The sequence below is a fragment of the Pseudomonas sp. 2725 genome (assembly GCF_050434585.1).
GTDB lineage: Bacteria > Pseudomonadota > Gammaproteobacteria > Pseudomonadales > Pseudomonadaceae > Aquipseudomonas > Aquipseudomonas jessenii.
In genome coordinates, this window is the sequence record NZ_JBNDIV010000009.1 from 170,735 (window position 1) to 227,882 (window position 57,148).

The following is a 57,148-nucleotide window of genomic DNA, read 5'->3' on the forward strand; positions in this document are numbered from 1 at the left end:
TTCCACCTGATGCTCGAAGGTGGCGTGTATCTGGCACCGAGCGCATTCGAAGCCGGTTTCACTTCGATCGCCCACGGCGAAGCTGAACTGAAGCTGACCCTGGACGCCGCCGAGCGCGCCTTCGCGGCCTTGAAGTAACGTTCAAATGCTGACGCTGGCCCTTGCCAGCGTCAGCTTTCGCCTACGCTCCCACGATTTTTCCTACTCATCTGCTAATAATCCCCCGCAAAGTGGGCGATAAATTTCCCGTGCAGCAGAAAAACGAGTAAAGACTTTGTAAGGTTGGCCCTGCTTATTTCATAATGCGCGCTTATTGGATCCCTCGATGGGTCCGCGCGCCCTTCAGAGGTAAGTCGATTCCCATGAACCGCACCGGCCGCACCCTTGCACTGGGCTGCCTGTTGCTTCTTCAGCCCCTGCTCGCGCACGCACAAGCAGGCGGCAACTCGTTGTTAATCCCAGCGATGGGTCGCTGCACCCTCAATACCCAGCCGCAAGACCTGGAACAGGCGCTTGCCGCCTGCCAGAAAGCGTCGGAAGAAGGGGATGCGCAAGCGCAATACGAGTTGGGTGAGTTCTACTACGAAGGCAAAAACACGCCGCGCGACCTCAATCAAGCCCTGAGCTATTTCGAAAAAGCCTCGCTGCAAGGCCACGCCCAGGCACAATTCAAACTCGGCACCATGTTCTTCCACGGCGAAGGCGTGCCGGCCAATAACGTTCAGGCGTACATCCTGCTGAAGATGGCGGCGGTCAACGGCGCCGAAGAGGCCCTGGACACCGCCGACGAAGTCACCGAAAAGATGCCCCGCGAAGAACTGGAGCTTGCTACCCAGGTGCTCGGGCAAATCTTCCGTAAATATTTGATGGAATTGCAGAGCGCCGATGGGCGTACGCCGTTCGCGCCACTGCCCTGACTTCCGTGTTGTTCTGACTGGCCCAATCGCGAGCAAGCTCGCTCCCACATCCGACTGCATTCCCATGTGAGAACTCGGCCAACTGTGGGAACGAGCTTGCTCGCGATTGGGGGCGACCCGGTCTTGAGCCTTACTTCTCGGGCATCGGCATCGGAAACGGCATGACATTGCCGACCGCGCCACGGGCTTCGCTGATTTTCGGTGTTCCCATACGCTCGACTTCATCGATACGCACGATCGAATGCATCGGCACAAAACTGCGCACTACGCCTTCGAACTGAGCCTTGAGCTTTTCTTCGCTCGGATCGACGACCACTTGCGTGCGCTCGCCAAAGACGAACTCTTCCACTTCCAGAAAGCCCCACAGATCACTTTGATAGATCTGCTTGGCGTACATTTCGAACACCTGGCCCTGATTGAGGAAAATCACCTTGTAGATTGGAGCTTCACGTTTGGTCATGGTGGGCGAAACACATCGGGGGATAAAAATGAGGGCGCGAACTATAGCATAGCCATCGGACGCGCAGCGGTAGGAACCTGGGTACATGTTCCCTATAATGCGCGGTTCTTTGAATCACGTGATGACTCTATTCCATGGCCAAGAAGCTTTACATCGAAACCCACGGTTGCCAGATGAACGAGTACGACAGCTCGCGCATGGTCGATCTGCTGGGCGAACATCAGGCCCTGGAAGTCACCGCTCGCGCTGAAGACGCCGACGTGATCCTGCTCAACACCTGCTCGATCCGCGAACGCGCCCAGGATCGTGTCTACTCCCAGCTCGGCCGCTGGCGCGAACTGAAGCTGGCCAACCCGGACATGGTGATCGCCGTCGGCGGTTGCGTGGCCAGCCAGGAAGGCGCGGCCATTCGCGATCGCGCACCGTACGTCGACGTTGTCTTCGGCCCGCAGACCCTGCACCGCCTGCCGGAAATGATCGACGCCGCGCGCATCAGCAAGCTGCCGCAAGTCGACGTCTCGTTCCCGGAAATCGAAAAGTTCGACCACTTGCCCGAGCCCCGCATCGACGGCCCGAGCGCTTACGTGTCGGTGATGGAAGGTTGCAGCAAGTACTGCACGTTCTGCGTGGTGCCCTACACCCGCGGTGAAGAGGTCAGCCGGCCGTTCGACGACGTGATTGCCGAGATCATTCACCTGGCCGAAAACGGCGTGCGGGAAGTGACACTGCTGGGGCAGAACGTCAACGGCTATCGCGGCCTCACCCATGACGGGCGCCTGGCCGACCTGGCCGAGCTGATCCGCGTGGTCGCCGCGGTCGATGGCATCGACCGCATCCGCTACACCACGTCGCACCCGCTGGAGTTCTCCGACAGCCTGATCCAGGCCCACGCCGACGTGCCGGAGCTGGTCAAGCACCTGCACTTGCCGGTGCAATCGGGCTCGGACCGCATCCTCGCGGCGATGAAACGCAACCACACCGCGCTTGAATACAAATCCAAACTGCGCAAACTGCGCGCCGCCGTGCCGGGAATCTGCATCAGCTCGGACTTCATCGTCGGCTTCCCCGGCGAGACCGAGAAAGACTTCGAGCAAACCATGAAGCTGATTGCCGACGTCGGCTTCGACTTTTCCTACTCGTTCGTCTACAGCCAGCGCCCGGGCACACCGGCCGCCGATCTGGCCGACGACACTCCGGAAGAGCTGAAGAAAGAACGCCTGAATGCCCTGCAGCATCGCTTGAACCAGCAAGGTTTCGAGATCAGCCGACAAATGGTCGGCTCGATCCAGCGAATCCTGGTGACCGATTACTCGAAAAAGGACCCGGGCGAGCTCCAAGGCCGGACCGAGAATAATCGTATCGTCAACTTCCGCTGCGACAATCCGACCCTGATCGGCCAGTTCGCGGACGTGCACATCGATGCCGCCCAGCCGCACTCGCTGCGGGGCTCGCTGATCCAGTAACACTGCATTCCACTGTGGGAGCTTTTGTGGCGAGGGGGCTTGCCCCCGCTGGATCGCGAAGCGGTCCCAAGATTTTGCGACTGCTTCGCAGTCGAACGGGGGCAAGCCCCCTCGCCACAGTTTAAGTGCCAAATTCCTGCATCTTATTTAAGAGCTTTCGCACCCACGCCACTGGCGCTATCCTTGAACTCATCACCATTGCCCCAGGGCGGCTAAATACGACCTTGAACGCACCCATAGAACCACATCGTTTCATCCTCGAGCCTTTTGAAGCTCGCCGCTTCGCCAATCTGTGCGGGCAATTCGACGAGCATTTGCGCTTGATCGAACAGCGCCTGACCATCGAGATCCGCAATCGCGGAAACCAGTTCGAGCTGATCGGCGAACCCAAACACACCACCTCCGCGGAAAACCTCCTGCGCCGCCTGTACCGGGAAACCAAGGGTACCGAGCTGTCGCCGGACATGGTGCACCTGTTCCTGCAGGAATCGGCCGTCGAGCAGCTGGACAACCACTCCCCCGCCGAACCGTCCGTGGCCCTGCGCACCAAGAAAGGCATGATTCGCCCCCGTGGCTTGAATCAGCTGCGCTACGTGAAGGAAATCCTCGGTAACGATATCAACTTCGGCATCGGCCCGGCCGGTACCGGCAAGACCTATCTGGCCGTTGCCTGCGCGGTGGATGCACTGGAGCGCGAGCAGATTCGCCGCATCCTGCTGGTTCGTCCGGCGGTCGAAGCGGGTGAAAAACTCGGCTTCCTGCCCGGCGACCTGTCGCAAAAAATCGACCCGTACCTGCGCCCGCTCTACGACGCGCTCTACGAAATGCTCGGCTTCGAATACGTCGCCAAGCTGATCGAGCGCCAGGTGATCGAAGTCGCGCCGCTGGCCTACATGCGCGGCCGCACGCTGAACAACAGCTTCATCATTCTCGACGAAAGCCAGAACACCACGGTCGAGCAAATGAAGATGTTCCTGACCCGGATCGGCTTCGGCTCCACGGCCGTCATCACCGGGGACATCACCCAGGTCGACCTGCCACGCGGCACCAAGTCCGGCCTGCACCACGTGATTGAAGTGCTCAAGGATGTGCCGGGGATCAGCTTCACCCACTTCCAGCCCAAGGACGTCGTGCGTCATCCACTGGTACAGCGCATCGTCGAAGCCTACGAGCGCTTCGAAACCAAAGCGGCCGATGATGCCGCCGCCAAGGATAGCCGCCGCGATGCTTGAGCTTGACCTGCAAATCGCTACCGAAGCCTGCGCCCCCAGCGAGGCCGAGTTCCGCCAGTGGTGCGAACTGGCCCTGCGCCAGCGCACCGCCGACTCGGAGATGACCATTCGTCTGGTCGACGAAGCCGAAGGACGCGAGCTGAACCACACCTGGCGGCAAAAGGACTACGCAACTAACGTCTTGTCATTCCCGGCCGACGTGCCGGATGAGTTCCTCGACATCCCGCTGCTGGGCGATCTGGTGATCTGCGTGGCCGTGGTCGAGCGCGAAGCCGCTGAACAGGGCAAGGAGCTCAAGGCCCATTGGGCGCATCTGGTGATTCACGGCTGCTTGCATCTGCTTGGTTACGACCATATTGATGACGAAGAAGCCGAAGAAATGGAAGCACTGGAACGAACGTTGCTTGCAGAACTGGGCTTTCCCGATCCGTACGCGGACGACGAAACCGACGCATTCCCTACCGAAACAACAAAGGATTCAGAGTAATCGCTATGAGCGAAGATCGATCGAGCAACGGGCAGAAGTCATGGCTGGGTAAACTCACCCAGGCTTTTGCCCACGAGCCGAAAAACCGCCAGGAGCTGCTGGAGCTGCTGCGCGATGCACACCAGAACAAACTGCTGGACAGTGAAGCGCTGGCCATCGTCGAAGGCGCCATCCAGGTGGCTGACTTGCAGGTCCGGGACATCATGGTTCCGCGCTCGCAGATGGTCAGCATCAAGGCGACCCAGACACCGCGCGAGTTCCTGCCTGCCGTGGTCGACTCGGCCCACTCCCGCTACCCGGTGATCGGCGAAAGCCATGATGACGTGATGGGCGTGTTGCTGGCCAAGGACTTGCTGCCGTTGATCCTCAGGGAGAACGGCGACAGCTTCAACATCAAGGACCTCCTGCGCCCAGCCACCTTCGTGCCGGAGTCCAAGCGCCTTAACGTGCTGCTGCGCGAGTTTCGCGCCAACCACAACCACATGGCCATCGTCATTGACGAGTACGGCGGCGTGGCAGGCCTGGTGACCATCGAAGACGTGCTGGAACAGATCGTCGGCGACATCGAAGACGAACACGACGTCGAAGAAGACAGCTACATCAAGCCGCTGCCCAGCGGTGATTTCCTGATCAAGGCCCTGACACCGATCGAGAACTTCAACGAATTTTTCGACAGCGAGTTCTCCGACGACGAATTCGACACCGTTGGCGGCCTGGTGATGAGCGCGTTCGGGCATTTGCCAAAACGTAACGAAATCACGGAAATCGGCCCGTACCGCTTCCGCATCCTGAACGCCGACAGCCGTCGGATTCACTTGCTTCGCCTGACGCCCATTGCTCGCTAAGGATTGAAATGCGCTGGACAACCCGCCCCGGCTGGCCCGGTAACCTGCTGGCCGTGGCGGCCGGTGCAATCACCACACTGGCCCTGGCGCCGTTCGATATCTGGCCCCTGGCACTGCTCGCCGTCGGCCTGTTCTATGCCGGCCTGCGCGAGCTGAGCCCACGTCAGGCACTAGGGCGCGGCTGGTGTTTCGGTTTCGGCCTGTTCGGTGCCGGCACCAGCTGGATCTACTACAGCATTCACCACTTCGGCGGCGCGTCGGTATTGCTGGCCGGTTTCCTGATGCTGCTCTTCACGGCGGCAATTGCCTGGTTCTTTGCCCTGCCCGCCTGGATATGGGCGCGCTGGCTACGCCGAAATGAAGCGCCGCTGGCCGACGCCCTGGCCTTCGCAGCGCTGTGGGTCGGCCAGGAAGCCTTCCGCGGCTGGTTCCTGACAGGCTTCCCGTGGCTGTATTCCGGGTACAGCCAGCTCGATGGCCCGCTGGCCGGGCTCGCACCTGTCGGCGGGATGTGGCTGATTTCCTTCACCTTGGCCCTGACAGCTGCATTGATCTACAACGGCTTTCGTCTGGTTCGAACGGGGCGCAAAGGTTTCATCGCCGCCGGTGCATTGCTGCTGGTCGGGCCATGGCTGCTCGGCATGGCTCTCAAACATCATGCCTGGACCAGCCCTTCAGGCCCGCCACTGAGCGTCGCAGCCATCCAGGGCAACATCGAACAAAGCATGAAGTGGGACCCGACGCAGCTCAACGCGCAACTGGCGCTGTACCGCGACATGAGTTTCAGCTCCAGGCGAGCCGACCTTCTCATCTGGCCAGAAACGGCGATCCCGGTGCTCAAGGAGTCCGCCGAGGGCTACCTGAACATGATGGGCAGCTTCGCGGCCGAGCGTAAATCGGCGCTGATTACCGGCGTCCCGGTCCGCATGGAGGTCCACCACGAGAAGCGCTTCTTCAATGGCATCACCGTTGTCGGCGAAGGCGACGGCACCTACCTCAAGCAAAAACTGGTGCCGTTTGGTGAATATGTTCCGCTGGAGGATCTGTTGCGCGGGCTGATCGCCTTCTTCGATCTGCCGATGTCGGACTTTGCCCGCGGACCATCTGACCAGCCGCTGCTGCAAGCCAAGGGTTATCAGATCGCGCCGTACATCTGTTATGAAGTGGTGTACCCGGAATTCGCCGCCAGCCTCGCCGCCCGCAGCGACCTGTTGCTGACCATCAGCAACGACACCTGGTTCGGCACCTCCATCGGTCCGCTGCAACACCTGCAGATGGCGCAGATGCGTGCGCTGGAGGCCGGCCGCTGGATGATCCGCGCCACCAACAACGGCGTGTCCGGCCTGATCAACCCGTTCGGTCAGATTACCGATCAGATCCCGCAGTTCGAACGCGGCATCCTGTATGGCGAAGTGGTGCCGATGCACAACCTCACGCCGTACCTGGAATGGCGTTCGTGGCCATTGCTCATTCTCTGCGTGTTGTTGTTTGGCTGGGCGCTGGTTGCGAGCAGGATGGCGAAGACTGTCTGAAATCATTTGTGGCGAGGGAGCTTGCTCCCTCGCCACAGGGATTAGCGCTCAACGATAGAACAACGAATAACCGATCTGCCCCACCGCCTCGTTCATCAACTGCCCGTTCTGCCAGATCGCCTTGTACTCCGGCATCCAGCCTCCCAGTGGCCGCGCATTGTCGCCGCTCAGAAACCCTACCGGCGCCGGCACCACCTCAAACCCGGCCTTGCGGAAGCTCCAGACCGCTCGTGGCATATGCCCGGCATGAGTCACGAGCACCACACGTTTGATGCCCTGTGGTAGCAACACCTGGGCGCTGAACTGCGCATTTTCCCAGGTCGTGCGGCTGTGTCCTTCCTGCCAGCGCACGGTCACGCCAAAATCGTCGCGCAAGGAATCAGCCATCATCTGCGCTTCGCTTGGCGGAGTGCCGTAATGCAAGCCGCCGCTGGTCAGTACCGGCAGGCCGGAAGCCTTGGTCAGTCGCGCGGCAAAGCGCTGGCGCTCCAGGCCTACACCCGTGGGCTGGTCGGCACCCCAGGCCACGTCACCGCGCTCGCGCCCGGAACCAAGGACGACGATGGCGTCCGCGCGCCGCCCCAGCACTGCCCATTCGTCGCGGGCCAGCGGTGGCTCGCGCTCGAGCAGGCTGGCACTCCACTGCACCACCACCGGCAGGCTCATCAGCCAAAGGCCACCCAGCCCCAGTGCAAAGCACACACCGGCGAGCCTTGGCCTTGAGCGGCGCAACCACCAGGCAAGCAAAAGCAGCAGCAATAGAATGCCGGGGGGCAAAAGAAGTTGTTTTACAAAGTAACGAAAAGACATCGAGCATCTCCTGGAGATGCCCGAAGCCTAAGTGGGTTAGCGCAATGCGACAATCAATACAGAAGAACTATGCTTCAAAAAACCATTGAGCACGGCTCTGCGTCTTATTTGAACTGCAAAGACCGGACCTTTACCGCGTCTCTGCCGGGAACCTTGTCCTTGAGCCAGATGATCTTGGCCGAACGTGGTGCGTCGAGTTGCTTTATCGCCTCTGACAAGCATCCGTGCGTCTCACGCTCACTGCGATCCAGATACGCCTTGATCAATGCAAACTCTGCGGAGCTCAGGCCACGCAGTTCCAGTTCCAGAGGGCGTACGTCGCGCAACCGGCCAGCAGTTCTTGCCGCTTCCAAGGCCAGGGCCAAACGATCGATCAGCCTTTCGTACAGCTCCGGTTTTGTAGCTTTTTGCTGTGACTCAACCATCCCTCACCTCATTGGAAGATAAGACCTACTCCCCAGTTAGAGCTTAGCTTCCATGAACAAACCGGCTGAGCGCCGCGACCAACGGCCCTCGCGGCGGTTTTTGCGGGACGCGCGGCAGCAATCAGGGTTTCCCTCGGTAGAGCGCGGTCATGTATGCTACGGCGCTTCCTGTAACTCCACTTCCAGCTCGGCTGGACATCGAAAACGCCAATGCGGCGTGATCAGCGTCCAGCGTTGCATTGAAGAGGATTAGGCCACCCCTATTCAGTTCAAAAGTAGCCATGCACGAACAATATCAGCCCCGTGAAATCGAAGCCGCCGCCCAGTCGTTCTGGGACGAGCAAAAGTCCTTTGAAGTCAGTGAACAGCCAGGCAAGGAGACTTACTACTGCCTGTCGATGTTCCCTTACCCCAGCGGCAAGCTACACATGGGGCACGTGCGCAACTACACCATCGGCGACGTGATCTCCCGCTACCAGCGCATGCAAGGCAAGAATGTTCTGCAACCCATGGGTTGGGACGCCTTCGGCATGCCGGCGGAAAACGCCGCGATGAAGAACAACGTAGCGCCCGCCAAGTGGACCTACGAAAACATTGCCTACATGAAATCCCAGCTGCGCAGCCTGGGCCTGGCGGTGGACTGGTCGCGTGAAGTGACCACCTGCAAGCCCGATTACTACCGCTGGGAACAATGGCTGTTCACCCGCCTGTTCGAAAAAGGCGTGATCTACAAAAAAAGCGGCACCGTGAACTGGGACCCGGTCGACCAGACCGTCCTGGCCAACGAACAGGTGATCGACGGTCGCGGCTGGCGTTCCGGCGCGCTGATCGAAAAGCGCGAAATCCCGATGTACTACTTCAAGATCACCGCCTACGCGGATGAACTGCTGGAGAGCCTGGACGAACTGACTGGCTGGCCTGAACAGGTCAAGACCATGCAGCGCAACTGGATCGGCAAGTCCCGCGGCATGGAAGTGCAGTTCCCGTACAACGTCGATTCCATCGGCGAAGCGGGCGCGCTGAAAGTCTTCACCACCCGTCCGGACACCCTGATGGGCGCGACCTACGTCGCCGTCGCCGCCGAGCACCACCTGGCTACCCTGGCCGCACAGAACAACCCTGAGCTGCAAGCGTTCATCGCTGAATGCAAGGGCGGCAGCGTTGCGGAAGCCGACGTTGCGACTCAAGAGAAAAAAGGCCTGCCGACCGGCCTGTTCGTTGAGCACCCACTGACCGGTGAAAAGCTACCGGTATGGGTCGCCAACTACGTGCTGATGCATTACGGCGACGGCGCGGTCATGGCTGTTCCTGCCCACGACGAGCGCGATTTCGAATTCGCCCACAAATACAACCTGCCGGTCAAATCCGTGGTGCGCACCAGCTCCGGTGACAGCAACCCGGCGCCATGGCAAGACGCCTACGGCGAGTACGGCACGCTGATCAATTCCGGCGAGTTCGACGGCCTGGACTTCGCGGGCGCCTTCGACGCTATCGAAGTCGCGCTGATCAAGAAAGAACTGGGCGCCTCGCGTACCCAGTTCCGTCTGCGCGACTGGGGCATCAGCCGCCAGCGCTACTGGGGCTGCCCGATCCCGATCATCCACTGCGGCACCTGCGGTGACGTGCCGGTACCGGAAGATCAACTGCCTGTCGTGCTGCCGGAAGACGTCGTACCCGATGGCGCCGGTTCGCCACTGGCGCGCATGCCCGAGTTCTACGAGTGCAGCTGCCCTAAATGCGGCCAGCCTGCCAAGCGTGAAACCGACACCATGGACACCTTCGTCGAGTCCTCGTGGTACTACGCCCGCTACGCCTCGCCGCACTTTGAAGGCGGCCTGGTGGAAAAATCGGCGGCCGACCACTGGCTGCCGGTGGATCAGTACATCGGCGGTATCGAACACGCGATTCTTCACCTGCTCTATGCGCGCTTCTTCCACAAGCTGATGCGCGACGAAGGCCTGGTGAGCTCCAACGAGCCGTTCAAGAACCTGCTGACCCAGGGCATGGTGATCGCCGAGACTTACTATCGCCGCGAAGCCAATGGCGCTTACACCTGGTTCAACCCGGCGGACGTCGAGCTTGAGCGTGACAGCAAGGCCAAGGTCATCAGCGCCAAGTTGAAAGCCGACGGCTTGCCGGTGGAAATCGGTGGCACCGAGAAGATGGCCAAGTCGAAGAACAACGGTGTCGACCCACAGTCGATGATCGACCAGTTCGGCGCAGACACCTGCCGCCTGTTCATGATGTTCGCCTCGCCACCTGACATGAGCGCGGAATGGTCCGACTCCGGCGTCGAAGGTTCGCACCGTTTCCTCAAGCGCGTCTGGCGCCTGGCTCAAGCCCACGTCACTCAGGGCCTGCCGGGCAAACTGGACGTCGCCAGCCTGAATGACGAGCAGAAAGCCGTTCGTCGCTCGATTCACCTGGCCATCAAGCAGGCCAGCCAGGACGTCGGCCAGAACCACAAGTTCAACACCGCCATCGCTCAGGTGATGACGCTGATGAACGTACTGGAAAAAGCCGCACAAGCCACCGACCAGGATCGCGCACTGATTCACGAAGGCCTGGAAACCGTGACGCTGCTGCTGGCTCCGATCACGCCGCACATCAGCCATGAGCTGTGGAATCAACTGGGTCACGCCGATCCTGTGATCGACGCCGGTTGGCCGGTGGTGGATGACAGCGCTTTGGTACAGGACAGCCTGCAACTGGTGATTCAGGTCAACGGCAAGCTGCGTGGCCACATCGAAATGCCGGCCAGTGCCAGCCGTGAAGAAGTCGAAGCCGCCGCCCGTGCCAACGAGAACGTGCTGCGCTTCGTCGACGGTCTGACCATTCGTAAAGTGATCGTAGTGCCCGGGAAACTGGTCAATATCGTCGCCAGCTAATTGGATCAGGCGCCAGGTGAGCCTGGCGCCGAGTAAAACCTTTCGGGCCGCTTGATCGGCCCACATGGTTTCAAGGGGAGCAACAAGATGATCAAACGCAATCTGCTGGTGATGGGCCTCGCGGTTCTGCTGAGTGCCTGCGGTTTCCAGCTGCGCGGCACCGGCACCAATGAACTGGCGATCAAGGAACTCGACCTGAGCGCCCGTAACGCTTATGGCCCAACCGTTACCCAGTTGCGTCAGGTACTGATTGGCAGCGGCGTCAAGGTCTATACCGGCGCTCCTTACAAGCTGGTACTGACCAATGAACAGGAAAGCCAGCGCATCCTCACCTACGCAGGTGCCGGTCGTGCCGGCGAGTACCAGGTCACCACCGTGTTGAGCTACGACATCCGTGGTCGCGGCGATCTGCCCCTGTTGAGCGACAAGCTTGAAGTGCAGAAGATCTATATGCACGACGGCAACAACTTGGTGGGCTCTGACCAAGAAGCTGAAACGGCCCGGACAGAAGGCCGCCGGGAGTTGGTTCAACGCATGATGCTGCGCCTGGAACAACTGAGCCCCACCCAACTGGACCAGTTGCAGCAGACTGCCGAAGCCAGGGCCAAGGCTGATGCCGCGGCGCTGGAAGCGGCAAAGAAGGCTGAAGCGGAAACCCCGCGTCAGTCGCCTGTCGAACTGCCACAGCAGTAAGACTTACGGGGCGCCTGTGCGCCCCGTTCGCCCTCTCTTATGAAGCTCGCCCCCGCCCAACTCGCCAAACACCTGCAAGGCGCCCTTGCGCCGGTCTATATCATCAGCGGCGATGACCCGTTGTTGTGCCAGGAGGCGGCCGATGCTGTTCGCACTGCCGCCCGCCAGCAGGGATTCGATGAACGCCAGGTGTTTGCCGCCGACGCCAGTTTCGACTGGGGGACGCTGCTGCAAGCCGGTGCCAGCATGTCGCTGTTCGCCGAAAAGCGCCTGTTGGAACTGCGCCTGCCGTCCGGCAAACCCGGCGACAAGGGCGCTGCCGCGCTGATCGAGTACTGCTCGCGCCCGGCCGACGACACCGTGCTGCTGATCAGCTTGCCGAAACTCGATGGCAGCGCACAGAAAACCAAGTGGGGCAAGGCGCTGGTCGAAGGACAACAGACCCAGTTCGTGCAGATCTGGCCGGTCGATGTCGCCCAACTGCCAAGCTGGATCCGCCAACGTTTGTCCCAGGCCGGGCTTTCCGCCAGCCAGGACGCCGTTGAGCTGATCGCGGCACGGGTCGAGGGCAACTTGCTGGCCGCCGCCCAGGAAATCGAAAAGCTCAAACTGATGGCCGAAGGGGGTCAGATCACCGTTGAAACCGTGCAGGCTGCGGTGGCCGACAGTGCGCGCTTCGACGTCTTTGGCCTGACCGATGCGGTTCTCAATGGTGAAGCAGCCCATGCCTTGCGCATGCTCGAAGGGTTGCGCGGTGAAGGCGTCGAGCCGCCGGTGATTCTCTGGGCCCTGGCCCGAGAGTTGCGCCTGCTGGCCAATATTTCGCTGCAATACAGTCAGGGCACGCCGCTGGACAAGGCTTTCAGCCAGGCCAAACCTCCGGTCTGGGACAAACGAAAACCCTTGATGAGCAAAGCCCTGCAACGCTACTCGGCGCAACGCTGGGCGCAATTGCTGCTCGAAGCACAGCGCATCGACGCGCAGATCAAGGGCCAGGCGGCCGGTTCGCCGTGGATGAGTCTGAGCCGGCTGACGTTGTTGATGGCCGGGCAACGCTTAACCCTACCCGCTGAATAACACCGCCTCCTGTAGGAGCGAGCTTGCTCGTGATGGTCGTTAACGATAACGCAGACTTTCTGATTTAACGCAGCGCCCTCAAGTGCTTCGCGAGCAAGCTCGCTCCTACAAAGAACGGCGCTTTTTCCGACAGCTACCGGGACTAGACAGCCCCTCAACTTCGGCCGATGATTTGCCCCGCAAAAACCACTCACTTGCGAGGCACCATCATGAGCAAAAAGCCATCAAAGCATGGCCCCAACAAGGCCAAATCCATCATCGCCCAGCCATTGTTCCGCAGCCGCCAGGAACGCCCCACCAAGGGCAAAGGCAGCTACCGCCGCGAAGCCTTCCAGTCTGACAGCTGGGAGGCTTCTTACTTTCTGGCTGCGTAAAGCAGAACCCCCCTTCAACATGTTAAGGTCTGTACCTGATTCGTATTCCCTGGACCCGTGCATGCCCTTTTGTCTTCCCCATCGTTGGCACTTACGCCAATTGATCGCTGCCTCCAGCCTTGTTTTGCTTGTCGCCTGTGCGGAAAAACCGACCGCAGCCGACGCTCAGCCGCTTCAGACACTTCCTGTCGCTACCGCCCCGGCGGTTGTTCCGCAGGTGGTTCCGACGGGTGAGAACCTCGACATCCAGCCTACCCAGACATTTGCCGAATGGCAGGCGGGTTTCCGCAAGGATGCCCTGGCCGCCGGTATCCGCGCCGATCTGTTTGATCGCGCTTTCGCCAATGTCAGCTTCGACCCCAGTGTGATTCGTGCCGATCGCAGCCAACCGGAATTCGCAAAACCGGTGTGGGAATACCTCGATGGCGCGTTGTCGCCGCTGCGGGTACGCAAAGGCCAGTCACTGATCGACCAGTACGCCGACATCCTGCAAGGCATCGAGCAGCGTTATGGCGTTGATCGTCAGGCGCTGGTGGCCGTGTGGGGCATGGAAAGCAATTTTGGCCAGTTCCAGGGCAGCAAGTCGGTGATCAACTCGCTGGCGACCCTGGCCTACGAAGGCCGCCGTCCCGGCTTCGCCCACGCGCAATTGATCGCGGCCCTGCAAATCCTGCAACAAGGCGACATCGAACCCGAAAAGATGCTCGGTTCCTGGGCCGGCGCCATGGGCCAGACCCAGTTCATCCCGACCACCTACAACACCCACGCCGTCGATTTCGACGGCGATGGCCGTCGCGATATCTGGAGCAGTTCGGCTGATGCCCTGGCCTCGACCGCGCATTACCTGCAAAGCTCCGGCTGGCAGAGAGGTCAGCCGTGGGGCTTTGAAGTCCAGCTGCCGAGCGGCTTCAACTACGTACTGGCCGATGGCACGATTCGCAAGAGTGTTGCCGAGTGGCGCCAACTGGGCGTTACGCTGCCCAACGGTGGCCAGGTCCCGGCAGGCTCGGAGCAACTGTCTGCGGCACTGCTATTGCCGGCTGGCTACCGCGGCCCGGCGTTCCTTGTGCTCGACAACTTTCGTGCGATTCTCAAGTACAACAATTCGTCGTCCTATGCCCTAGGGGTGAGCCTGTTGTCCGAACGCTTCAATGGCGCAGGCTTGATCAGCGGTACGTGGCCAAAGGATGACCTGCCTCTGAGCCGTACCGAGCGGATCGAGCTGCAAAGCCTATTGAGCGCGCAAAACTATGACGCCGGCACCGCCGACGGGATCATCGGCGCCAACACCCGCAAGGCGATTCGCAGCGCCCAACAGTCGTTTGGCTGGCCGGCAGATGGGTATCCGACGCACAAGTTGCTCGAAGGACTGCGTAACCGCTAAAAGCATCGCGGGCAAGCCCGCTCCCACAGGTTCAGGGGCGTTCACATGATTTGTGTACGACGCGGACACTGTGGGAGCGGGCTTGCCCGCGAAGACTGACTGACAGGCGATAAAAATCTAGCGCCTGACCACTACATCCTGCTCCAGCACCAATTCCTTGTTTCCGGCATCCAGCCTGACCAGCGCCCCCATGGGTAACGTCAGGTTCGGGTCACAATGGCCGCTGCGCCACCCGGACAGCACCGGAATCTTCAAAGGCTCGAAGATCTGCTTGAGCAACCTGTCCAGCGCCGCCACCTCAACCCCCGCCACATCCCCGACCAACACACCGCGCAGCTTGTGCAACGTGCCTGCCAGCCGCAGATGGGTGAGCAACCGGTCGATGCGATACAGCGGCTCGTTGATATCCTCGATCAACAGAATGACGCCCTCGGCGTCAATTTCGTAGGGCGTGCCCATGGTCGCGGCGATCATGGCCAGATTGCCGCCGAGCAAGCGCCCGTGAGCCACGCCTGGCTCGATCGTGGTCAGCGGGTAGGCCACCGGATGCGCCAGCACTGTTCCCGCCCTCACCTTCCCTCGCAGCATGTTGAAGAACGAAGACTCGGTAGGTATTTGCTTCTCACCCAGCAGGTCGGCATTGAGCAACGGACCATGAAAGGTCACGAAGCCGGCATAACGACTGATCGCCAAATGCAGCGCAGTGATGTCGCTGTAGCCGACGAACGGCTTGGCGTTGTCACGCAGCAAATCAAAATCGATGCGGTCGAGCAGCCGGGGTGTGCCATAACCACCGCGCAGGCAGATGATCGCATCCACCTCGCTGTCGGCGAACGCTGCATGCAGATCGTCGAGTCGCACCTCGTCACTGCCGGCCAGGTAGCCGTTTTTTTCGTAGACCCCGGGAAACACTTTCAGTGAATAACCCCGGGCACGCATCCATTGCACCGCCTTGTCGGTGTCTAGCGGCGCGGGACCGGCGGGTGCGATAACGCCGATCATGCCTTCCGACGGCAGCGCCGGGACGGGAGCATGAGGGCAAAGGGTGAGGGTCGGTCGAGCGGTCATCCGTGAATCTCCCTGCGTGAAAACATCAGCACACAGTAGTCAGGAACGGGGACAAACAGAAGAGGAACCGTTGCCCCGCAGGTTGCAGGAAAAGGCAGCCGTTGTCGTAGGCCAGGCAAAAAAACGCCCGCAAGGCTTTGAAACCTTGCGGGCGTTTTATGCTTCACAGTCGATCAGGACGACATCAGCTCGGCCTTGACCAGCTTCGCCTGCTCGTCGGCGTGGTACGAGGAGCGAACCAATGGACCGGAAGCGACGTTCTTGAAGCCCATCTTGTAACCTTCCTCGGCGAACCAGGCGAAGGTGTCCGGGTGCACGAAACGCTGTACCGGCAAGTGGCTGCGGGACGGTTGCAGATACTGGCCGAGGGTCAGCATGTCGATGTCGTGCTCGCGCATGCGCTTCATGACTTCGATGACTTCTTCGTCGGTCTCGCCCAGACCCAGCATCAGGCCGGACTTGGTCGGAATGTGCGGCATCATCTGCTTGAAGCGTTGCAGCAGGGTCAGCGACCACTGATAGTCCGAACCTGGGCGGGCAGCCTTGTACAGACGTGGCACGGTTTCCAGGTTGTGGTTGAACACATCCGGCGGCTCGGCGGCGGTGATTTCCAGCGCGATGTCCATGCGGCCACGGTAGTCCGGGACCAGGGTTTCGAGCTGCACGTTCGGCGACAGCTTGCGGATTTCGCGGATGCAGTCGGCAAAGTGCTGGGCACCGCCGTCACGCAGGTCGTCGCGGTCCACCGAAGTGATCACCACGTACTTCAGGCGCAGGTCGGCGATGGCAATGGCCAGGCTTTCCGGCTCGTTGACGTCCAGCGGCTTTGGACGGCCGTGGCCGACGTCGCAGAACGGGCAGCGACGGGTGCAGATGTCACCCATGATCATGAAGGTCGCGGTGCCGCCGGAGAAGCACTCGCCCAGGTTCGGGCAGGACGCCTCTTCGCACACGCTGTGCAACTTGTGTTTGCGCAACAGGGCCTTGATGCGGTCGACTTCCGGCGAAACCGGGATGCGGACGCGAATCCAGTCCGGCTTCTTCGGCAGTTCGGTGGTCGGAATGATCTTCACCGGGATGCGTGCAACCTTTTCGGCGCCGCGCAGCTTGACGCCGGCTTCAACCTTGGGACGCGGGGCCGGGCGCTCGGTGACATCGAGCGTCGGGATCATGGTTTGCACTGCATCAGTAGTCATATCAGTCGATTCCGCCCGTCAGGGTCGTCTGCTCAGCATAGTCGAGGTGTTTGACGAGCTGCGCGCGCAGCCGGGCACTTACCTCGGCAAATTCAATCGATCCTGCGTGATCGCTCAGCTGGGTCATCGCCAGCCCGGCGTAGCCGCAGGGATTAATCCGTCGAAACGGTTCCAGGTTCATGTCCACGTTCAAGGCCAGGCCATGAAAGGAACAGCCGTGGCGGATCCGAAGACCCAGGGAGGCGATTTTCGCCCCGTCGACGTAGACACCCGGCGCATCGGGCTTGGCCACGGCGGTGACACCGTAACTGGCCAGCAGCTCGATCAGGCATTGCTCCATCCGGCTGACCAGATCGCGCACGCCAAACCCGAGCTTGCGCACGTCCAGCAGCAGATAAGCCACCAGTTGGCCGGGGCCGTGGTAGGTCACCTGACCACCACGGTCGACCTGCACCACCGGAATATCACCGGGAAGCAGCAGATGCTCGGCCTTGCCGGCCTGGCCCTGGGTGAACACCGCAGGGTGTTCGACCAGCCAGATCTCGTCGGCGGCATCGTTGCCGCGTTCGTTGGTGAAGCGTTGCATGGCATGCCAGACCGGCTCGTAAGCCATCTGGCCGAGCTCGCGAAAGCCCAGCACACCGGACATCACAGCACCATGTGCACGAAACCCGTTGCCCGCAGTTCGCTGTTGATGTTGTACAGCTGGTCCTGGTCGGTCGCGACGATGTGCAACTGAATGGTGGTGTATTTGCCGTTGCTGCTCTGGCGCTCATCAACACGCTCATCGTTGATCGTTGCATATTTGCGGACGATGTCGATGATTCTGTCCTTGTTGCCCACGCCGGTGTCGCTGATCACCTTAACCGGGTAATCATTGGCAGGGAACTCGATCTTTGGCGCCTTTACTTCGGTATCGGTCATGGCGTAACGGCCTCGTAAGCGTAAGCCGTGGCGACGGGCATGGCTGCGCGCCAGATCAGCGCGGAGCCATGCAGGTGCACACTAAATTCAGTTGAACAAGCCGTAGAAGAATAGACGGATGCTATCCCACATGCGGCGGAAGATACCACCTTCCTCGACAGCGTCCAGAGCGATCAGATCGGCGCTGTGCACCACCTTGTCGTCCAGTTTCACTTCGACTTTACCGATCACGTCGCCCTTGGCGATTGGCGCGATCAGTTGCGGGTTCATGGTCATGCTGGCAGCGAGCTTTTTCAGCTGGCCTTTTGGCAGGGTCATGGTCAGGTCTTGCGCCAGGCCAGCCTTGATCTGGTTGGTGGAGCCTTTCCAGACTGGAGCCTGAGCCAACTCGGTGCCCTTCTGATAGAAGGTCTGGGTTTCGAAGAAACGGAAACCGTAGGTCAGCAGCTTCTGGGTTTCGGCGGCACGGGCCACTTCGCTGTTGGTGCCGAAGACCACGGCGATCAGACGCATGCCATCACGTACGGCCGAAGACACCATGCAATAGCCGGCTTCGTCGGTGTGACCGGTTTTCAGGCCGTCGACGGTCTTGTCGCGCCACAGCAGCAGGTTGCGGTTCGGTTGCTTGATGCCGTTCCAGAAGAACTCTTTCTGCGAGTAGATCGCGTAGTGAGCCGGGTCTTCGTGGATGATCGCGCGAGCCAGTACGGCCATGTCGTGAGCCGACGAGTAGTGCTCAGGGTTCGGCAGACCGGTCGGGTTCATGAAGTGGCTGTTGGTCATGCCCAGGTCGCCAACGGTTTTGTTCATCATGTCGGCGAACGCGTCTTCGCTACCGGCGATGTGCTCGGAGAGCGCAACGCTGGCGTCGTTGCCCGACTGGATGATGATGCCGTGCAACAGGTCGCTGACAGTCACCTGCGAGCCGACCTTGATGAACATCCGCGAACCGCCGGTACGCCAGGCGTTTTCGCTGACGGTCACCGGATCGTTTTCGCCGATCTGGCCACGACGGATTTCCAGAGTCGCGATGTACGCGGTCATCAGCTTGGTCAGGCTGGCCGGCGGCAGACGCTGGTCACCGTTGTTCTCGACCAGCACGTTGCCGCTGCTGGCATCCATGAGCACATAGGCCTTGGCGGCCAGTTGTGGTGGCGAAGGCATCATCTCGACCGCGAACGCGGCGGGTGAGAGAAGCAGCGGGACTAGCAGGAACAGGCGTTTGGCAAAGGTGGTGATGTTCATCCGTCTCTCGAAATCGCTAATGGAAACTTGCCCAAGGGCAAAACTAATCAAATGACTTTCTAACGAGTCATCGCGTGTTCAGTTGCTCACTCAGTCACCCTTGCCGGGCTTTTGTTCTTCAACGAGTCAACAACCTGGTTCGCCCCCCAATACCGCAGACGAACCGTCAATCAAGCTCTACGTATTACTCCGTGACCACACTCGGCGAACCGAGATTGGCCAGGCGCACGCTGTTCTGTACTTGCTGGATTTCACCCGGCGAACCGATCGGGCCCATGCGAACCCGATGCAGGGTCTGCTGATTGCGCACGATCGAGCTGATGAACACCGGAGCGCTCACCATCCCGCTGAGCTTCGATCTCAGGAGTTCTGCAGCGTCCGGGTTGGCGAACGCGCCCACCTGCAGATACTGGCCAGAGGCTGCTACAGAAGCGTTTTTTTTTGCATCGAGCTGCACGGGCACCACCGCGGCGGCGTGTTGCTGCGGCGGAGGCGTCCATTGCTCGACGGTGCCGGCCGAAGCCGTGATCACCGGGGCGCTATTCTGCGCGACTTTCGGTTCGTTGAGCATTAATGGTGCCGGACGGCCCTTGGCGGCCCACCATTGCTGCGGATCGATACCTTCGACCTTGACCCGCGCGGTGCCGGTTTCGGCGTAACCGAGTTTCTTGGCGGCCGCGTAGGACAAATCGATGATGCGGTCCGAATAGAATGGCCCGCGATCGTTGACGCGCAGGATTACCGACTTGTTGTTGTCCAGGTTGGTCACCCGAACGTAACTTGGCAGTGGCAGAGTCTTGTGGGCAGCGCTCATGCCGTACAGGTCATAGACTTCGCCGTTGGCGGTGTTCTGGCCGTGGAACTTGGTGCCGTACCACGACGCCGTGCCCGACTGCACGTAGGTCTTTGACTCCTGCAGCGGAAAGTAGGTTTTGCCCAGTACCGAGTAAGGAGCGGCCTTGTACGGGCCGGTGTGCAGGGTCGGCGTGGCGTCCGGGATACGCGAAACATCGACATCCCACCATGGCGCGCCATCCTTGTGGGCGCGGTTGATGTCCAGCCCCGGCGTCGTGCGCACAGCGGTGCTGCTGGTCTTCTGGGCCGGCGCACGGCTGGTCGAACAACTGGCGACCAGCATTGCCAACGCGGCGAATGCCATCAGCTTCAGGGGTTTATTGATAGGCAATGCCCGCATTACTTGACGCCCCGTGCTTGGACCAGCTGCTCAGACAGTTGATGTACGGCCATGGCGTACATCACGCTGCGGTTATATCGCGTGATCGCGTAAAAATTCTTCAGGCCCATCCAGTACTCGGAGCCATTGTCGCCTTCCAGGCGGAAAGCAGTAACCGGCATATCATCGCGCAGCGCATCATGACTTGACCACCCCAGGGCTCGCAACTCCCCGACGGTTTTCGTCGGTTCGATACCGGTGGTCAAACCTTCGTCGACCTGATCGCCACGGACATCGCCGCGACTGACTACCGGTTCGCCGGCGACCCAGCCATGGCGCTTGAAGTAACTGGCGACACTGCCAATGGCATCATCCGGATTGGTCCAGATGTTGATATGGCCATCACCGTCGAAATCCACTGCATAAGCGCGGAAACTGCTCGGCATGAACTGCGGCAATCCCATTGCGCCAGCGTAGGAGCCTTTGAGCGTCAGCGGATCGACCTGCTCTTCGCGGGCCAGTAGCAGGAACTCACGCAACTCCTTGCGGAAAAACTCGGCACGGGGAGGATAGTCGAAACCCAGGGTCGACAAGGCATCGATCACCCGGAAATTTCCGGTATTACGGCCGAAAAAGGTTTCAACACCGATGATCGAGACAATCACCTGGGCCGGCACGCCGTATTCCTGCTCGGCACGAGCCAACACCGCTTCGTGCTGACGCCAGAAATCCACACCCCGGGCTATGCGCGCATCGGTGATGAACATCGGGCGATACTCGCTCCACTGCTTGACCCGTTCGGCAGGTTTGGAGATGGCGTCCAGAATCGACTGCTTGCGCTCGGCTTCGCGGAACACACCCATCAATTGTTCACCGGCGAAACCGTAGTCGCGGGTCATTTCACCGACGAATTCGGCCACCTGGGGTGAGCCTTCGTAGTCGCCGGCCAACGCGTCCGGCATGGTGCCAAGGATGCTTACCAGGCTGACCCATGGCGCGTATCGAGTCGCCCAGCCACGCATTACTTGCATTGAAAATTTCACCTTATTCAAACCTGCGCGATCCACTTGCGATGGGTATGGATCGACATCAAAACCCCAAACGCTGACAGTAGCGTCACCAGCGAAGTTCCTCCGTAGCTAATGAACGGCAACGGCACCCCCACCACCGGCAACAGGCCACTGACCATACCGATGTTGACGAAAACATAAACAAAAAACGTCATGGTCAGGCTGCCCGCGAGCAACTTGCCGAACAATGTCTGCGCCTGGGCGGTAATCACCAGGCCGCGGCCGATCAACAGCAGGTAGATCAGCAACAGCGCGCAGATCCCCACCAGGCCGAACTCTTCACCCAATACGGCAATGATGAAGTCGGTATGGCTTTCCGGCAGGAAGTCCAGGTGCGACTGGGTGCCCAGCAACCAGCCCTTGCCGAACACCCCACCGGAGCCGATGGCGGCCTTGGACTGGATGATGTTCCAGCCGGTGCCTAGCGGGTCACTTTCCGGGTCGAGGAACGTGAGGACGCGCTGCTTCTGGTAATCGTGCATAACGAAATACCACATGGCCACGGACACCGGCACGGCGGCAGCGAGCACGCTGAGGATCCAGCGCCAGCGCAGGCCACCCATGAACAGCACGAAGGCGCCCCCCGCCAGAATCAGCAATGAAGTGCCGAGGTCGGGCTGACGCACGATCAGGATGAATGGCAAGCCGATCAGGAACAGGCTCACCCCCACATGCTTGAGTTGCGGCGGCAAGGTGCGCTTGGACAGGTACCAGGCGATGGTCGCCGGCATCAGGATCTTCATGAACTCCGAAGGCTGGAAGCGGATCACCCCGGGAATGTTGATCCAGCGGGTAGCACCCATGGCGTTGTGACCCATGACGTCGACGACTACCAGCAACAGCACGCCGATCACATAACCCACCGGGACCCAGCGGGCCATGAAGCGTGGCTCGAACTGGGCGATGACGATCATCGACACCAGGCCGATGCCGAAAGAAGTGGCTTGTTTGGCCAGCAGATCCCAGCTTTTGCCACTGGCCGAATAGAGTACGAACAGGCTGCCGGCCGCCAGGGTCAGCAGCAGGATCAGCAACGGGCCGTCGATGTGCAGGCGTTGCAGCAGCGTCGCACGGCGACGCATCACATCCTCACTGGAGAGCATGCGATCGAAGTTATTCATCACGGGCGGTAGCCTCTGCACTGATAGGGCTGGCGTATTCGGGCTTCAACCGACCGTCCTGGTCCAGGAGCCAGGCATCCATGATTTGGCGCACCACCGGCGCGGCGACGCCGGAGCCGGACTCGCCGTTCTCGACCATCACCGACACCACGATTTTCGGGTCGTCGGCCGGCGCGAAACCGACGAACAGGGCGTGGTCGCGATGGCGCTCCTGAACCTTGGAACGGTCATACTTCTCACCCTGTTTGATCGCGACCACCTGGGCCGTACCCGACTTGCCGGCGATCCGGTATTGCGCGCCGATAGAGGCTTTGCGCGCCGTACCACGGGCACCATGCATAACCTGCTGCATGCCGTGGTTGACCCTGGTCCAGTCCGAGGGGTCGCGCAGGATGATGTCCGGCATCGGATTCTCATCCACCGGTTTCACGCCCTCGATGGTCTTGGCCAGGTGCGGACGGTTCCAGACGCCTTTGTTGGCGACCAGAGCGGTGGCCTGGGCCAGTTGCAACGGGGTCGACTGCATATAGCCCTGGCCGATCCCCAGAATCAGCGTTTCACCCGGGAACCACGCCTGCCGGCGGGTCGCACGTTTCCATTCGCGGGACGGCATCAACCCCGGCGACTCTTCGAACATGTCCAGGGAGACTTTCTGGCCGATGCCGAATTTGGTCATGTATGCCGACAGCCGATCGATCCCCAGCTTGTGGGCCAGGTCATAGAAGTAGGTGTCGTTGGAACGCATGATCGCCGTATCGAGATCGACGAAACCGTCACCGGTGCGATTCCAGTTACGGTATTTGTGATCGTAGTTGGGCAGCATGTAGTAACCCGGGTCGAACACTCGCGACGAGGCCGTCACCACGCCCGCGTCCAGACCGGCAATCGCCACCGCGGGCTTGATGGTCGAACCCGGCGGGTACAGGCCACGCAGCACGCGGTTGAACAGCGGCCGATCGATGGAGTCGCGCAGCTCGGAATAGGCCTTGAAGCTGATGCCGGTGACGAACAGGTTCGGGTCGAAACTCGGTTGGCTGACCATCGCCAGCACTTCGCCGGTTTTCGGGTCCAGCGCTACCACCGCGCCACGACGACCACCGAGCGCAGCTTCGGCGGCTTCCTGCAATTTGATGTCCAGGCTCAGGACGATGTCCTTGCCGGGAATCGGATCGGTACGCTTGAGAACGCGCAGTACGCGACCCCTGGCGTTGGTCTCGACTTCCTCGTAACCCACCTGGCCGTGCAATTCAGGCTCGTAGAAACGCTCGATGCCGGTTTTGCCGATGTGGTGGGTGCCGCTGTAATTGACCGGGTCCAGCGACTTGAGCTCTTTCTCGTTGATCCGCCCCATGTAGCCCACCGAGTGAGCAAAGTGCGCCCCTTGGGGATAGTGACGAACCAACTGCGCGACCACTTCCACGCCCGGCAGGCGGAACTGGTTAACGGCGATCCGGGCGATCTGCTCTTCGCTCAGCTCAAACAGGATCGGCACCGGCTCGAACGGCCGACGCCCCTGACGCATGCGCTTCTCGAAGATCACCCGGTCCTCGGGCGTCAATTCCAGCACTTCGACGATCACGTCGAGCACCTGCTGCCAGTCGCCGGAACGCTCGCGGGTCATGCTCAGGCTGAAACTCGGCCGGTTATCGGCAATCACCACACCGTTGCGGTCGAAAATCAGCCCGCGAGTCGGCGGAATCGGCTGCACGTGGACGCGGTTGTTTTCCGACAGGGTCGAGTGGTACTCGTACTGGATCACCTGCAGGAAATACAGACGCGCGATCAGCACCGCAATCAGCGCCACCACTGCAATGGCCCCGAACACGACGCGACCACGCACCAGACGGGCGTCTTTTTCGTGGTCCTTGATGCGGATCGGCTGGGACATGAGGGCAGAACTACTTGTGGTAAGGGTGACCGGACAGCACGGTCCAGGCACGGTACATCTGTTCGCCGATCAGGATCCGCACCAGCGGGTGCGGCAAGGTCAGCGGCGACAACGACCAGCGCTGGTCAGCCCGGGCACAGACTTCCGGCGCCAGCCCTTCGGGGCCACCGACCATGAAGTTGACAGTGCGCGAGTCCAGCCGCCAGCGATCGAGCTCAACCGCCAGTTGCTCGGTACTCCAGGGCTTGCCATGGACTTCGAGAGTGACAATCCGCTCGTTCGGCCCGACCTTGGCCAGCATGGCTTCGCCTTCCTGACGGATGAAACGGGCCACGTCGGCGTTCTTGCCACGGGTATTGAGCGGAATTTCCACCAGTTCCAGCGCCAGCTCGGACGGAAGACGCTTGGCATATTCATGCCAGCCTTCTTCCACCCACTTGGGCATGCGTGAACCGACGGCGATCAGTCGCAGTCGCACAGCGGTCCCTTATTCCTGGTCTTTGTTGAGCTTGTTGAAGTGCTCGTGACCAACTTCAGGGCTGTGGTGCTTGCCATCGGCCGCACGGCTCTGCTCGGCACCTTTCCACAGGCGCTCCAGGTCGTAGAACTGACGGGCGTTGGAGGTCATCATGTGAACGATCACGTCGTCCATGTCCAACAGCACCCAGTCGCTGTCGCCCTTGCCTTCTTCACCCAGCGGCTTGATACCCAGGGCTTTGACGGCCTCGCGAACCTTGTCCAGCATCGCGCCGATCTGGCGGTTGGAGGTACCGGTGGCGATGATCATGTAGTCAGTGATGCTCTGCTTGTCGCGAACATCAATCACCAGCACGTCCTGGGCCTTGACGTCTTCAAGGGCGGCTACGGCGATCTTGACCAGCTCGTCGCCTTTAGGCGGCTCGGCGGCGAGGACCTTTTCCGGCAGCGGGGCACTCTTGAATGTGCCTTTGCGTTTTACTTTGCTTTCGTTGTTGCTCGTCATATAAAACTCGTTTTGCTCGTTTGTTCGGGCGCTTCAATACACGTTGTTGCCACGTGCCTTGAGGCACTCCCATTCAGTTCGACGCACGGTAGAGTCCGTGCGCATCGATGTAGGCCAGGACCGCGTCGGGCACCAGGAAACGTACCGACTTACCGCTGGCCAGCAGTTGACGGATCTGGGTGGCGGATACCGCGAGCGGTGTCTGCCAGACGAATGCAATCTGTCCGCTCGGCCCTTTGAGGGCCAGCGGGTCGCTCACCGAGCGCGCTGCCAGCAGGTTGCGCAAGGCATCCGGCGGTTCGCTGTCGGCATCCGGGCGTTGCAACACCAGGATATGGCAATGCTGGAGCAACTCTTCCCAGCGGTGCCAAGTGGGCAGGCCGCAAAAAGCGTCCCAGCCCAAAAGCAGAAAAACCTGGTCGGATACGGCCAGTTCGGCGCGCATCAGTTCCAGGGTATCAATGGTGTAGGACGGTTTGTCCCGCTGCAATTCGCGGGCGTCCACCACCAACGGCGCCACACCGGCCACCGCGCACTCGACCATCGCCAGACGGTCTTTTGCCGACACCTGCGGCTTGTCCCGATGGGGCGGCCTGGCACTGGGTGTCAGGCGCAACTCATCGAGCGCAAGTGTTTCGGCGACTTCCAGCGCACCGCGCAAATGGCCGATGTGCACCGGGTCGAACGTTCCGCCCAGCACACCAATGCGGCGAGGGGCTGGCTCGCTGATGGTGACCGGGGCTGACGGGTCGAAGTCGCCCAAGTCAGACCGGCTCCTGTCCGCGCAACTGCCCGTCGCCGACCACGATGTACTTCTCGCAGGTCAGTCCCTCGAGGCCCACCGGGCCGCGGGCGTGCAGCTTATCAGTAGAAATGCCGATCTCGGCACCCAATCCGTATTCGAAGCCATCGGCGAAGCATGTCGGGGTATTGATCATCACCGACGAGGAGTCGACTTCAGCCACGAAACGCCGGGTGTCGCCCTGATGTTCGCTGACAATCGAATCGGTGTGATGGGAGCCGTAATGATTGATGTGCTCGATGGCCTGTCCCAGTCCGTCGACCACGCGGATCGACAAAATTGCCGCCAGGTACTCGGTGCTCCAGTCTTCTTCGGTAGCGGCCACGGCATCGATGATTGCTCGAGTACGCTCGCAGCCGCGCAGTTCGACGCCTTTTTCGCGGAACTGTGCCGCCATCGCCGGCAGGAAATCCTTGGCAACGGTGTGGTCCACCAGCAGCGTTTCCATGGCACCGCAGATGCCATAACGGTAAGTCTTGGCATTGAACGCGATGCGCTGTGCCTTGGCCAGATCGGCGTGTTCACTCACGTAAACGTGGCAGATGCCGTCCAGGTGCTTGATCACCGGGACACGGGCATCACGGCTGACGCGCTCGATCAGGCCACGACCGCCGCGCGGCACGATGACATCAACGTATTCAGGCATGGTGATCAGCGCGCCGACGGCAGCGCGATCGGTGGTTTCGACCACTTGCACCACCGCGGCCGGCAGATCGGCCTCGGCCAGGCCGCGCTGAATGCAGGCGGCGATGGCGCGATTGGAATGAATGGCCTCGGAACCGCCACGCAAGATGGTCGCGTTACCGGATTTCAGGCACAGACTGGCCGCATCGATGGTCACGTTCGGTCGCGACTCGTAGATGATTCCGATCACGCCCAGTGGCACGCGCATCTTGCCGACCTGAATACCGGACGGGCGGAAACTCATGTCACGGATAGCGCCGACCGGGTCCGGCAGGGCTGCCACCTGACGCAGGCCGACGATCATGCCGTCGATACGCGCCGGGGTCAGTGCCAGGCGCTCAAGCAGGGCCGGCTCAAGACCATTGGCGCGACCGGCAGCCAAATCCTGTTCATTGGCCGCCGTCAGCTCGGCGCGGGCAGCGTCCAGCGCGTTGGCGGCGGCCTGCAGGGCGCGGTTTTTCTGCGCGGTACTGGCACGGCCGATCACGCGGGAAGCTTCGCGGGCAGCGCGACCCAGGCGGGTCATGTAGTCAAGAACGGACTCAGTCATGGTCTGGCGTGGTCTTTGATTAGGTCTTGGTAAAGAGTAAAGCGACAGATTATAGCTGTCGCGCCCACCGACTAACAGCGGTGACGGGCGGATGGTCGAAATGGAGGGCAAATTGCCGATGTTCAGCCGGGATTAAGCTGCAAATTGTTATCATCACGACTCATTCAGCCCTGACAAATGCCGGTCATCATGTCCAATCTGACTGTTCGAGCGTCCGCCGCGAGCCTGCCCACGGGTCTCCCGGACGCGTTTTTCGACCGTGACGCGCAAATTCTGGCCCGGGATTTACTGGGCAAAGTCATTCGCCATCGAGTGGGCGACCTGTGGCTCAGCGCCCGAATTATCGAGACCGAGGCCTACTACTGCGCGGAAAAGGGCAGCCACGCATCCCTCGGCTACACAGAAAAGCGTAAGGCTTTGTTTCTGGATGGTGGCCACATCTATATGTATTACGCTCGGGGCGGCGACTCACTGAACTTCAGTGCTCAAGGGCCGGGAAACGCGGTACTGATCAAATCCGCCTACCCGTGGGTCGATCAATTGAGCGGGCCGGCCAGCCTGGCGCAGATGCTACTGAACAATCCCGATTCCCAGGGCCACCCTCGCCCGTCACAAAAACTCTGTGCCGGGCAAACCCTGCTCTGCAAGTCGTTGGGCCTGAAAGTGCCGGCATGGGACGCCAAACGCTTCGACCATGAAGTGCTGCTGGTAGAGCACGTCGGGCAGACGCCCGCCCACATCATCCAGACCACGCGCCTGGGCATTCCCCACGGGCGCGATGAACACCTGATGTACCGCTTCGTCGATGCGGCCTACGCGCCTTATTGCACGCGCAACCCGCTACGACGGGGACAGGTCGAAGGTCGCGATTATTTTGTGCTGTCCTGAGACCGATCCGGATTTTGAAACTGAAGGAATCTTCTGTAGGAGCGAGCCTGCTCGCGATGAGGTCAGCACAATCAACATCACCGTTGACTCAAAGTGCGCTATCGCGAGCAGGCTCGCGCCTACAAGTAGAAAATTGAACATTTGATGGAGTGGTTTTTATGGGCCCATGGCTCGATAGCGTGACCGGATGGTTGGCGGCCAACCCGCAATGGCTGGCGGCAGCGGTATTCATCGTGGCCTTTGTGGAATGCCTGGCGATTGCCGGGCTGATCGTTCCCGGCACGGTGCTGCTGTTCGCCGTGGCGGTACTGGCAGGCAGTGGCGCACTGACGCTCAGTGAGACGCTCTTGCTGGGTTTCGTCGCCGGGGTGCTGGGTGACGTCATTTCGTATTTTCTGGGACGGCACTTCCATCAGAACATCCGGCGCCTGCCGGGCTTGCGCCATCATCCGGAATGGATCGCCGGAGCCGAGTCGTACTTCCAGCGCTACGGCATCGCCAGCCTGCTGGTTGGGCGCTTTATCGGCCCCTTGCGGCCAATGCTGCCGATGGTGGCCGGAATGTGCGACATGCCTTTCCCGCGCTTCTTCGCTGTCAGCCTGTTGGCTGGCGCGGGTTGGTCGTTAGCTTATCTGATGCCTGGCTGGGCCACGGGCGCGGCAATCCGCTTGCCATTGCCCGAAGGCTTCTGGCTCCAGGCCGGAGTTGTTGTCGGCAGCATTGCTGTGATGGTCGGCTTGAGCGCAACCAGTAGCCTGCGCCGGCATCGCAATGCCACGATGTTCATCACCGGCATGAGTTTTCTGATTCTGGCAGGGTTGTTTATCGGCTATTCGCATCTGAGCGCGCTCGATCAGGGCGTGATGACACTGGTGCAAGAGCATCGCAATCCGATGCTCGATGAAGTAGCCGTAGTCTTCACACTGATCGGCGAATTCCGCAACATGCTGGTGTTCAGTGCTTTGCTCGTAGCGCTACTTGTAATCGCCAGGCAATGGCCGCAAGCGATCTTCGCCTGCAGCACCCTGCTCTGCACGGCACTGGCCAACACCGCGACCAAACACTTCTTCGCTCGCGTACGTCCGGAAGTCCTGAGCGATCCACTGACCAGTTACAGCATGCCAAGTGGTCACGCCTCGGGTTCTTTCGCGCTGTTTCTAACCCTCGCCGTACTTGCCGGGCGCGGACAACCGCCACGGATGCGATTGACCTGGTTACTACTGGGTTGCATTCCAGCCTTGGCGATTGCCCTCTCCAGGGTTTACCTCGGCGCACATTGGCCGACGGATGTATTGGCAGGTGCAATGCTGGCGGCCTGTGTCTGCGCAGCCAGCCTCTGGCTGAATCAACGTCAGGCACCACTGAACGCAATGCCGCCCAAGGTCTGGTGGCTGCTGCTACCGGCGTTGGCGGCCCTGTTCGGCTTCTTCGTATTGCGGCACTTGCCCCATACGATGTTGCGGTATGCCTACTAAAAAGAGTGCAGTTTTATCTCGGCCTCTCATAAAAAAAGAACCCCGACCAATATGACGGGGTTCTTTTTGAATGCGTTCCGCTAATTGCAATCAGGCACGTTGACGTTTACGCATTTCCAGAATCAGTGCATCAGCGAGCCGGCTTGCTGCAATTGCAGTATCCTCGAAGGGCTGACCAAAACTTGCATGTTTGAGCAGGTAACCTACAGCGGCCGCTTCCCATGCCGCCCACTCATTGGTGAAAATAGTCATCATTGAAATCCTTTTGATATTTTGAAGTGACCCGCTTTATGCGGACAACCCCAAACTAATCAAAACACCGGTACCCAGCAATGCTGGCAATCGAGTGCAATGTTTGCCAAATGCTGCTCAGGTAAACAACTCCCCCTGCAATTCATCCAGTAACGCCTGAATCGCACTCAGTCGCTGCTGCGGATCATCGAGTTGCAGCAGGTCGAACTAGCCCGCTCGAAGATCGCGATTACTTTGTGTTGAGCTGACTGAGTCGGACCTGAAGTAAATCGAATCCTGTGGGGGCGGGCCTGCCCGCGAAGGCGGAGAGTCAGGCGATATCAGTATCGACTGAAAGAGCCTCTTCGCGGGCAAGCTCGCTCCCACAGGGTGTTATGGAGCTCTTGAAGCCTGCGTTCGTCCCTTGGCGCAAATGGAACATCAGCCCACAAAACGTCATTCAAGGAATCGCTTTACCATCAACTACCAAACAACCATATTACGACTTAGCTTCCGAATGGAAAGCTTGGCAGTTCCGAACCTTCCGTGCCGCGATACTTCGCAACGGCTGAATCGGCATTTTTGGCAACGCGGCCGGCAATGACAACATAGTCTTCAAGTTTCCAACGAACCTCTGTCGAAAACTTGATCATAGCGTCCCCTACATAACTATCCCAAAGCCGCTGCTCATAATTATCACGATCACCATTCAGGCCCGAACGACGCACCAGGATCAACGCATTGGCCGCATTGGCTGCAGAGTCCGCGGCAAACTGAACTTCGCCCTGCGGTGATTGCGCAGAAACATAGTTGACCATAATTCGAGAAAAGCACAACTCCCACAAAGCACGCTCGGCACCAGTAAAATTCTTCACAATAACAGCTCCTTATATATGTAACGCCCGCCTCATGCAGACGCAGCAAATATAATCACCACCGCGTGAACACTCAATACAAACCATCACCTTTAGTTATTAGAAATAAATACAGACTCAGCCGGCTGAACCTAAAATAAACTTCAAAAACAATGCCATTAAAAATAACATACAGCCAAGCCATCGGAAGTTCGCCAAAATCACTCAGGCAAACAACTCCCCCTGCAACTCATCCAGCAACGCCTGAATCGCATCCAGTCGTTGCTGCGGATCATCAAGTTGCAGCAGGTCGATCTTGTCCAGTTCCGCGAAAGGCAACAGGTACGCCAATTGATTGGCCAGTGATTGTTGCCCGGTCGCCTCAGTGCCCATGTTCAACGCTTCCACCATCGGGTGCTCAGCCAAGGCCTTGAGCAACGCAACCAGGTCGGCATCTTCGTCCTGCAAGGGTTGCTCGGGTTCGTCTTCCAGCCACTCGACCTCGGCGACGGTCAACTGATCGCGTTGGACTTCCGTTCGTAATACATGGAAACGCCGTCCGCCCTGAACCCGAATCCCCAGCAGGCCGTTGTCCTGTTGCTTGAAATCGGTGATCAGCGCCTCACACCCGACCAAGGCGTAACCCGCCGGGGCGATCCCGACTTCCTCACCCTCGAGGATGCACACCACGCCGAAACCGCCGCCCTGCTTCATGCAGCGGCCGATCATGTCCAGATAGCGCGCCTCGAAGATCTGCAAGTCGAGGATGCAGCCAGGAAACAGCACTGTGTTCAACGGAAAAAGCGGCAGACTCATAGACATTTCCTTACACCACCATCGACACCGCCAACGGCAGGAGCACCGCCGTGGCCACACCCATCAGGCTCATCGCCAGCGCCGCGAAGGCGCCGCACTCTTCACTTTCCTGCATCGCCACTGCCGTGCCGACCGCGTGGGCCGTCATGCCCAGTGCCATACCCCTGGCTTCCGGGCTATGCACACCCAGCCGGGTCAACAACGCCGGGCCGAAAATCGCGCCGATCACACCCGTAATCAAGACGAACACCGCTGCCAGCGCCGCGACACCACCGATCTGCTCGGCCACCAACATAGCGATAGGCGAAGTCACCGATTTCGGCGCCATGGTCATCAGGATCATGTGCTCGGCACCGAACGACCAGCCCAGCAACACGCCCATCCCCGTGGCCACCACCCCACCTATCACCAGCGTAGTAAATATCGGCCAGAACAACTGCCGAATCCGTCGCAGGTTGAGATAAAGCGGCACCGCCAGCGCGACAGTGGCCGGGCCGAGCAGGATGCTGAGAATCTCGGTGCTCTTGCGGTACTCGGCATAGGTCAGGCCGCAGCCCACCAGCACGCCGATCACCAACAACATGGAGACCAACACCGGCTGCAAAAAGATCCAGCGGGTTTTCTCGAATGCCGCCAGGACGAGTTGATAGGCTCCAAGAGTAATGCCGATACCAAACAGGGGATGATGAATCACCGACGTCCAGGCGCCGTGCCAGTCGAAGATCATTGGCTGTCCTCGGAGTGAGCGTGCCCCTTGACCATACGATGCATCAGCACCCCGGCGAAGGCCATGGAAAGCAGCAGCGACAATACCAGCGCACCGACAATGGCCCAGAAATCCGCCGCGATGTCAGCGGCGTAGACCATCACGCCCACAGCCGGCGGCACCAGCAACAGGGGCAGGTAACGCAACAGGCTACTGGCCGCCAGGTTCAGCGGCTCGCCAACCTGCCCGCGACAGATGAGGTACACCAGCAACAGCAGCAACCCCACAATCGGCCCCGGCAGCACCGGCAAGAACAAATGATTGAGCGCAGTGCCGAGCAATTGGAACAGCACCAGCCACGTCAGGCCCCGTAACAACATCAAAGTTCTCCCGCAAAATCCGTCACCCGCATTGGCCGGGCATTATAAGCATGCTCGCGCTATAGACCGGCATTCGCCAAAAGCATTGTCAGTTGACCGCTGCGTTTGGCCATGTTGATCTAAAGTAGTAAGCCGGGAGGTCAGATCCCCGCAAGCCAAAACTATAAAACCGATGAACCCAAGGAGAGTCTCAATGCCCTATGTTCCAGTTGCGGAGCTCAAAGATTATGTCGGCAAGGAACTTGGACGTTCCGAATGGCTCACTATCGATCAGGACCGCATCAACCTGTTCGCCGAAGCCACAGGGGATTTTCAGTTCATCCACGTCGACCCGGTCAAGGCCGCGCAAACGCCATTTGGCAGCACCATCGCTCACGGCTTCCTGTCGTTGTCACTGATCCCGAAACTGATGGAAGACATCCTCGTCATGCCCGAAGGCTTGAAGATGGTGGTCAACTACGGACTCGACAGCGTGCGCTTCATCCAGCCGGTCAAGGTCAATTCGAAAGTGCGCCTGAAAGTCGACCTGACCGAAGTCATCGAGAAGAAACCCGGCCAGTGGCTCCTCAAGGCCACCACCACCCTGGAAATCGAAGGTTCGGACAAACCGGCGTACATCGCCGAACCCCTGTCTCTGTGCTTCGTATAAACCTTGCCGGATGCGAAGCAGCTCATGCTGTTTCGCGCCCTTACGCGGAACCTCACCCTATATTAAGGACACATAGCTGCGGCATACTCCCTCGCCTAATTGCCCGGAATCCGCTATGCGCCCACTTGCACTCCTTGCCTTGACCTTGATGCTCACCGCTTGCGGCGACGGCGAATCGCCATTTCCTCCTGACGCCCGCCTGCCGGACGGCGGACGTTATCGCGGTGACCTCGTCAATGGCTTGCTGCAAGGCAAGGGGCGTATCGACTACCCGAACGGCAGCTGGTACGCCGGCGAATTCGACAAGGGCCAGTGGCAAGGCCAGGGCGAATGGCATGGCAGCAATGGCGAAGTCTATCGCGGTCAGTTCAATCAGGGACTGTTCGACGGCCAGGGGGCATTGACCACCAACGCCAGCAGCTACAGCGGCGGCTTCAAGGCCGGCCGGCGCAACGGCGAAGGTACCCTCAAAGAAAACGGCATGAGCTATCGCGGAGAGTTCAAGGCCGATCAATACGCCGGCCTGGGTCGCCTCGAACTCGAAGACGGCAGCTCCTATCAGGGCCAGTTCGCCCACGGCAAACCCAATGGCGAAGGCCAGCGCGGCGACGGCAACGGCAATCAGTTCACCGGGCACTTCGTCGACGGTCAGCTGGAAGGCAACGGGACTTTCAACAGCGCCGACGGCGACATCTATGTCGGCAGCTTCAAGAACAATCAACTGCATGGCAAGGGCCGCTACGAAAACGCCGACGGCGATGTCTGGCTGGGACAGTTCAAGGAAGGCTCGCTGAACGGCAAGGGCGAGTTGATCGGCACTGACGGCAGCCACTACATCGGCCAGTTCAATGACTGGCGTTTTTCCGGCCAAGGCCGCCTGAACCTGTCCGACGGCAGCTTTTACACCGGCCAGTTCGACAACGACAGTTACCAAGGGCGCGGCACATTGGTGTTGACCGATGGCACCGTGCTCAGCGGCACCTGGATCAACGGCCAGCGCGTACGCGACACCGAGGGCAAATTATTGCCCGACACCTTGGAGCTCGGCCTGCTGGCCCAGGGCCGCCTGCTCGACGCAGCGCTGGCCAACGTTCCACACTCGACGCCGGCGGTGGAGCTGTACTCGTTGACCCTGGGGGGTGATGGCAAGCAAAGCGTGTTTCTGCGCGAATCCGACTACGTCGCCAACATGCTCACCACCCGTTTTCGCACCCTTGGCCAGATCCGCCTGGTGAACCATCGTGACCACCTCGCCGACCGCCCGATGGCTACCCGGGAAAACCTGCGCCGGGCTGCCCTGGCGCTGGCCGAACGCAGCGGTCCGGAAGACCTGATTTTCATCTACCTGACCAGCCACGGCACCAGCGAACACGAACTGGTGCTTGACCAGCCACGCATGGAATTGGCCGATCTGCCAGCCGACGAATTGGCCGCTGTTCTCGCCCCCCTGAAAAACCGCGACAAGATCATCGTGATTTCGTCCTGCTACTCCGGCGGTTTCATTCCCGCCCTCAAGGATGAGCGGACCCTGATCATGACGGCCTCGCGGGCCGACCGAGTGTCCTTCGGTTGCTCGGAGGAAGCCAACTTCACTTATTTCGGAGATGCCCTGTTCGCCCAGGCCCTGAACCAGACCGATGACCTGGAACAAGCCTTCAAACTGGCCAAGGCCAACGTCGCCGAACGTGAGCTGGCGGACGGTTTCGAAGCGTCCGAACCACAGATCTGGGCACCGAAAACCGTCCTCTCGCATTGGCAACTCCTGCGCAAACAGCAGGCACGAAAAGCGCTGCAAAGTGCGTCCATCGAAAGCAAGGATGCAAACAGCAACTAAGCTGAATAGTATCAAGGGAGAAACACTATGTACTTGACGCCTCAGCACGTATTGCTTGCCGGAGCCACCGGCCTGACCGGTGAACATCTGCTTGATCGCCTGCTTAACGAGCCGACGATTACACGGGTATTGGCCCCCTCACGCAGGCCATTGGCCGAGCACCCGCACCTTGAAAACCCCGTCGGCGACCCGGCGGAGTTTCTGCCGCAGCTGAACGGCCGTGTCGACATCGCCTACTGTTGCCTGGGCACCACCATCAAACAGGCAGGCTCGGAACAGGCGTTCCGCGCGGTGGACCTGGACATGGTCGTGGCCTTTGCCAAACGCGCACGGGAGATGGGCGCACGGCACCTGATCGTGATCAGTGCTCTGGGAGCCGATCGCAGATCCTCGATTCTCTACAACCGGGTCAAAGGGGAGATGGAGTACGCACTGCGTGCGCAGGACTGGCCGCAGCTGACCATCTGCCGCCCTTCGCTGTTGCTGGGTGATCGCACCGAGCCGCGACTGGGCGAGAAAGTCGCCGGCCCGTTATCTCGGCTGATCCCTGGTAAATACCATGGTATCGAAGCCTGCCAACTGGCTCGCGCGATGTGGCGCCTGGCGCTGGAAGAGCAGGACGGGATCAGGATTGTAGAGTCGGATGAGCTGAGGAAGTTGGGCAAGTAAACCGCGAACCTGTGGCGATGGGGCTTGTCGGAACGCCGCACCGCCCCGTTCGGCTGCGTAGCAGTCGTAAATATGGAACTCGCGATGTATCAGAAAAATGGAGATGGCCGGTTTTGGGGCTGCTTCGCAGCCCAACGGGGCGGTGCGGCGTTCCGACAAGCCCCCTCGCCACAAAAGCGCTATACCTACAACCCACCCGTCGCCTGAAAACTCACCCCTATCACCGTCAGCAACGACAGTGGCAACAGCAGCGTGTCGAGCAACGCACTGGCCGGCAGATCAACACCCGGATAGCTCGGTGCTTCGGCGCCGAATCGGTCCATCGCACAGCACCCACCGTTCATTGCGTACAAATCCAGGCGAGTCCCGGCGTACACCACCGGCGCCCCCGGCTTGGCCGCATCGAGGGTGCGCGCCGTGGCGCACCCGGCCAATTGCAGCGCCAGCAACATCACCAGTAGCTTATTCATCGCTGGTCAGATGATGCTCGCCCCAGCGCGGCAACATGTCCTGAGGAATATTGAGCACGTTAAGGATCCGCGCCACGACAAAGTCGATCAGGTCATCGATGGTTTGCGGTTGATGATAGAAGCCCGGCGATGCCGGCAGAATCGTCACGCCCATGTTCGACAACTTGAGCATGTTCTCCAGATGGATGCTCGAATACGGTGCTTCACGGGGTACCAGGATCAGCTGCCGACGTTCTTTGAGCGTCACGTCGGCGGCACGCTCGATCAGGTTGTTGCAGGCACCGGTGGCAATAGCCGACAGAGTGCCGGTGGAACACGGCACCACCACCATCGCCGCCGGCGAACCGGAGCCCGAAGCCACCGGCGACATCCAGTCTTCCTTGCCATACACGCGAATCTGCCCGGCGGCGGCCCCCGTGTACTCGGTGAGGAACGCCTGCATCATCTGCGGCTTGGCCGGCAGCGTGACGTCGGTTTCGGTGGCCATCACCAATTGCGCTGCCTTGGAAATCAGGAAGTGCACTTCACGATCTTCCCGCACCAGGCAGTCGAGCAGGCGTAAACCGTACTGAGCACCGGAAGCGCCGGTCATCGCCAGGGTGATGCGGTCCGGGCCGTTGTTCATTTTAGCGCCTCGGCGAGTTTGCCGTGCAGGCCACCGAAGCCGCCGTTGCTCATGATCACCACGTGAGTGCCTGGTTGCGCCTGACTCTTCACGCGTTCGATGATGCCTTCCAGGGAGTCGCTGACAATCGACGGCACGGTGCACAGCGCCGCCGTGGCCGCCAGGTCCCAGCCGAGGTTGGCCGGGGCGTACCAGATCACCTGATCGGCATCGACCACGCTTTCCGGCAATCCGTCGCGGTGCGCGCCAAGCTTCATGGAGTTGGAACGCGGCTCGATAATCGCGATCAACGGCGCATCGCCGATGCGTTTGCGCAGGCCATCCAGTGTGGTGGCAATGGCGGTCGGGTGGTGAGCGAAGTCGTCATAAATGGTGACGCCACCCACTTCCGCGACTTTTTCCATCCGGCGCTTCACGCTTTTGAAGGCGCTCAACGCGGCGATGCCCATGGACGGCACGACGCCGACGTGGCGCGCCGCAGCCAGGGTAGCCAGTGCGTTGGCGACGTTGTGCTGACCGGTCATGTCCCACTCGACCACGCCTTGGGAAACACCTTCAAACATCACTTCGAAGGCCGAGCCGTCTTCGCTGAGCAATTTGACCTGCCACTGGCCGCCGGCACCCGTGGTCTGCACCGGAGTCCAGCAGCCCATCTCGATGACACGCTGCAGCGCCGGCTCGGTGGTCGGATGAATCACCAGGCCTTCGCTCGGAATGGTCCGCACCAAGTGATGGAACTGCCGCTCGATGGCCGGCAGGTCCGGGAAGATGTCCGCGTGATCGAATTCGAGATTGTTCAGGATTGCCGTGCGCGGGCGGTAGTGCACGAACTTGGAGCGCTTGTCGAAAAAGGCGCTGTCGTATTCGTCGGCTTCGATGACGAAGAACGGCGTGCCACCCAGGCGCGCCGACACCGAGAAATTCTGCGGCACGCCACCGATCAGGAAGCCCGGACTCATGCCCGCGTGTTCCAGCACCCAGGCCAACATGCTGCTGGTGGTGGTCTTGCCGTGCGTACCGGCAACCGCCAGTACCCAGCGACCTTGCAGCACGTGATCGGCCAGCCATTGTGGGCCGGAGACGTAGGGCAGGCCTTTGTTCAGCACGTACTCCACAGCCGGGTTGCCCCGGGACATGGCGTTGCCGATCACCACCAGATCAGGGGCCGGATCGAGTTGCGCCGGGTCGTAGCCTTGGGTCAATTCAATGCCCTGGGCTTCCAGCTGAGTGCTCATCGGCGGATAGACGTTGGCATCGGAGCCCGTCACGTGATGGCCCAGCTCTTTGGCCAGAACCGCCATTGACCCCATGAAAGTGCCGCAGATACCAAGAATATGAATGTGCATAGTCGACCTCGTAAAACATGGCCGCAGGTTAGCTTAGGGAGGGGAAAATCGCACCTGATGTTTCAGAGTTGACGACGCCTTCGCGAGCAGGCTCGCTCCCACAGGGACCGCGTGTACCCTGTGGGAGCGGGCTTGCTCGCGAATGGTGCGACGCGGTTTACCGGGCGATACCGTGCTTGCGCAGCTTGCGATAAAGGGTATTGCGACTGACGCCCAACTGCTCCGCTGTGTGCGTCATATGCCAGCGCGTCTGCTCCAGCGCCGTGAGTAGCGCCAGCCGCTCGGCATCTTCCAGCGGATGCTCCGAAGCTTCTTCAATCGTCGACACTACCGGCCGCGCCTGGCGAATCATCGCCGGCAAATTCTCCAGGCCGATCCGCCCGTCCTCACACAGTGCTGCCAACGTACGCAGCACATTACGCAACTGCCGCACGTTACCCGGCCAAGCGAACCCCAATAAGGCCTCCCGCGCCGGCCCGTCGATCAATACGGTTTCTCCGCCCGCCTCCTCGGCCAGCAAAAAATCGAGCAACCGGGATTTGTCGCTACGATCACGCAAGGCTGGCAACGCGACTTCCAGCCCGTTGAGCCGGTAATACAAATCCTCACGGAAGCTGCCGTCCTGCACACGATCCAGCAACTTACGGTGAGTGGCACTGATGATCCGCACATTCACCGATTCCGGCTCGCCGCCGATCGGCACCACTTGCCGGTCTTCGAGCACCCTCAGCAAGCGCGTCTGCAAGGCCAGTGGCATGTCACCGATTTCATCGAGGAACAGGGTCCCGCCATCGGCCTGTTGCAACTTGCCGCGCATACCCTCCTTGCGTGCACCGGTAAAGCTGCCGCCGCGATATCCGAACAGCTCGCTTTCGATCAGGCTTTCGGGAATGGCCGCGCAATTGAGGGCGACAAAGGCTTTCTCCGCCCGCTGGCTGGCGTGGTGCACCGCTTTGGCAAAGGCCTCCTTGCCGGACCCGGTTTCGCCGTTGATCAGCAGCGGTACGTCGCGCTCGTAGACGCGCAAGGCTTTGCGGAAGTCCGCCTGCAACGTCGCGTCATCCAGGCAAATGCCCGACAGGCGCGGTGCTTGTGCGACCTTGGCCGCTGGCACCAACGGAGTTGGCAGCGGCCGCCGTGCCTCACCGCGCAATACCGCAAACAGCTTGCGACCATCACGGGTGCGCAACGGCCAACTGGCGGCGGCATTGGTGCTCGCGCGACCGAGCAACTCATCGAGCGAGCAATCGAAAAACGCCTCCACCGGCTTACCCAGCAAGCCGCCGCGAATATGTCCCAGCAGGTTCAGCGCACTCTGGTTGACCGCGCAAATGCGCCCTTCCCCGTCGAACGCCAGCAGCCCTTCGCTGAACAAACCGACGGACTCGGCTTGCAAGTGAAAACGCAACAACCATTGGTTGTCGAAGCAGCGCAGGAAGTAGCAGCTCTCGATCATCTTCGCCGACAGATTGACCAGTGCCATGGTGTGGAACTGGCTTTGCCGCGACACATCGCGCCGCGCCGACGACACGTCGAGCACCGCCAGCAATTCGCCATGGGGATCGAAGACCGGGCTCGCCGAGCAGGTCAGGCCGGTGTGGCGGCCGCGAAAGTGTTCGTCCTGATGGATGGTCAGCGACTGACGCTCCACCAGACAGGTGCCGATACCGTTAGTGCCTTCGCAGGCCTCGCTCCAGTCGGCCCCGAGCCAAAGACCGGCGCGCTCGAAGATCTGTCGTTCGGCGGGCGCGGTGACGCAGTTGAGGATCACACCGCGGGCGTCGGTCAGCAGCACTGCATGGCCGGCGCCGGAGAGCTGTTGATGCAGGCTGGTCATTTCATTGCCGGCGATGTGCAGCACTTGCTGCAAGCGCTCGCGGCTTTCCAGGACACGGCCATGTTCCAGCACCGTCGGCGCGATGCTCAGGGCCGGATCGAGGTGATAGTCCTCAAGGCAGCGCAGCCAGGAACGGGCGATGGACGGATCGCTACCCGGACCGTGCAGGTGGGTCTTGCCCTGGGTCACCGTCAATACTTGCTGGGCATGGCGACTCAAATGGTTGTCTTGCATTTCTTATTATTCTCCCCGGGGCTCGGCGACCCGTGCATGAGGTGATGCCGAGCATCCTCCAGCCCGGCCCGCATTGCAATGCCTGCAAGACCGGCTGGTCACAAGCTGTGCCACAAAGGGTACAAAGTGTCACCCAGGCTGTACCGAAAGCGTCACAGGCGCTACCCGCCCGTCCGACAAAAACCTCGCAAGGCCTTGATTTACCTGACATGCAAGGCACTGGCCCGCCCCTTGCTCTACGCTTAAAGCAAGCGCACATGCGCGACTCCCTATAAGCACAAAAGCAAGGAGAGACCACCATGCGTTACGCTCACCCCGGTACTGAAGGCGCTATCGTTTCGTTCAAAGCCAAATACGGTAACTACATCGGCGGCGAGTTCGTCGCGCCTGTCAAAGGTCAGTACTTCACCAATACCTCGCCAGTGAATGGCCAACCGATTGCCGAATTCCCCCGCTCCACGGCCGAAGACATCGACAAGGCCCTGGACGCTGCCCACGCGGCGGCCGATGCCTGGGGCGCCACGTCCGCCCAGGCACGTTCGCTGGTGCTGCTGAAAATCGCTGACCGCATCGAACAGAACCTCGAACTGCTGGCAATCACCGAATCCTGGGACAACGGCAAAGCCGTTCGCGAAACCCTCAACGCCGACATCCCTCTGGCCGCCGACCACTTCCGCTACTTCGCCGGTTGCATCCGCGCCCAGGAAGGCAGCGCCGCCGAAATCGACGGCAACACCGTGGCCTATCACATTCATGAACCGCTGGGCGTGGTCGGGCAGATCATTCCGTGGAACTTCCCGATCCTGATGGCCGCCTGGAAACTCGCCCCGGCGCTGGCTGCCGGCAACTGCGTGGTGCTCAAACCCGCCGAGCAAACCCCGCTGGGCATCACCGTGCTGGTCGAACTGATCGGCGACCTGCTGCCACCGGGCGTGCTGAACATCGTGCAAGGCTTCGGCAAAGAAGCCGGCGAAGCCCTGGCCACCAGCAAACGCATCGCCAAGATTGCCTTCACCGGCTCGACCCCGGTCGGCTCGCACATCATGAAATGCGCGGCCGAAAACATCATTCCGTCCACCGTGGAGCTGGGTGGCAAGTCGCCGAACATCTTCTTCGAAGACATCATGAAAGCCGAACCATCCTTCATCGAGAAAGCCGCTGAAGGCCTGGTGTTGGCGTTCTTCAACCAGGGCGAAGTCTGCACCTGCCCTTCCCGGGCGCTGGTGCAAGAGTCGATCTACGACGAATTCATGCAAGTGGTGATGAAGAAGGTCCTGCAAATCAAACGTGGCGACCCGCTGGACACCGACACCATGGTCGGCGCCCAGGCGTCCGAACAGCAATTCGACAAAATCCTTTCGTACCTGGAAATCGCCAAGGGCGAAGGCGCCGAGCTGCTGACCGGCGGCAAGGTCGAAAAACTCGAGGGCAACCTGGCGAGCGGGTATTACATCCAGCCGACGCTGCTCAAGGGCACCAACAAAATGCGCGTGTTCCAGGAAGAAATCTTCGGTCCGGTGGTGAGCATCACCACCTTCAAGGACGAAGCCGAAGCCCTGGCCATCGCCAACGACACCGAGTTCGGCCTGGGCGCCGGCCTCTGGACCCGCGACATCAACCGCGCCTACCGCATGGGCCGCGCCATCAAGGCCGGTCGGGTGTGGACCAACTGCTACCACCTGTACCCGGCGCACGCCGCGTTCGGCGGGTACAAGAAGTCCGGCGTCGGTCGTGAAACCCACAAGATGATGCTCGACCACTATCAGCAGACCAAAAACCTGCTGGTGAGCTACGACATCAATCCGCTGGGCTTCTTCTAAAACCGGGGGCGACACAGGTAACTCTGTGTCGCCCTTTCTACCGCCTTCGCGAGCAAGCCCGCTCCCACAGGTTTTTGTGGTGAATCCAGCTGTTGAGACCTGACACAGAACCCTGTGGGAGCGAGCTTGCTCGCGATAGCGACTTAAATGACACAACACAAAAGGCTGGCCGCTCTGGCACGGGCCTTGCGTACCCGTCATTCAGGAATTGCACCCAACCCGTCGCACCCGAAAGTCCAAAAGATCGAACAATAAAAATTAGAGAGGACTTATGACTATTTCTTCCACACAGCTCAAACCCACACTCGGCACCCTGCATTTATGGGGCATTGCCGTCGGCCTGGTGATTTCCGGCGAGTACTTCGGCTGGAGTTACGGCTGGGGCACCGCAGGCACACTGGGTTTTCTCGTCACCGCGTTGATGGTGGCGACGATGTACACCTGCTTCATCTTCAGTTTTACCGAACTGACGACGGCGATTCCCCACGCTGGCGGGCCGTTTGCCTACAGCCGCCGGGCCTTTGGTGAGAAAGGCGGGTTGATCGCCGGCATCGCCACCCTGATCGAATTCGTCTTTGCGCCACCGGCCATCGCCATGGCCATCGGCGCCTACCTCAACGTGCAATACCCGGAACTGGACCCGAAGATCGCCGCCGTTGGCGCCTATTTCGTGTTCATGGGCCTTAACATCCTCGGTGTCAGCATCGCGGCCACCTTCGAGTTGGTGGTCACCGTGCTGGCGGTCGCTGAGTTGCTGGTATTCATGGGCGTGGTCGCCCCAGGCTTCAGCTTCAGCAACTTCGTGCTCAATGGCTGGTCGGGTTCGAACGAGTTCACGATGGGCTCGATTCCCGGGATTTTTGCGGCGATCCCCTTTGCGATCTGGTTCTTCCTCGCCATCGAAGGCGCGGCCATGGCCGCCGAGGAAGCCAAGGACCCGAAACGCACGATCCCCAGAGCCTATGTCAGCGGCATTCTGACCCTGGTGTTCCTGGCCATCGGCGTGATGGTGATGGCCGGCGGCGTCGGCGACTGGCGTCAACTGTCGAACATCAACGATCCGCTGCCCCAGGCGATGAAAGCTGTGGTCGGCGATAATTCGACCTGGATGCACATGCTGGTATGGATCGGTCTGTTCGGTCTGGTGGCAAGTTTCCACGGGATCATTCTTGGCTATTCCCGGCAGTTCTTCGCCCTGGCTCGCGCCGGTTACCTGCCCAAGGGGCTGGCCAAACTCTCGCGCTTCCAGACGCCGCATCGGGCGATTCTGGCCGGCGGCGTGATCGGCATCGCGGCGATCTACAGCGACGGTCTGGTCAACCTGCAAGGCATGAGCCTGACGGCTGCGATGATCACCATGTCGGTATTCGGCGCCATCGTGATGTACATCATCAGTATGCTGAGCCTGTTCAAGCTGCGTAAGACCGAACCGAACCTGGAGCGCACCTTCCGCGCGCCGGGCTATCCGATCGTGCCGGGGATCGCGTTGTTCCTGGCGGTGGTGTGCCTGGTGGCGATGGCCTGGTTCAACACCTTGATCGGCCTGGTTTTCCTCGGCTTTATGGTTGCCGGGTACCTGTACTTCCAGTTGACTGCCAAGCAACGTTCCGAGGCACCGGCAGACGCTATGCTCGAAGGTATCTGAATGCACCGGCACCGGGATTTTTGCCGGTGCCTGCCTTATCAAAGTGCACAGAGGCTCCATGTGGGAGCGAGCTTGCTCGCGATAGCGGATATTCATTCGACACATGCGTTGGATTTGAAACCGTCATCGCGAGCAAGCTCGCTCCCACAGGGATTGACAGTGTTAGCTAGAGAACAGGAGGACTCCGCCCCATGGCCGTATATGCCCATTCCGTCGGCGCCCAGACCTATCGCTTCGACAGCCTCAAGGATGTGATGGCCAAGGCCAGCCCAGCGCGTTCCGGGGATTTTCTGGCCGGTGTCGCGGCCCTCAATGACGGCGAGCGCGTCGCGGCACAGATGACTTTGGCCGATATTCCGCTATCCCACTTCCTGCAAGAAGTGTTGATTCCCTATGAGTCCGATGAAGTCACCCGCCTGATCATCGACACCCACGACAAACAAGCCTTCTCGGGCGTCAGCCACCTTACCGTCGGCGGCTTTCGCGATTGGCTGCTCAGCGATGCCGCCGACGAGCAGGCTCTGCGCGCCCTCGCCCCCGGCCTGACCCCGGAAATGGTTGCCGCCGTGTCGAAGATCATGCGCGTGCAGGATCTGGTGCTGGTGGCGCAGAAAATCCGTGTGGTCACGAAATTCCGCGGCACCCTCGGCCTGCGTGGGCGACTGTCCACGCGCCTGCAACCGAACCACCCCACCGACGAACCGGCCGGTATCGCCGCAAGCATTCTCGACGGCCTGCTGCACGGCAACGGCGATGCCATGATCGGCATCAACCCGGCCACCGACAGCATCGCCTCGATTTGCGCCATGCTGGAAATGCTCGACGCGATCATCCAGCGCTACGAAATCCCGACCCAGGCGTGCGTGCTGACCCATGTCACCACGTCGATCGAAGCGATCAATCGCGGCGTCCCATTGGACCTGGTGTTCCAGTCGATCGCCGGCACCGAAGCGGCCAACGCCAGTTTCGGCATCAACCTCAATATATTGCAGGAAGGTTACGACGCAGGTTTGAGCCTCAATCGCGGCACGCTGGGCCAGAACCTGATGTACTTCGAAACCGGCCAGGGCAGTGCCCTGTCGGCCAACGCCCATCACGGCGTCGATCAGCAAACCTGCGAAACCCGCGCCTACGCCGTGGCGCGGCATTTCAAACCGTTTCTGGTGAACACCGTCGTCGGCTTCATCGGCCCGGAATACCTGTACAACGGCAAACAGATCATCCGCGCCGGTCTCGAAGACCACTTCTGCGGCAAATTGCTCGGTGTGCCCATGGGTTGCGACATCTGCTACACCAACCACGCCGAAGCCGACCAGGACGACATGGACACCCTGCTGACCCTGCTGGGCGTCGCCGGGATCAACTTCATCATGGGCATCCCCGGCTCCGACGACATCATGCTCAACTACCAGACCACTTCGTTCCACGATGCGCTTTACGCCCGGCAGACCCTGGGGTTGAAGCCCGCACCGGAATTCGAACAGTGGCTGGCGAGAATGGGCATCTTCACTCAAGCCGATGGCAGGGTTCTCTTCGGCGACAGCCTGCCGCCAGCCTTCCGGCAGGCCTTGGCGCAACTGGGATGAGCATTGACATGGATAAATTACCCTTCGATCCACACAACCCTTGGCTGGAGCTACGACGCCTGACGCCGGCACGAATTGCCCTGGGCCGCACCGGCACCAGCATTCCCACCCGCGCACAACTGGACTTCCAATACGCCCACGCTCAAGCGCGGGATGCGGTGCACTTGCCGTTTGACCATGCCTCCCTCAGCGCGCAATTGGTCGAACGTGATCGCGAGTACCTTTTGCTGCACAGTGCCGCGACGGATCGCAACACGTACCTGCAACGCCCCGACCTGGGGCGAAAACTCAGTGATGCCTCGGCGCAGGCCCTGCGTGATTACGTGGTGGCTCATCCGGGAGGCGTGGACCTGGTGATCGTGGTCGCCGACGGCCTGTCGGCATTGGCCGTTCATCGCCATACCCTGCCGTTTCTGGCGCGCTTCGAAGAGCAAATGACCGGCGACAGCTGGACTGTTGCGCCAGTCGTACTCGTAGAACAGGGCCGGGTGGCCGTCGCCGATGAGATCGGTGAGTTGCTTGGCGCAAAAATGACCGTGATCCTCATCGGCGAGCGCCCTGGCCTCAGCTCCCCGGACAGCCTGGGATTATATTTCACCTACAATCCCAAGGTCGGCCTTACCGATGCCTACCGTAATTGCATCTCCAATGTCCGGCTCGAAGGCCTGAGCTACGGCATGGCGGCACACCGATTGCTGTATTTGATGCGCGAAGCCTGCCGGCGGCAGTTGTCAGGGGTCAATCTGAAGGACGAAGCGCAGGTTCAGACACTGGACTCGGACACGGGAGGCGACATGAAAGGAAATTTCCTGCTCGGACCGCCGAATGCCTGAACCGCTTGCGCATTGCACATTCGTACCAGTTTCAGGCAGGATCGTTGCACGGCCGCCAAGGGTTTCCCATCGCCGTCAGAGACGTAAGACAGCCACTTGAAGACGAGACCTACCATGCGGATTATTCAAGCGACCCTCGAACACCTGGACCTGCTGACCCCCTTGTTCGTCAAATATCGCGAGTTTTATGGTTCCCTGCCGTATCCGGACTCGTCCCGGGCGTTCCTCGAGAAACGCCTGCGTCGCAAGGAGTCGGTGATCTACCTGGCGCTGTCCGATGATGACAGCAACAAACTGATGGGTTTCTGCCAGCTGTACCCGAGCTTCTCCTCGCTTTCGCTCAAACGTGTGTGGATCCTCAACGATATTTATGTCGCCGAAGACGCCCGCCGCCAGTTGGTGGCCGACAACCTGATCCGCACCGCAAAAAAAATGGCCAAGGAAACCAATGCCGTGCGCATGCGTGTTTCCACCAGCAGCAACAACGAAGTCGCGCAGAAAACCTACGAGTCCATCGGATTCAAGGAAGACACCGAATTCAAGAACTACGTGCTGCCGATCAGCGACGAACTCTGAATCACCTGCACCCTGCTCGCGATGGCATCGACTGGATTACACTGGTCCAACGAAGTAACGGCATCGTGAGCAGGCTCGCTCCCGCCTGTTCGTTATCAAACATCAGCCCTGTCATGACATTCCCCGCTACAATCTCGACGCGATTTTCACCACTCGCCTCGTATAATCCCGATATTCCCGGCTTGTAAGAAAAACTACCCCTATCCGTAGTCTTACGCGAAGTCATCCGCACAGGTCTGCTGAGTCGGGCCGTCACCACAGGTGCTTTCCATGGATTTCAACCCGATCGACATTGTCCTGCATCTCGACGTCTACCTCGACATGCTTGTAACCAACTACGGGGCATGGATCTACGCCATTCTGTTCATGGTGATCTTTTGTGAAACCGGCCTTGTGGTCATGCCCTTCCTGCCGGGCGACTCCCTGCTGTTCATCGCTGGCGCCGTGGCGGCCGGTGGCGGCATGGATCCGGTACTGCTCGCCGGCCTGCTGATGCTGGCGGCGATCCTGGGCGACAGCACCAACTACATCATCGGACGAACGGCAGGTGAAAAGCTGTTCAGCAATCCGGACTCGAAGATCTTCCGTCGTGACTACCTGCAACAAACCCACGACTTCTACGACAAGCACGGCGGCAAAACCGTGACCCTGGCGCGCTTCCTGCCGATCATCCGTACTTTTGCACCGTTCGTCGCCGGCGTGGGAAGAATGCCTTATCCGCGTTTCTTTGCCTTCAGCGTGCTGGGCACCCTCCTATGGGTCGGCGGCCTGGTGACGCTCGGTTACTTCTTCGGCAACGTGCCATTCATCAAGAAGAACCTGTCGCTACTGGTAGTCGGCATCATCCTGCTCTCGCTGGTGCCGATGATCATTGGCATGGTGCGTAACCGCCTTGCCGGTTCGAACTCCAAAGCCGAATCGCGCTGACACGATGTGGTCCCTGAGCGCCTGGCGTCGCCGGCGCACCCTGGCAAAGCACCCGATTGCCGACGACATGTGGCAACGGGTGCGTCATCACCTGAGTTTTCTCGACGGCATCAGCGCCGCCGAAGACCAATGGCTGCGCGAAGCCTGCGTGCTGTTCCTCGAAGACAAGCACCTGAGCGCCCTGCCCGGTGTCGAACTGCATCAGGAACAACGCTTGCTGCTCGCCGCCCAGGCGCAATTGCCGCTGCTGCACCTCGGCGACCTGAACTGGTATCAGGGCTTCCACGAAATCATCCTCTACCCAGACGACTTCCTCAGCCCCCAGCGCCATCGCGATGCCAGCGGTGTCGAGCACGAATGGGACGGTGAGCACAGCGGTGAAGCCTGGCAGCAAGGCCCGATCATCCTCGCCTGGCCCGGCGTAATGGCCAGCGGAGGCTGGGAAGGCTACAACCTGGTGATCCACGAACTGGCGCACAAGCTCGACATGCTCAACGGCGTCGCCAACGGCCTGCCGCCGCTGCATGCCGACATGCGCGTCAGCGACTGGGCCAACGTCATGCAAGAGGCCTACGACGACCTAGACCGGCAACTGGAACGCAATCCCGATGCCGAAACCGCCATCGATCCGTATGCCGCCGAAAATCCTGCCGAGTTCTTCGCCGTCACCAGCGAATACTTCTTCAGCGCCCCGGATTTGCTGCACGAGGCTTATCCACAGGTGTACCAGCAGTTGAAGCTGTTCTATCGCCAGGATCCGCTGGCGAGGTTGAAGCAACTTCAGGCGCATGACCCTGTCTATCAGGCACACCAGTGAGCGCCATACGACTTCTGGTCCATGGCGTCGACACAGGAATATGCCTATAATCGCCGCCACTTTTTGGTCAATCCGGCCAAGTGTTTTTGGTCAACTAACGGGGGCAACGCCCAATGAGCTACAGCAAGATTCCGGCTGGCAAAGACCTGCCGAACGACATCTACGTCGCGATCGAGATCCCGGCCAACCACGCGCCGATCAAATACGAAATCGACAAAGACAGCGATTGCCTGTTCGTTGACCGTTTCATGGCCACCCCAATGTTCTACCCGGCCAACTACGGTTACATCCCGAACACCCTGGCTGACGACGGTGATCCCCTCGACGTGCTGGTCGTAACCCCTTACCCGGTTGCTCCAGGTTCGGTAATCCGCGCCCGTCCGGTCGGCATCCTGAACATGACCGACGACGGCGGCGGCGATGCCAAAGTCATCGCAGTCCCACACGACAAGCTGTCCCAGCTGTACGTCGACGTGAAGGAATACACCGACTTGCCAGCGCTGCTGATCCAGCAGATCGAGCACTTCTTCGCGAACTACAAAGATCTCGAAAAAGGCAAATGGGTGAAGATCGAAGGCTGGGCCGGCGCAGACGCCGCCCGCGAAGCGATCACCAAGTCGGTTGCTGCCTACAAAGGCTAAGCCCGGCTGCAGGCTTTTAGCTGCAAGCGGCAAGAAAAACCCCGGATGATCCGGGGTTTTTTGTGGGTGCCTGACAAGCACACAAAACACTACGTTTAAACACGCCTTCCCATGGTTTTTGCTTGTTTAAAATTCCCCTGGAGCGTCTTACATCCGGTCGTAAATTTCCCGCAAAATTTGAACGAGGCGTTTATTCAAACCCTTGTTAGCCGCCAGTAGACTCGCGTTCATGAAAAAGAACACTAGCGGCCCACGCTTCAAAGCGCTCCTCGAAGCAGCGAACATCACGACCACCGGATTTGCCGAATTCCTGGATACGGCTCCGCAAAATGTACATAACTGGTACACCCGCGGTGTGCCTGCCCATTGCATGGAAGAAGTCGCCAGAAAACTCTCCGTCAGCAGCGACTGGCTAAAAACCGGCGAAGGCTCGAAAGACGCCCAACACCTGCGCCTGCTCGACGAGTCCGGCAACACCTTCGATGCCCAGACCATCCGCGGTGTCTACACGGTCATAGAGCCTGTCGACGTCGAACTGCCATTCCTCAAAGAAGCTGTCACCGCCCCGGGATCCAACAAAACCCATGTCATAGAAGATCCCGAGAAATCCATCCGCCTGCCCCGCAGCCACCTCGACTCCCTGGAAATCAACCACGCCGACGCCATCTGCACCCTGATGAGCGGCAATAGCATGGGTGAGAAAATTGAAGACGGTTCGACCCTGGCGATTGACCGTGGCCTGACCCAAATTGTCGATGGCGAGATCTACGCCATCGAACATGACGGCATGCTGCGCATCAAGTACCTGCACCGACTACCCGGCAACTCCCTGCGACTGCGCAGCCACAACCGCGCCGAATACCCGGATGAAATCTTCAGGGCCGCACAGATCGAAGAGCAGAACATCAGGGTGCTGGGCTGGGTGTTCTGGTGGTCGACCCTGAACAAACGACGGCCGACGGTGCCCTTTCTTTAAGCGCTCCAGAACGCCCATCGACCACCCACCCCGGTGGCCAAACGGCTCTGCCCGGCACTTCCCGCTGGGAATTTCCGTCAAACCTGCGTATGCTGCGCCCCACATTTGTGCATCGACCCGCCCTGCGGCTCAGATGCACTGGCCTGGCAGATGACTTTCTCACCAGGCCCCACAGCCGGACGCAAGATCCGGGTGTACGTTTTGAAGGCTGGCGCGGTTTACCAAAAATGATCCAAGCCAGTCCCCGAGAAGCCGGCCACAAGCCGGCTTTTTAATGCCTGAAATAATCTAGTCTTATATGGCTATCATGCAAAAGCTCAGCCAAGCGAATATCACGGTGGGTCGCCCTGAACTGCAGGCTTTTTATGGTGCGCTCGCGGGGCAAAAGGCCAAACGCGGGGTGTTCATTACAACCTCTGGGTTTACCGCTCACTCCATCGACTTCGCCAGATCGGTGGAGGGCATCGTGCTGGTGGACGGAACACGCTTGGTGCATTTAATGATGGATCATGAAGTGGGTGTTACGTCGAGGTTGTTGCGCCTGCCTGCACTGGATCGCGATTATTTCGATGAGGAGTGAAGAGTCGTTTTCTGTACATCGAGCTCAACTCACAAAGGCAAAATAATGGCACACTGCAATCACTCACCCAGTGTGATTATTGTTGAATCGGAGAGTGCTCAGGACTGAGCCAGACAAATGTAGAAGTCAAGGAGACTGAATATGCCGGACGTCAAAAGCATCAAGGATCAAAAGCTTCTGTACCACCTCACCTCGGTAGAAAACCTGAGTGGCATTTTCAAGGAAGGTTTGAAACCTCGCGCTGATCTCGCTGCCTTCAAAGACGTGGCAGACGGTGAAATCCTGAAAAAGCGACAAGCCCTCGAGCTTGACCGCTATGTGCCCTTTCACTGGTTTGCTGCAAATCCATTTGATGGAAGCGTGCAACGCAGCAGACCCGGCTCCAAATTCGTTCTGATCTCGGTTTATCGAACCGTTGCAAAACAAAACGGTTGGAAAATCATTCCCCGCCATCCACTGGCCAGTGATTCGATCCAATTATTGGATTACGACGAGGGTTTCGAAGCCATCGATTGGGAAGTCATGAGCACACGCGAGTATCAGGATCCTCATTGCAAAAGCATCTGCATGGCGGAATGCCTTGCGCCGGGTGTTGTTAAACCAGATGCTTTCTTCAAAGTTTTCACTCCTGATGCAGAGGTAGAAGCACTCTGCGCGGCTAAAATGCGCGAAGCCGGTGTTACTGTACTCACCGGCGTGAATCAGAGAATGTTTTATCAATGAACTACAAAAGTCTGAATCCAGAGAAGGCTCTGATTTGGCGTATCGTCCATCGCGATAACCTGCCCTGGATTCTGGACAACGGTCTGCATTGCGCAAACTCGGATGTTCAGGCACCGCAGTACGTGAATATCGGCAACGTCGAATTGATCGACAAGCGCCGAACCCGCCCTGTGCCTATCGCGCCCGAAGGGGTTCTAGCCGACTACGTGCCCTTCTATTTCACGCCCTTCTCTGTGATGATGAAAAATATTCAGTCCGGGTGGAGCGTTCAGCAGCGCAGCAATGACGAGATCGTGATTCTTGTCTCCAGCCTGTACCGCGTTGAAGAGCTAGGCTTGCCGTTTGTCTTCACAAATGCACATGCCTATCCGGCTTGGACAGACTATTACAGCGATCTGGCGCACCTTGGCGAAATCGATTGGCCGATCCTTCAGCGGCGCGACTTCAAACGTGACCCTGATGACCCCCGCAAAATGGAGCGTTATCAGGCCGAAGCGCTGATTCACCATCACCTACCGATTACAGGACTCCTGGGCATCATGTGCTACACCGATGCAATGAAAGAACGCATAGAACAAGAGGCGGCCGCTAGAGGCTTGGCCCTTTCCGTTCATGCACGTCCAGGATGGTATTTCCAATGATCCGATTTACCCAAGGCAACCTGCTGGAAGCCAAGACCGAAGCCCTCGTCAACACGGTGAACACCGTGGGTGTTATGGGTAAAGGCATCGCGCTGATGTTCAAGGAGCGCTTCGCACAGAACTACCGTCTGTACGTGGCGGCCTGCAAAGCGGGTGAAGTAGTTACCGGCAAGGTCCACGTCACTGCTGTTAATGAGCTGGACGGCCCTCGCTGGATCGTCAACTTCCCTACCAAACGTCACTGGCGATCTCCCTCGCAGATGGAGTGGGTGACGGATGGCCTGCATGACTTGCGTCGGTTCTTGATCGAAAACCATGTGAAGTCTGTAGCAGTCCCACCGCTAGGAGCGGGCAATGGTGGATTGAAATGGCCTGAAGTTCGCGAACAGATTATTGATGTTTTGAGTGATCTGGATGTCGATGTATTGGTATTCGAACCCTCCAATCAATATTTGAATGTCGCTAAACGTAGCGGTGTAGAAAAGCTCACACCTGCTCGTGCGCTCATTGCCGAATTAGTTAGACGCTATTGGGTTCTAGGCATGGAATGTAGCCTGCTTGAGATTCAGAAGCTGGCATGGTTCCTGGAGCGCGCAATAGAGAGGTTGCCGGGAACTGAGAACCCGCTGAATCTTAAATTTGTGGCTCATAAATATGGACCGTATGCCAATCGATTGGAGCATCTGCTCAACAACCTTGATGGCAGCTACCTGCATTGCGATAAACGCATTAGCGATGCAGGTATCAGTGATGTGATTTGGTTTGATCAAGAGCGCAAGACCTTCCTACAGACCTATCTCAATACAGAGGCCAAGGAATACTCCGATGCCTTGGAGCGTACCACCGAGTTGATCGATGGCTTTGAATCACCTTTTGGTATGGAGTTGCTCGCTACAGTGGACTGGCTGCTTAGTCAGGAAGGGGTACCTCCGACTGTTCCTGCGGTGCGTGATGCATTGAAGCAATGGGATGGTGGAGCGGGCGCTGCGGCTCGCAAAAGCAAACTGTTCGACAATCAGGCGCTCGATATTGCAATCAAACGCCTTACCTCCAGTAGCTTTAGACCTGAAATGACTGCCTGTTAAGGTGTGTCATTTTCAATGCTGACCGGTAACAGCCGGCCATGATAGAGAGGCTTTAGTCTACTAACATGGCTCGGTTTTATCAGACTTCCGCTCAGTAGGCATCACTCGCGCAAGGCCGAAAATAGCCTTGGCAAATGCCTCTCCAACACCACTTCGTGAAACCTGAACAACCTCATTCAGGCCTGTCTCACTAGATAGTTTCAACTCATCGTAAAGACAGATAGGGAGTTCGCGGTTGTTTTTGAACCTACGATCAGGGCCACCCTTTTTGTTAACAAACTGCCACGTCCTATCGACTACCGTGGCGTCCCTGGGAGGCGAAGCACTCTCGATGAAACGCGTTGCATTGACCTGCAACTGCAGCTCTCGATAGCCAACCGCGCCCACACCGTTCTCGTCATAAACCAACACTCGATCAGGGAAGAAATGCAGCGTTTGGCGTCCGACAACTATGGAGATAGTTTCGATATTGGTTTTTACATAGGGCGGCGAGGACCGAGCGATAGTCGTTTTTTTTCGACGCACAAGATTGCTCGCGCCAGCATGGTATTTACGATCATAAACGGCGCCTGAGGCCTCGATATGCCATGCGGCATCCGCTGCCGAAACTTGCTGACCGCTGCTGTGCAAAGCCTCGTAAGCCTCTTCCATGTCAGCGTCAAAGTCGTAAAAAAGCACCACTGTCTTTGCAATTGAATCCCGAACCGCGACGGCGATTGTCAGGACTGTGCCAAGGATAAATGCTCCCCACACAGCCCAACCGGGCAAGCCATTACCCAGCGCAAGAAAAACAGCAACGATCCCCAAAGCACAAATCCATGGCCAAAGTCGCTTTCGTGCCTGTTTTTCACTCATTTCTTCGAGCAAATCTCGCGAGGATGAATCGACAATTTCCGACACATCCGCAGACTCGATCTCGACTAAAGGAGCGTGAGTCCCCTCAGGTATTACCCCATGTTCAATCCGGGGCAAAACTGGAGACTCATTGCGCAGCTTGGGTACGGTAGCGCGGTAGTACACACCTCCCTGCCCCATGTGAACATAATTCCCGCGGGGCCCCGTACCGATGCGCAGGCCCTTGATCCCCACTGAGACGCCCACACCCTGCTGGGACAGATTGAAACGAAACGGTCCGACCCTGATACTTTTACGAATATAAAATCCCATCACCGTTCCTTGCTATGGCCTTTCAATAGCCCGCCCATTACTGCTCACCAATCACAAGCAGTACATCATCGATGTATCGCCCTTCGGCGCCGTGGGTACCATTACGCAAGTAGCCAGGAATCATTTGCTGAAATTCAACACGGTCAGCTGGAAGAAACTCAAGCAATGCTTCCAGCATCGCAGGCCTCAACAACCGCTGATTGGCTGGGATCTCTGGCAAGTTTGGCCGAATTACGTTTTCTTCCAACCAAGTCAACTTCTCTCGCAGGCTGTAATTACCCTCCAGGGTAATTCGCTCAGCATGTTCGCTCTGCTCATCAGCCACTTGCTGGATCGAAACCTCTTCAGATTCCGTGCTTGTCTCCTCGATGACTTCAACCGGCTCCGTTCGCAACCGTGCCAGCTCTTGAAGAATCGGCTCGATTTGCACGCGAGCATTACGGAACCAGTCCACCGACCAAATGCGCCGAATATTCCAGCCCAATTGCTCCAGCACGCTTTGGCGTAAGCGATCACGGTCACGCGCCGATTTGGCCGAATGGTAGGCAGCTCCATCGCACTCGATCCCCATCAGGTAACGGCCAGGTTGCCCAGGATCGCGGACGGCCAGATCGATGAAGAAACCAGCCACACCAACCTGCGGCTCGCACTGATAGCCATGACGCGCCAACATTTCAATGACTGCCACTTCGAAATCACTGTCGGGCGCACGATCGTTTTCTTTGATGTGAGGCATCCGGCCAGATTCAGCAAAATGCAGAAAATCACGCAGTGCCTGCACGCCTCTACTGGAGGTCCCAGTTACAAGGACATCGGTTGAGCCAAACGAGGAGAAAACCTGCATGCGCTTCTTCGAACGGGTATAGAGCACGTTCAAACGCCGCCATCCGCTGACACCGTTGATTGGGCCGAAACGTTGAGGAACGCTACCACCTACCTCCATTGGACCGTAGGTCCCGGAGATGTAAATAACATCTCGTTCATCACCCTGAACGTTTTCCAGGTTTTTGATGAACAGCGGCTCATCCTGACTCTGATTACGGTCCAGCGCGACTTGTAGCTGCGGGCTCTGTTTTGCCAGATGTTCAAGCATCCGCTCAATCTGGTCGGCCTGTTTGACGTTCATGGCCACGACACCCAGCGATTCATCAGGGCGATGAATCACGTGGTGTTCAATAGCCTTGGCGACAACCTCTGCCTCTTCCAGGTTGCGCTGTTCGACAAAACGCCCGCGCGGCACTCTGACAAACTTGACGCCGAACTCTGCAGACTCACGGTGCGGTGATGGGTACACCACCAGATTGCTTTCATAGAAGGCTTTGTTGGAGAAAGCGATCAGGCTCTCGTGGCGAGAACGATAGTGCCAACGTAGACGTCGCAGTTTGAACAGCGGCATGGCAGCTTCCAAAATGCTTTCCGAGTCCTCAGCTAACGAAGCATCGGTTTCGTCGGTATCCGAATCGCCGCCATTGCGGGAGAAGAAGTTCGTAGGTGGCAGCTGTTTCGGGTCTCCCACGACCACTAGCTGCTTGCCCCGGGCGATGCTTCCCAATGCCTCTTCTGGACGCATTTGAGAGGCTTCGTCCATCACGACCAGATCGAATTCGAGGTGCCCTGCGGGTAAATATTGAGCGACGGCCATTGGCGACATCATGAAGCAGGGCTTGAGGCCTTGCAGGGCTTCAGCCGCACGATTCATCAAGCTACGGATCGGTACGTGCCGTGTCTTTTTCTCGGCTTCACGTTGCAGTAGGGCCAATTGCGTGAAGTCTCTGACCGCTCCATGGCTATTTCCGACAGGGATATTGTTTTGACTGATACGCGATGAAACCTGTTCGCGCTGAAGACGCTTGAGCTGCTCATCGATTTCCGCAAAACGAGCGCGGATAGCCTCCTGCTCTTTGCCCGAAAACTGGCCCAAGGCGGGATTTAGCTCAAGGACTTTCAATGCCCAGCTATCAAGAAGCCCTAGCAGGCAGGCATCGACGCAGCGCTCAGATTCCAGTTTTTGCGTCTCGATTGCTTCGACGACTGTCTCAAACCCCAACTCAACCAGATGCAATCGCAAGCGACGGTACTCGAACCAATGGTCGAGCAAATCAGGGTTTTGAGCTGCCCAGGCCAAACGGCCAGCCATTGGCTCGAAATCTTGTTTCTCGATTGACTGCCACCATTGACCAGCAGTTACTGCAGCACTTTGGAAGAATGCCTCGATCGACTGTTCCCAAGTCTCTACAGCGAGCGCGAGCGTTTTAGCTTGTTGATGCCAATGAAGAATCAGGGACTCGGCTTCTTTTGACGTGCAGGCGGTCAAGCGCGGAATGAGAATATCTCGAATCGGCAATGCCAGAATGGGCTGAACGAAGGCAACGGTATGCCGCCAACTCGTCAAGCGAGGTCGTGCCGCAGAAAGATTGTCTATCCGAGGAAGCTCTTCACCTTGCAAGCACGTTTGTAGTACAGAGTCGTTCTGTAAGGCTGCCGAGCGGGCCTGCCAACTTTCCACCGACTGAATCAGCTGAAGCATTTGCCCCATGGTCGGCTGCTCTTCGCTGATTACGGGTAGCAAAGAACGCAGCGCAGTTCCGATGTCCTTGATCAGGCGAACATACAAACCCTCTGAGGAGAGCAAGTCTTCTGAACGCAAATCATGACTGTCAAAAGGCAACAGCTCTTCCAGATCCAGCCGATGTTCCAGAACATCCAACAAGTAAGGTTCAAGCTCCGCACTATCAGTCGCAACTTTGGCCAGATGCTCGCTATCTACCTTGAGCAGGTACTCCGCGATCCATACCTTTGCACCAAATCCTCGCCCGCATTCGGTAC

General features: G+C 59.3%; 56 protein-coding genes and 1 pseudogene (2 of these 57 cut by a window edge). 30 read left to right on the forward strand and 27 right to left on the reverse strand.

The annotated features are described in order from the left end of the window. Both hemL and ABIE16_RS24605 read left to right on the forward strand, forming a co-directional pair. Positions 1-138, forward strand: partial view of a glutamate-1-semialdehyde 2,1-aminomutase gene (gene hemL, locus ABIE16_RS24600; protein WP_429522131.1) — the 3' portion only. Its footprint begins 1,146 nt before the window's first position; the window shows 138 of its 1,284 coding nt (coding positions 1,147-1,284); its start codon lies off the left edge, out of view; its stop codon occupies positions 136-138. A gap of 224 nt (positions 139-362) precedes the next feature. Then, positions 363-917 carry a tetratricopeptide repeat protein gene (locus ABIE16_RS24605; protein ID WP_057713169.1) on the forward strand — a complete coding sequence of 185 codons (555 nt, stop codon included), beginning with the start codon at positions 363-365 and terminating at the stop codon, positions 915-917. 130 nt (positions 918-1,047) lie between these two features. Here the strand turns inward: ABIE16_RS24605 and ABIE16_RS24610 are convergent, their stop codons facing one another. Beyond that, positions 1,048-1,377: a DUF1820 family protein gene (locus ABIE16_RS24610; RefSeq protein ID WP_008052403.1), complete on the reverse strand. Its 330-nt coding sequence runs from the start codon at positions 1,375-1,377 to the stop codon at positions 1,048-1,050. A 134-nt stretch (positions 1,378-1,511) separates the two neighbouring features. Here ABIE16_RS24610 and miaB point away from each other — a divergent pair, with 134 nt between their 5' ends. The 5 genes from miaB (at position 1,512) to lnt (ending at position 6,936) form a co-directional block, all read left to right on the forward strand. Then, positions 1,512-2,840, forward strand: a complete 1,329-nt coding sequence (gene miaB, locus ABIE16_RS24615) for a tRNA (N6-isopentenyl adenosine(37)-C2)-methylthiotransferase MiaB (RefSeq protein WP_015096961.1) — start codon at positions 1,512-1,514, stop codon at positions 2,838-2,840. A 224-nt stretch (positions 2,841-3,064) separates the two neighbouring features. After that, positions 3,065-4,072, forward strand: a complete 1,008-nt coding sequence (locus tag ABIE16_RS24620; RefSeq protein WP_008022966.1) for a PhoH family protein — start codon at positions 3,065-3,067, stop codon at positions 4,070-4,072. Further along, a complete protein-coding gene (ybeY, locus tag ABIE16_RS24625) occupies positions 4,065-4,559 on the forward strand; it encodes an rRNA maturation RNase YbeY (protein ID WP_057713168.1) in 495 nt (164 codons plus the stop codon). Before ABIE16_RS24620 ends, ybeY begins: the two co-directional genes overlap by 8 nt. 5 nt (positions 4,560-4,564) lie before the next feature. Then, a complete protein-coding gene (locus tag ABIE16_RS24630) occupies positions 4,565-5,404 on the forward strand; it encodes an HlyC/CorC family transporter (protein ID WP_046028710.1) in 840 nt (279 codons plus the stop codon). 8 nt (positions 5,405-5,412) lie between these two features. Continuing rightward, the gene (gene lnt, locus ABIE16_RS24635; protein ID WP_349736266.1) at positions 5,413-6,936 is read left to right on the forward strand and encodes an apolipoprotein N-acyltransferase; all 1,524 of its coding nucleotides are present in this window, start codon (positions 5,413-5,415) and stop codon (positions 6,934-6,936) included. 48 nt (positions 6,937-6,984) lie between these two features. Here the strand turns inward: lnt and ABIE16_RS24640 are convergent, their stop codons facing one another. Together ABIE16_RS24640 and ABIE16_RS24645 are read right to left on the reverse strand one after the other, a co-directional pair. Next, entirely contained in the window at positions 6,985-7,746 is a 762-nt protein-coding gene (locus ABIE16_RS24640; RefSeq protein WP_429522132.1) for a YdcF family protein, read from the reverse strand. A 104-nt stretch (positions 7,747-7,850) separates the two neighbouring features. Further along, positions 7,851-8,171 (reverse strand): hypothetical protein, encoded by a 321-nt coding sequence (locus ABIE16_RS24645; protein WP_057713165.1) that lies wholly within the window; start codon positions 8,169-8,171, stop codon positions 7,851-7,853. A 281-nt stretch (positions 8,172-8,452) separates the two neighbouring features. On the opposite strand from ABIE16_RS24645, the gene leuS reads away from it, so the two are divergent. From leuS to ABIE16_RS24670, 5 genes are all read left to right on the forward strand, one after another. After that, positions 8,453-11,059: a leucine--tRNA ligase gene (leuS, locus tag ABIE16_RS24650; RefSeq protein ID WP_223500172.1), complete on the forward strand. Its 2,607-nt coding sequence runs from the start codon at positions 8,453-8,455 to the stop codon at positions 11,057-11,059. Positions 11,060-11,146: 87 nt separating this feature from the next. Continuing rightward, the gene (lptE, locus tag ABIE16_RS24655) at positions 11,147-11,752 is read left to right on the forward strand and encodes an LPS assembly lipoprotein LptE (protein ID WP_057716557.1); all 606 of its coding nucleotides are present in this window, start codon (positions 11,147-11,149) and stop codon (positions 11,750-11,752) included. 39 nt (positions 11,753-11,791) lie between these two features. Then, a complete protein-coding gene (gene holA / locus ABIE16_RS24660; protein WP_057713163.1) occupies positions 11,792-12,829 on the forward strand; it encodes a DNA polymerase III subunit delta in 1,038 nt (345 codons plus the stop codon). A 209-nt stretch (positions 12,830-13,038) separates the two neighbouring features. Continuing rightward, entirely contained in the window at positions 13,039-13,203 is a 165-nt protein-coding gene (arfA, locus tag ABIE16_RS24665) for an alternative ribosome rescue factor ArfA (protein WP_003228536.1), read from the forward strand. Positions 13,204-13,264: 61 nt separating this feature from the next. Next, complete coding sequence (locus ABIE16_RS24670) at positions 13,265-14,587, forward strand: lytic murein transglycosylase (RefSeq protein ID WP_218497959.1); 1,323 nt, start codon at positions 13,265-13,267, stop codon at positions 14,585-14,587. Between the two features lie 117 nt (positions 14,588-14,704). Here ABIE16_RS24670 and ABIE16_RS24675 read toward each other — a convergent pair whose 3' ends face one another. From ABIE16_RS24675 to ABIE16_RS24735, 13 genes are all read right to left on the reverse strand, one after another. Next, a complete protein-coding gene (locus ABIE16_RS24675; RefSeq protein WP_429522133.1) occupies positions 14,705-15,655 on the reverse strand; it encodes a S66 peptidase family protein in 951 nt (316 codons plus the stop codon). A gap of 173 nt (positions 15,656-15,828) precedes the next feature. Continuing rightward, on the reverse strand, positions 15,829-16,827 hold the full coding sequence (gene lipA / locus ABIE16_RS24680; RefSeq protein WP_162130289.1) for a lipoyl synthase: 999 nt from the start codon (positions 16,825-16,827) through the stop codon (positions 15,829-15,831). Between the two features lie 25 nt (positions 16,828-16,852). After that, complete coding sequence (gene lipB, locus ABIE16_RS24685; RefSeq protein WP_046041686.1) at positions 16,853-17,500, reverse strand: lipoyl(octanoyl) transferase LipB; 648 nt, start codon at positions 17,498-17,500, stop codon at positions 16,853-16,855. Beyond that, the gene (locus tag ABIE16_RS24690; RefSeq protein WP_008052383.1) at positions 17,500-17,775 is read right to left on the reverse strand and encodes a DUF493 domain-containing protein; all 276 of its coding nucleotides are present in this window, start codon (positions 17,773-17,775) and stop codon (positions 17,500-17,502) included. The genes lipB and ABIE16_RS24690 overlap by 1 nt, the downstream gene beginning before the upstream one ends. 87 nt (positions 17,776-17,862) lie before the next feature. Continuing rightward, on the reverse strand, positions 17,863-19,020 hold the full coding sequence (locus ABIE16_RS24695) for a D-alanyl-D-alanine carboxypeptidase family protein (protein ID WP_057713160.1): 1,158 nt from the start codon (positions 19,018-19,020) through the stop codon (positions 17,863-17,865). Between the two features lie 184 nt (positions 19,021-19,204). Then, complete coding sequence (locus ABIE16_RS24700) at positions 19,205-20,215, reverse strand: septal ring lytic transglycosylase RlpA family protein (protein ID WP_057713159.1); 1,011 nt, start codon at positions 20,213-20,215, stop codon at positions 19,205-19,207. After that, positions 20,215-21,225 carry a lytic murein transglycosylase B gene (gene mltB, locus ABIE16_RS24705; RefSeq protein WP_057713158.1) on the reverse strand — a complete coding sequence of 337 codons (1,011 nt, stop codon included), beginning with the start codon at positions 21,223-21,225 and terminating at the stop codon, positions 20,215-20,217. The genes ABIE16_RS24700 and mltB overlap by 1 nt, the downstream gene beginning before the upstream one ends. A gap of 17 nt (positions 21,226-21,242) precedes the next feature. Further along, entirely contained in the window at positions 21,243-22,346 is a 1,104-nt protein-coding gene (rodA, locus tag ABIE16_RS24710; protein ID WP_057716556.1) for a rod shape-determining protein RodA, read from the reverse strand. 31 nt (positions 22,347-22,377) lie between these two features. Further along, on the reverse strand, positions 22,378-24,273 hold the full coding sequence (gene mrdA / locus ABIE16_RS24715) for a penicillin-binding protein 2 (protein ID WP_057713157.1): 1,896 nt from the start codon (positions 24,271-24,273) through the stop codon (positions 22,378-22,380). A 10-nt stretch (positions 24,274-24,283) separates the two neighbouring features. After that, positions 24,284-24,751 carry a 23S rRNA (pseudouridine(1915)-N(3))-methyltransferase RlmH gene (rlmH, locus tag ABIE16_RS24720; protein ID WP_008052376.1) on the reverse strand — a complete coding sequence of 156 codons (468 nt, stop codon included), beginning with the start codon at positions 24,749-24,751 and terminating at the stop codon, positions 24,284-24,286. Between the two features lie 9 nt (positions 24,752-24,760). After that, positions 24,761-25,255 carry a ribosome silencing factor gene (gene rsfS / locus ABIE16_RS24725; RefSeq protein ID WP_007975896.1) on the reverse strand — a complete coding sequence of 165 codons (495 nt, stop codon included), beginning with the start codon at positions 25,253-25,255 and terminating at the stop codon, positions 24,761-24,763. 73 nt (positions 25,256-25,328) lie between these two features. Then, positions 25,329-26,018, reverse strand: a complete 690-nt coding sequence (gene nadD, locus ABIE16_RS24730; protein ID WP_218497957.1) for a nicotinate-nucleotide adenylyltransferase — start codon at positions 26,016-26,018, stop codon at positions 25,329-25,331. 1 nt (position 26,019) lies between these two features. Further along, a complete protein-coding gene (locus tag ABIE16_RS24735; RefSeq protein ID WP_057713156.1) occupies positions 26,020-27,291 on the reverse strand; it encodes a glutamate-5-semialdehyde dehydrogenase in 1,272 nt (423 codons plus the stop codon). A 189-nt stretch (positions 27,292-27,480) separates the two neighbouring features. Here ABIE16_RS24735 and ABIE16_RS24740 point away from each other — a divergent pair, with 189 nt between their 5' ends. Both ABIE16_RS24740 and ABIE16_RS24745 read left to right on the forward strand, forming a co-directional pair. Beyond that, positions 27,481-28,179, forward strand: coding sequence for a DNA-3-methyladenine glycosylase (locus ABIE16_RS24740; protein ID WP_429522134.1), 699 nt, complete (start codon positions 27,481-27,483; stop codon positions 28,177-28,179). Between the two features lie 158 nt (positions 28,180-28,337). Next, on the forward strand, positions 28,338-29,654 hold the full coding sequence (locus ABIE16_RS24745; RefSeq protein WP_429522135.1) for a bifunctional DedA family/phosphatase PAP2 family protein: 1,317 nt from the start codon (positions 28,338-28,340) through the stop codon (positions 29,652-29,654). Between the two features lie 90 nt (positions 29,655-29,744). Here ABIE16_RS24745 and ABIE16_RS24750 read toward each other — a convergent pair whose 3' ends face one another. From ABIE16_RS24750 to ABIE16_RS24770, 5 genes are all read right to left on the reverse strand, one after another. After that, entirely contained in the window at positions 29,745-29,906 is a 162-nt protein-coding gene (locus tag ABIE16_RS24750) for a hypothetical protein (protein WP_157858919.1), read from the reverse strand. A 485-nt stretch (positions 29,907-30,391) separates the two neighbouring features. After that, positions 30,392-30,760 (reverse strand): hypothetical protein, encoded by a 369-nt coding sequence (locus ABIE16_RS24755; protein WP_057713154.1) that lies wholly within the window; start codon positions 30,758-30,760, stop codon positions 30,392-30,394. A 204-nt stretch (positions 30,761-30,964) separates the two neighbouring features. Further along, positions 30,965-31,555, reverse strand: a complete 591-nt coding sequence (locus ABIE16_RS24760) for an LON peptidase substrate-binding domain-containing protein (protein WP_046041675.1) — start codon at positions 31,553-31,555, stop codon at positions 30,965-30,967. A 10-nt stretch (positions 31,556-31,565) separates the two neighbouring features. Beyond that, a complete protein-coding gene (locus ABIE16_RS24765; protein WP_057713153.1) occupies positions 31,566-32,282 on the reverse strand; it encodes an LrgB family protein in 717 nt (238 codons plus the stop codon). Beyond that, complete coding sequence (locus ABIE16_RS24770; protein WP_057713152.1) at positions 32,279-32,641, reverse strand: CidA/LrgA family protein; 363 nt, start codon at positions 32,639-32,641, stop codon at positions 32,279-32,281. The genes ABIE16_RS24765 and ABIE16_RS24770 overlap by 4 nt, the downstream gene beginning before the upstream one ends. Before the next feature lie 193 nt (positions 32,642-32,834). Here ABIE16_RS24770 and ABIE16_RS24775 point away from each other — a divergent pair, with 193 nt between their 5' ends. From ABIE16_RS24775 to ABIE16_RS24785, 3 genes are all read left to right on the forward strand, one after another. After that, entirely contained in the window at positions 32,835-33,290 is a 456-nt protein-coding gene (locus ABIE16_RS24775) for a MaoC family dehydratase (protein WP_046041672.1), read from the forward strand. A gap of 115 nt (positions 33,291-33,405) precedes the next feature. Next, positions 33,406-35,124 (forward strand): C13 family peptidase, encoded by a 1,719-nt coding sequence (locus ABIE16_RS24780; protein ID WP_429522136.1) that lies wholly within the window; start codon positions 33,406-33,408, stop codon positions 35,122-35,124. A 27-nt stretch (positions 35,125-35,151) separates the two neighbouring features. After that, complete coding sequence (locus ABIE16_RS24785; RefSeq protein ID WP_057713149.1) at positions 35,152-35,793, forward strand: oxidoreductase; 642 nt, start codon at positions 35,152-35,154, stop codon at positions 35,791-35,793. Positions 35,794-35,978: 185 nt separating this feature from the next. Here ABIE16_RS24785 and ABIE16_RS24790 read toward each other — a convergent pair whose 3' ends face one another. The 4 genes from ABIE16_RS24790 to ABIE16_RS24805 form a co-directional block, all read right to left on the reverse strand. After that, complete coding sequence (locus ABIE16_RS24790) at positions 35,979-36,263, reverse strand: YceK/YidQ family lipoprotein (RefSeq protein ID WP_150813912.1); 285 nt, start codon at positions 36,261-36,263, stop codon at positions 35,979-35,981. Continuing rightward, on the reverse strand, positions 36,256-36,888 hold the full coding sequence (gene ubiX / locus ABIE16_RS24795; protein WP_057713147.1) for a flavin prenyltransferase UbiX: 633 nt from the start codon (positions 36,886-36,888) through the stop codon (positions 36,256-36,258). Before ubiX ends, ABIE16_RS24790 begins: the two co-directional genes overlap by 8 nt. After that, positions 36,885-38,234: a UDP-N-acetylmuramate:L-alanyl-gamma-D-glutamyl-meso-diaminopimelate ligase gene (mpl, locus tag ABIE16_RS24800; protein ID WP_090451605.1), complete on the reverse strand. Its 1,350-nt coding sequence runs from the start codon at positions 38,232-38,234 to the stop codon at positions 36,885-36,887. Before mpl ends, ubiX begins: the two co-directional genes overlap by 4 nt. A 157-nt stretch (positions 38,235-38,391) precedes the next feature. Next, on the reverse strand, positions 38,392-40,305 hold the full coding sequence (locus tag ABIE16_RS24805; RefSeq protein WP_429522137.1) for a sigma-54-dependent Fis family transcriptional regulator: 1,914 nt from the start codon (positions 40,303-40,305) through the stop codon (positions 38,392-38,394). 299 nt (positions 40,306-40,604) lie between these two features. Here ABIE16_RS24805 and exaC point away from each other — a divergent pair, with 299 nt between their 5' ends. The 13 genes and pseudogenes from exaC (at position 40,605) to darG (ending at position 53,155) form a co-directional block, all read left to right on the forward strand. Next, on the forward strand, positions 40,605-42,125 hold the full coding sequence (exaC, locus tag ABIE16_RS24810) for an acetaldehyde dehydrogenase ExaC (protein WP_095965731.1): 1,521 nt from the start codon (positions 40,605-40,607) through the stop codon (positions 42,123-42,125). Between the two features lie 271 nt (positions 42,126-42,396). Continuing rightward, a complete protein-coding gene (eat, locus tag ABIE16_RS24815) occupies positions 42,397-43,770 on the forward strand; it encodes an ethanolamine permease (protein WP_057713144.1) in 1,374 nt (457 codons plus the stop codon). A 191-nt stretch (positions 43,771-43,961) separates the two neighbouring features. Beyond that, positions 43,962-45,356 (forward strand): ethanolamine ammonia-lyase subunit EutB, encoded by a 1,395-nt coding sequence (locus ABIE16_RS24820; RefSeq protein ID WP_429522138.1) that lies wholly within the window; start codon positions 43,962-43,964, stop codon positions 45,354-45,356. Between the two features lie 8 nt (positions 45,357-45,364). Further along, a complete protein-coding gene (eutC, locus tag ABIE16_RS24825; protein WP_429522139.1) occupies positions 45,365-46,189 on the forward strand; it encodes an ethanolamine ammonia-lyase subunit EutC in 825 nt (274 codons plus the stop codon). 114 nt (positions 46,190-46,303) lie between these two features. Beyond that, complete coding sequence (locus tag ABIE16_RS24830) at positions 46,304-46,765, forward strand: GNAT family N-acetyltransferase (protein WP_007990572.1); 462 nt, start codon at positions 46,304-46,306, stop codon at positions 46,763-46,765. A gap of 270 nt (positions 46,766-47,035) precedes the next feature. Next, the gene (locus ABIE16_RS24835; RefSeq protein ID WP_057713142.1) at positions 47,036-47,692 is read left to right on the forward strand and encodes a DedA family protein; all 657 of its coding nucleotides are present in this window, start codon (positions 47,036-47,038) and stop codon (positions 47,690-47,692) included. Between the two features lie 4 nt (positions 47,693-47,696). Then, entirely contained in the window at positions 47,697-48,509 is an 813-nt protein-coding gene (locus ABIE16_RS24840; RefSeq protein WP_090451613.1) for a zinc-dependent peptidase, read from the forward strand. 113 nt (positions 48,510-48,622) lie between these two features. Continuing rightward, positions 48,623-49,150 (forward strand): inorganic diphosphatase, encoded by a 528-nt coding sequence (gene ppa / locus ABIE16_RS24845; protein ID WP_007990564.1) that lies wholly within the window; start codon positions 48,623-48,625, stop codon positions 49,148-49,150. Positions 49,151-49,379: 229 nt separating this feature from the next. Next, the gene (locus tag ABIE16_RS24850; RefSeq protein ID WP_057713140.1) at positions 49,380-50,126 is read left to right on the forward strand and encodes a LexA family transcriptional regulator; all 747 of its coding nucleotides are present in this window, start codon (positions 49,380-49,382) and stop codon (positions 50,124-50,126) included. Between the two features lie 334 nt (positions 50,127-50,460). Continuing rightward, positions 50,461-50,706: pseudogene (locus tag ABIE16_RS24855) on the forward strand (restriction endonuclease); the annotation flags it as partial. 141 nt (positions 50,707-50,847) lie between these two features. Beyond that, positions 50,848-51,429 carry a DarT ssDNA thymidine ADP-ribosyltransferase family protein gene (locus ABIE16_RS24860; protein ID WP_429522140.1) on the forward strand — a complete coding sequence of 194 codons (582 nt, stop codon included), beginning with the start codon at positions 50,848-50,850 and terminating at the stop codon, positions 51,427-51,429. After that, positions 51,426-52,070, forward strand: coding sequence for a type II toxin-antitoxin system toxin DNA ADP-ribosyl transferase DarT (gene darT, locus ABIE16_RS24865; RefSeq protein ID WP_429522141.1), 645 nt, complete (start codon positions 51,426-51,428; stop codon positions 52,068-52,070). Before ABIE16_RS24860 ends, darT begins: the two co-directional genes overlap by 4 nt. Next, complete coding sequence (gene darG, locus ABIE16_RS24870) at positions 52,067-53,155, forward strand: type II toxin-antitoxin system antitoxin DNA ADP-ribosyl glycohydrolase DarG (RefSeq protein WP_429522142.1); 1,089 nt, start codon at positions 52,067-52,069, stop codon at positions 53,153-53,155. The genes darT and darG overlap by 4 nt, the downstream gene beginning before the upstream one ends. 60 nt (positions 53,156-53,215) lie before the next feature. Here the strand turns inward: darG and ABIE16_RS24875 are convergent, their stop codons facing one another. Together ABIE16_RS24875 and hhe are read right to left on the reverse strand one after the other, a co-directional pair. Next, on the reverse strand, positions 53,216-54,322 hold the full coding sequence (locus ABIE16_RS24875; protein WP_429522143.1) for a DUF4236 domain-containing protein: 1,107 nt from the start codon (positions 54,320-54,322) through the stop codon (positions 53,216-53,218). A 37-nt stretch (positions 54,323-54,359) separates the two neighbouring features. Further along, on the reverse strand, positions 54,360-57,148 hold the 3' portion of the coding sequence (gene hhe / locus ABIE16_RS24880; protein ID WP_429522144.1) for a DUF4011 domain-containing anti-phage protein Hhe. 3,010 nt of this gene lie beyond the right edge of the window; 2,789 of the gene's 5,799 nt are visible here — the last part of the coding sequence; its start codon lies off the right edge, out of view; the stop codon is at positions 54,360-54,362.

Coding starts and splice junctions, on each gene's coding strand:
- ABIE16_RS24605 (WP_057713169.1), top strand. CDS start 363: ATGAACCGCACCGGCCGCACCCTTGCACTGGGCTGCCTGTTGCTTCTT.
- ABIE16_RS24610 (WP_008052403.1), bottom strand. CDS start 1,377: ATGACCAAACGTGAAGCTCCAATCTACAAGGTGATTTTCCTCAATCAG.
- miaB (WP_015096961.1), top strand. CDS start 1,512: ATGGCCAAGAAGCTTTACATCGAAACCCACGGTTGCCAGATGAACGAG.
- ybeY (WP_057713168.1), top strand. CDS start 4,065: ATGCTTGAGCTTGACCTGCAAATCGCTACCGAAGCCTGCGCCCCCAGC.
- ABIE16_RS24630 (WP_046028710.1), top strand. CDS start 4,565: ATGAGCGAAGATCGATCGAGCAACGGGCAGAAGTCATGGCTGGGTAAA.
- lnt (WP_349736266.1), top strand. CDS start 5,413: ATGCGCTGGACAACCCGCCCCGGCTGGCCCGGTAACCTGCTGGCCGTG.
- ABIE16_RS24640 (WP_429522132.1), bottom strand. CDS start 7,746: ATGTCTTTTCGTTACTTTGTAAAACAACTTCTTTTGCCCCCCGGCATT.
- ABIE16_RS24645 (WP_057713165.1), bottom strand. CDS start 8,171: ATGGTTGAGTCACAGCAAAAAGCTACAAAACCGGAGCTGTACGAAAGG.
- leuS (WP_223500172.1), top strand. CDS start 8,453: ATGCACGAACAATATCAGCCCCGTGAAATCGAAGCCGCCGCCCAGTCG.
- lptE (WP_057716557.1), top strand. CDS start 11,147: ATGATCAAACGCAATCTGCTGGTGATGGGCCTCGCGGTTCTGCTGAGT.
- holA (WP_057713163.1), top strand. CDS start 11,792: ATGAAGCTCGCCCCCGCCCAACTCGCCAAACACCTGCAAGGCGCCCTT.
- arfA (WP_003228536.1), top strand. CDS start 13,039: ATGAGCAAAAAGCCATCAAAGCATGGCCCCAACAAGGCCAAATCCATC.
- ABIE16_RS24670 (WP_218497959.1), top strand. CDS start 13,265: ATGCCCTTTTGTCTTCCCCATCGTTGGCACTTACGCCAATTGATCGCT.
- ABIE16_RS24675 (WP_429522133.1), bottom strand. CDS start 15,655: ATGACCGCTCGACCGACCCTCACCCTTTGCCCTCATGCTCCCGTCCCG.
- lipA (WP_162130289.1), bottom strand. CDS start 16,827: ATGATCCCGACGCTCGATGTCACCGAGCGCCCGGCCCCGCGTCCCAAG.
- lipB (WP_046041686.1), bottom strand. CDS start 17,500: ATGTCCGGTGTGCTGGGCTTTCGCGAGCTCGGCCAGATGGCTTACGAG.
- ABIE16_RS24690 (WP_008052383.1), bottom strand. CDS start 17,775: ATGACCGATACCGAAGTAAAGGCGCCAAAGATCGAGTTCCCTGCCAAT.
- ABIE16_RS24695 (WP_057713160.1), bottom strand. CDS start 19,020: ATGAACATCACCACCTTTGCCAAACGCCTGTTCCTGCTAGTCCCGCTG.
- ABIE16_RS24700 (WP_057713159.1), bottom strand. CDS start 20,215: ATGCGGGCATTGCCTATCAATAAACCCCTGAAGCTGATGGCATTCGCC.
- mltB (WP_057713158.1), bottom strand. CDS start 21,225: ATGCAAGTAATGCGTGGCTGGGCGACTCGATACGCGCCATGGGTCAGC.
- rodA (WP_057716556.1), bottom strand. CDS start 22,346: ATGCGTCGCCGTGCGACGCTGCTGCAACGCCTGCACATCGACGGCCCG.
- mrdA (WP_057713157.1), bottom strand. CDS start 24,273: ATGTCCCAGCCGATCCGCATCAAGGACCACGAAAAAGACGCCCGTCTG.
- rsfS (WP_007975896.1), bottom strand. CDS start 25,255: ATGACGAGCAACAACGAAAGCAAAGTAAAACGCAAAGGCACATTCAAG.
- ABIE16_RS24735 (WP_057713156.1), bottom strand. CDS start 27,291: ATGACTGAGTCCGTTCTTGACTACATGACCCGCCTGGGTCGCGCTGCC.
- ABIE16_RS24740 (WP_429522134.1), top strand. CDS start 27,481: ATGTCCAATCTGACTGTTCGAGCGTCCGCCGCGAGCCTGCCCACGGGT.
- ABIE16_RS24745 (WP_429522135.1), top strand. CDS start 28,338: ATGGGCCCATGGCTCGATAGCGTGACCGGATGGTTGGCGGCCAACCCG.
- ABIE16_RS24750 (WP_157858919.1), bottom strand. CDS start 29,906: ATGACTATTTTCACCAATGAGTGGGCGGCATGGGAAGCGGCCGCTGTA.
- ABIE16_RS24760 (WP_046041675.1), bottom strand. CDS start 31,555: ATGAGTCTGCCGCTTTTTCCGTTGAACACAGTGCTGTTTCCTGGCTGC.
- ABIE16_RS24765 (WP_057713153.1), bottom strand. CDS start 32,282: ATGATCTTCGACTGGCACGGCGCCTGGACGTCGGTGATTCATCATCCC.
- ABIE16_RS24770 (WP_057713152.1), bottom strand. CDS start 32,641: ATGTTGTTACGGGGCCTGACGTGGCTGGTGCTGTTCCAATTGCTCGGC.
- ABIE16_RS24775 (WP_046041672.1), top strand. CDS start 32,835: ATGCCCTATGTTCCAGTTGCGGAGCTCAAAGATTATGTCGGCAAGGAA.
- ABIE16_RS24780 (WP_429522136.1), top strand. CDS start 33,406: ATGCGCCCACTTGCACTCCTTGCCTTGACCTTGATGCTCACCGCTTGC.
- ABIE16_RS24785 (WP_057713149.1), top strand. CDS start 35,152: ATGTACTTGACGCCTCAGCACGTATTGCTTGCCGGAGCCACCGGCCTG.
- ABIE16_RS24790 (WP_150813912.1), bottom strand. CDS start 36,263: ATGAATAAGCTACTGGTGATGTTGCTGGCGCTGCAATTGGCCGGGTGC.
- ubiX (WP_057713147.1), bottom strand. CDS start 36,888: ATGAACAACGGCCCGGACCGCATCACCCTGGCGATGACCGGCGCTTCC.
- mpl (WP_090451605.1), bottom strand. CDS start 38,234: ATGCACATTCATATTCTTGGTATCTGCGGCACTTTCATGGGGTCAATG.
- ABIE16_RS24805 (WP_429522137.1), bottom strand. CDS start 40,305: ATGCAAGACAACCATTTGAGTCGCCATGCCCAGCAAGTATTGACGGTG.
- exaC (WP_095965731.1), top strand. CDS start 40,605: ATGCGTTACGCTCACCCCGGTACTGAAGGCGCTATCGTTTCGTTCAAA.
- eat (WP_057713144.1), top strand. CDS start 42,397: ATGACTATTTCTTCCACACAGCTCAAACCCACACTCGGCACCCTGCAT.
- ABIE16_RS24820 (WP_429522138.1), top strand. CDS start 43,962: ATGGCCGTATATGCCCATTCCGTCGGCGCCCAGACCTATCGCTTCGAC.
- eutC (WP_429522139.1), top strand. CDS start 45,365: ATGGATAAATTACCCTTCGATCCACACAACCCTTGGCTGGAGCTACGA.
- ABIE16_RS24830 (WP_007990572.1), top strand. CDS start 46,304: ATGCGGATTATTCAAGCGACCCTCGAACACCTGGACCTGCTGACCCCC.
- ABIE16_RS24835 (WP_057713142.1), top strand. CDS start 47,036: ATGGATTTCAACCCGATCGACATTGTCCTGCATCTCGACGTCTACCTC.
- ABIE16_RS24840 (WP_090451613.1), top strand. CDS start 47,697: ATGTGGTCCCTGAGCGCCTGGCGTCGCCGGCGCACCCTGGCAAAGCAC.
- ppa (WP_007990564.1), top strand. CDS start 48,623: ATGAGCTACAGCAAGATTCCGGCTGGCAAAGACCTGCCGAACGACATC.
- ABIE16_RS24850 (WP_057713140.1), top strand. CDS start 49,380: ATGAAAAAGAACACTAGCGGCCCACGCTTCAAAGCGCTCCTCGAAGCA.
- ABIE16_RS24860 (WP_429522140.1), top strand. CDS start 50,848: ATGCCGGACGTCAAAAGCATCAAGGATCAAAAGCTTCTGTACCACCTC.
- darT (WP_429522141.1), top strand. CDS start 51,426: ATGAACTACAAAAGTCTGAATCCAGAGAAGGCTCTGATTTGGCGTATC.
- darG (WP_429522142.1), top strand. CDS start 52,067: ATGATCCGATTTACCCAAGGCAACCTGCTGGAAGCCAAGACCGAAGCC.
- ABIE16_RS24875 (WP_429522143.1), bottom strand. CDS start 54,322: ATGGGATTTTATATTCGTAAAAGTATCAGGGTCGGACCGTTTCGTTTC.